Origin of the sequence: Pseudoalteromonas sp. SG44-1 (genome assembly GCF_014164315.1) — a bacterium.
GTDB lineage: Bacteria > Pseudomonadota > Gammaproteobacteria > Enterobacterales > Alteromonadaceae > Pseudoalteromonas > Pseudoalteromonas rhizosphaerae.
This window is the reverse complement of record NZ_JACJEW010000001.1, coordinates 115344-173014: the sequence shown is the minus strand read 5'-3', so window position 1 is coordinate 173014 and position 57671 is coordinate 115344. Positions and strand designations below refer to the sequence as shown.

The following is a 57671-nucleotide window of genomic DNA, read 5'->3' as shown; positions in this document are numbered from 1 at the left end:
CATGACTGGCAAGCCTTAAACTATGACTTTTCACTGCCTTCTGACGACTTAACACTTGGCCCAGAACAGTTACCACCGCGCGGTATTAAAGTTACCTTGCGTCACTTTGCGCCAAATAGTGGCGAAGCAAGCTTGGCGTTGGATGATATGGCAATGATTTCATGGCAACAAAAAGTAAACTTCACTGATACGATGTGGCGCACGGATAAAATCCATGGATTTGACTTTTTACGTTTAAATGCAACGTCTTCTGTTACGTTTAAACTAACGTATAGCACCTTTAATTAATCTCTATTCTATTTTGGAGCTAATCGTGGCTTTTAAACAACAGTTTTTTTTACTTAAACGCCAGCGTTCTTTTTGGCTTACTATTTGCCTGTTTATCATTGTGGTGATCTCAAATTCATTATCACTGTTTAATTCATCAAATGCCTTTTTCTATAGCCGTTTAGCAAATCTTACACAAAGCCAGCAAAGCAATGTTGTGATCATTGAAAGTGAGCATTTAAGTCGCGAACATAATGAACTAGTACAACAACTATTAAGCTATCAACCAAAAGCAGTATTGGTTTTTGCTAATGAACAACTAACAGTAAATAAAACCTTGACGGACATGGCACAAAACACTGTTTTTTACCCACACCCTAAAAATGACTACTGCCTACCACATATAAACGATTGGTCTGGCTACAATGTTGAATTAGCCGCTATGGCTGACAGCTCATGTCTGGCAATTTGGCCGACACTGTTTAACGACCTTGATAGTAGCAAAAGTGTATTGCTTAACTTCGCTTTAGCCCCTTCTGCACTGCCAAAGTTTTCAGCTGAACGGCTGATGACAATGGACATTATGGCCAGCCAGTTACAAAACAAAATCATTATTCTCGGTCAACATAATGCTGGTTTAGGGGTAAAACTTAATGCGCCTAAATTAACCCAGACATCAAACTATTTATTACTTACTGCTTATATTGCCGATACACTTGATAAGCAAAGCAGCATATCGCTACTGACACTATGGCAAAGCACCCTACTGCTGCTTAGTATTTCTTTACTACTGCTGTTCGCTTTTCAAAAATTATCAATTAGTTACAGTATCGTAATTGCAGTGCTAACAAGTATATGTTGGTTTGGCTTAGGGTATTTTATTTTAGTGTTTCAGCATTTATTTTTACCCGTTGGCCAGATGACCATTTTTACCTTTATTACACTAGTGTGGGTAATATTGGTTAGAAAACTCAACGAAGACAGGGAGCTCACTAGCCTAATTGGGAATATTCAACAGAAAATGGCTGGGCGCTATTTACCAAAGTCATTTATTTCTCAAAGCTCGCCTTGGGATGCGATTATTCGCTTGGTAACTCAACAACTTGCTTTGAATAAATCGATATTTTTAGCGCGTAAAGAAGGCGATCACCGACTAACCGAAATAAGAGCCGTCAATTGCCACCTTAGTGATATTAAAGAAATGCGCCGCGATTATAAGCGCGCGCCATATTCAGATGCTTTAAAAGAATTTGGTGTTGTGCCAATTTTGCGCCCATTTTTTAATGAGCTAAGTGACGGTGAGCTGCAATATATCGTGCCATTTATCTATGCCGGTGATGTGCGTGGTTTTTGGGCAATGACAGTAATGCCTGATGCACAATTTAACAAACAAGCATTTGAGCGCAATGTAAATGCCTTTGCCGGACAAGTGGGTGAATTACTGTTCCATTATCGAATTATTGAATCACAAAATAATGCTAATGATAGCGCCCTATCTCAACTACTCACTTTGAAATTACAAGAACCGCTCAGCCAGCAAGTGAAAACGTCGATAGCGGAAATGGAACAAAAGCTAACGACCTTAGAGCATGTGTTTAATAATGTTCGCTCTGCGACTGTATTATTTAATTTATTTGGTCAAGTGGTGCAAATAAACAAATCGTTAGAAAAACTAGCTGCGCAGCATCAATTCTCTATTTTTGATATGACAGCATTGGATTTGCTCTGCTTAGTTACTGATTTAGATACTGAAACCGCGAAAGGTAAATTACGCTTTATCACCTTACAAAAAGGCGATATTTATCTTCAAGCTAAGCTTGATGAAAATACCTATATACTCAATGTTCGAGCAATGGATGCAAGTCATCTACAAAATGCATCTGGCGAGCCATTTCAGGTTTCAGGTATTTTATTTGAGTTTATTGATATTGCGTTTTTTATTGAGCAAATGCCCAACAGCAAACAACTGTGTGATTCATTATGCAAACAACAGCAATTTTACGCTCAAAACTTGATGGAGCCATCAACTAGTGGGTGATTTTATTTTACAATTGTTTCCAGCAGGTGGTGGCTTAGGTCAATCGGTGATCACCACTGTATGGATAGGCATTACTGTTGTTTGTTTGTTAAATTTACGATTTGGTTTTCCGCTTACTGGGCTTGTTGTGCCTGGTTATTTAGTGCCACTACTTATTGTTAGCCCAACCTCAGCCGCCGTTATCTTAATTGAAGCGGTAGTAGTGTATGGCTTAATGCTCTTTAGCGCTAAGTACGTAATGCAAAGATTTGGCTACGCCGAGATGTTTGGTCGTGACCGCTTTTTTGCCATTATCTTGATCAGTATTTTAGTGCGTGTAGTCATGGATACTTTGTTTTGGCCATTGATTGCTAACGTGCTCAGCGGTTGGGATATAACCTTTGATTATTCATCACAGCTTTATTCCCTGGGGTTAGTTATTATCGCCCTCACTGCCAACGTGATGTGGAATGGTGGCTTTAAGTACGGCATGAAAGTTACCATTGTTCAGCTACTAATTACTTTCTTATTAGTTCGTTTTGCACTCATGCCAATGACTAACTTTAGCATCGCCAATTTAGCAATTATGTATGAAGCGGTTGCCGCATCAATTATAGCGGCACCAAAAGCCTATATTATTTTGGTGATCACTGCGTTTATTGCGTCGCGTGCCAATATTAAATATGGCTGGGAATTTAATGGCATTATGCTACCCGCATTATTGGCGCTGCAGCTTATGCAGCCAACTAAATTGCTCACATCCTTTGCAGAAACAGCCATTATACTGATCATTGGTGCTTCGCTATTAAACTTTACGCGGTTACGTAATGCCAATATTGAAGGTGCAAGATTATTGCTATTTTTCTTCAATATCGGTTTTATCTATAAGTTATTTTTAAATTATTTTGTGGTGCACTACTACCCTGAAATAAAAGTTACCGATACCTTTGCTTTTGGTTATATGCTGTCTACGCTTTTAGCATTAAAAATATATCAAAAAAGCGCACTAGGCTTAGTGATCCGAGCCACCTTTCAAACTTCAATCCTAGGCGGTGCGTTAGCCATTGTGATCGGCTTTATTATCATGTTTATCCCTTCTTTATTTGTTACAACTGACATTAAAGAATTGCAAAGCACAAACAAAGTCAGCGCTCTTGGTCAACAGATCAGTGAATATAAAAGCTACCTTTATACGAGCAATAAAGGACAACTAGACATCAGCAGTTATCAAGCTAGTCAGGACAAAAATAACTTTAAACAAGCGATTTATGAAATTAATAAAGCCCCTAATTCAATAGAAAACTTACTGCTGAATAAACAGCGCTTAGCTAAACTTGATTTTCAATTGCAATTTGATGATAGTTATATTTACATTCGCGATGCTAGAAAAACCTCGCAACGCGGGTTATTTGTTATTTCTCGAAAACCAAGCGCAGATTTCATAGTCACGGTACCATTTCCCACTTCAGAAAGTTTAGCGAGCGACTCTGCGGGGCTTATATTTTCACACTTTGACAGTCGTGCCTTAGTATTTGGTACCAGTGCTACACCAACGACGGAATTAACTCATAATAATAAACAAAGTCCTTATTATTTAGCATTTATTGAAGCGCTGGGGCTTGAGCAACTATTTCAAGTACGGGAAGTTAACAATCGCACAAATCGTTTGTTAATCAAAACCCCTGTCGGCGCAACAAGTCAGTATTGGATTTACAATCAGTTACCAAGCTCACTCAGCCAACGTTTGATCCAACAGCTATTAGGACATCAAGAGACTTTTTTTGGTCAAGCAACCAATAGCTCTTTACCTGCAGCAAATTTTAATGGCCAGCTGTTTGAAGTGTTTTTAAATAGTGATAACTACACTACGTTATTAGCTAACATATCTCGTGATGAAAGTAATAACTATGACAACGCAATTAGCTATGCAACGCAGAGCCTGAATGAAGTGATTGAGCTATTTGCTGACAACATTACCGCTAAAGGCAGTGGCGCTTATAAACCATTAACGGCAAATCAAGCCGCCTTGTGGGAATTTGAAATATTACACCCTCTATACCGTTTAAAAACTAAGCTGACGGATCAAGATGTAGATGAGAATATAATCAATCAACTAAATCAAATTAATGCCACAGCCAGACTAATGGGCTATCAGCTAACATTACTCAATAACGCGCAAGGTCGCTTTTTACTTATCGCCCCTTTCGTTGATGGGGCTGCAATAGCCTATGGTCAAGGTTTCTATGTCATCAATCTGACATCAAGTACCCAACTTAATATTGAAGTACCGCGACCATTATTTGAAAGTAATACCTTAAAGTTTGCCACTGAACTATTTGTAAATAGCCGGGCAGAGCATTTACTGATCGCCGGTGCCCATCCTTATGCGCATCCACAAGCGAATGTATTATTACCCAATAATGTTGATTCATTATTTAATGTGGTTCATCAAAGCTATTTACGGTTTGCACAAAATAATGCCATTTTAAACTTACAAATTCGTAGTCACAGTGCACCATCATGGATCAGACCCACCGCCCTAGCTTTTGAATATACGCAATCAAATAACGCCCACCAGCATCTTTTACAAACACTTAATCACAGTTTGCAAGATTTGGCTGTTGATTACCAAGTTGTGCAAGGCCAAACCGCGACAAGAGGTTTAGAGCTTGGTACGTCGCCGCAATCTGGCTATCAAATATTTGCTCCCCACAGCGAACTAGCAACCCTGTGGCTTGCATCTGATTTTAAACAGCAATTTTCTGTTAACCAGCAAAGTCTTTTACAACGCTTGCTCGCGATTTCAGCGCAACCAACAATTAAAGTAATGAATATAACCACATTATCGCCTGCCAATTGGCAAGCTGTAAGTTCACAGCAGCAAAGTCATTTTTTAAAAACGATTGAGCATTATGCCAGCACGCAACGCTTGACGGCACTGGCACAACTATGTAAACCATTCGCTAACTGTGAATTACAAACAATTGAATTTGAAGGCCGCCAAGAGTATGCCCTCGCGATCAGACAAAAAGGTAAGCTGTTGGCAATTTTTAATCCGATAACAAACCGTCTCACTGACCAAAACCGTTTTAACACTATGATGATTGAGGGATCGTATGCAATTTATTAAACGACTCTTAAAAATACTCATATTGCTCCTAATACTTACTGGGCTTAGTTTTGCGCTGTTTAGTTTTTATCTGTGGATACAGTCAGCAGAACCTATAACTAGCCGTTCGGATGAAGAGACACGCTCTAACGTTCAATGGCTAAGCACTGAAAAACCATTGATTTTTTCGTTTTCTAGCACTAGAACACACTCGATCCGAGTATTATCAAATGCGATATTTTCTGAACCACAGGATTTAGATAAACCGATAAACTATGCCATTGAATACGCATTCTTAAATGAAAAAAAACAAGTAATTAGTAGTCATGTCTATCACCATGCGTCAAAACTAACACCTCCCGACAATGAGCAACAAATAAAGCAAATTATTGAAAATCGGCAAGCTTTACAGGTCTCATCTGGGCAATCTTTTTATATCAGCCCAGAACAATTAAAGAACGTTACCAGCGTATCATTAAAGTTAATTAGCGAAGATAGCCAAGTTATGGGAGTTGTAGTGCGAGTCCATGCTAAAACACATAACGATAATGATGATAAATACAGCGCGTGGCTCAAGTTACCATTAGAGCGAAGAGAGCGAAGCAGCGCATATCACAGTATTGGGGTTAATGCGTTATCAACCACAGAAATAAACAATGCAGTTACCTATTCATGGCTAAAACTTGCTCCACAAGGTATTCCTGGGATCGACTTTAAAGCCGACATTTTATATGAAACGCTGCCCTACAATGTTGTTACTTATGACTTTGCGCAGCAACAACTTAATTTAAATGACTATTACACCGATGCGACACTGTGTGCGAGCATTGAACTAAAACAGCCAGATTCGCTTATTTTCAGTCTGGACAAATCAGCTGAAATCAATTTAACTTGGTATGATTTAAGTCAGTTTATTGCACCACATACTGTGCTTTATCGCGCAAATACAGCGCAGCCACTGAGCTTTATTACCGAGCCATTAGATATTGGTTTAGTAACTATATGCAGCACCGAGCCACTGTTAAGTAATTGGTCTTTTAGCTCACTACAACCGTTAACGACCGCACAAGATGGTTACTATCAAATAAGTAACTTATTAAATGCTCGCTTCACACTTGAAGAAAGTAGCGATATTAACATCGATCTCAGATCATCTAGTCGAGGTCATGCTACTGTGATTGTTTATGATCAAAATAATCAGCCAATTGATACCTTTACTATTTCTTATGACGATGAATTATCTGAATTTGATCGAGTTATTCTAGATTCCACACAACGAGAAAAAATCCCTAAAGCAAATAGCTTTTATTTACGTCTTAACGAACGTGCAGCGGCATTGGTAATTACAACTGAGCAACCGACTCTTGTACGTGTCAAATCACGTAATAGCCAGTTTAACTATCAACGTACGGTATGCCATACGAAATGTATTGAAGATCCAAACTTTCATGATATTGCCGCTTGGTATGAGCAACAAGCTGATAACCATTACGACTTTACTGAACAAGATAGTTACGTCAATATCCGAGTTTTCCAAGAGCCACCAGAGATCCTAATTAAAGACAGTTTCTATCAATCAAGAGAGCTGTTTAAACAATTACCGATCTCTAATGTCGCATTGGTCAATAGCCCAACAAAATATTTTACCCCAGTTACTGAGCCCAGCCCTTATAACTTTGCACCATTGCAAAATAAGCATCTGCTGCAAGCGGCGACTAATGCGCCAAGTACAGATCCAGGCAGTGTGGTTTATCAACTAAACAACAAAACAGCCAGAGAAGTAAATTTAGTAGACACTGACTTTGAACAACTGGCAAGTATTGAAAAAAATGCCCAACAAATTTATCAAAACTGGCAAGGGCAACGCCCGTGGCTTAAACAACGGTTGTATAAACTTACGGCAAATACGCCACTAAAATTAGCATATCCAACGCAACGCCCGTACAGTGTGGTATTAAAAGCGTACAGCCATTATGCTGAGCAGAGCATTATCATCGATATTGCTCAACGTGCTAAATACCAAAGTGGCTTAACCCATGATTATAGTATTGCAAACAAGCGCTATGGACTTCAGCCGAGCCGCTTAAGTGATGCCTTTTTGATCCATCCAAAAGACAGTCAACTATTTGCTTACCCGGCAATTACTCAACAGCTCAATGCTGATGTTCGTGCGCTCAACAGTTTAACCATTACAAGCAATAAAACCGTCTGGATCGCAGTATTAGAAGAGTACGCTAACGAAGAAGTAAAAATAAGGTGGTGGAATGATGATGCAAGCTAAACGCTTACTTGCGATAATATTACTGTTATTAACTAGCGCAAGTTACGCTAGTTCGTCATCACAAAATGGTGCCTATGCGGTTACAAAAGCCCAACTAGCGCAATGGCTGAGCACGCAAACAAACTTGGCGCAAGGCAACGAACTAACATCAGCGTTAACTTTAGTAACGAAAGATGAACACGTTATAGCAGGAGAAATAAAATACCAGTCGAGTGGCAGTCAGTGTATTGCCTATGCTCCGCACCGCTATTTTGACAAACACAGCTACCCTATTGCGATGGCCCTATTTACTGAATGCCAGGTTTTCTTAGCCAATACCATACATCGCAATACACTTGCAGCTGATGGACAAAAAAGTGATCTAGGTAAATACCACTACAGTGTTACCAATGCGTTTATTCAAAGCTACGCCAACACAGTCGATCAGTTCGTTATTTATCAGATACACGGCTTTGATCCAAAAAAACGACACACTAAAAAAGCACGCAATAGTGATGTAATAATCAGTCATGGTGCCAAGCCAGCTACAGCTAAATTACAGCAAATAAGCCAGTGTTTAACTGACAAATTACAACTTGCCAGTTATGTATATCCGTTAGAAGTTACAGAGCTTGGCGGCACAAAAAATATTTTAAATAAAATTCTGCCAAGCAATGGCGAATTTTTCCATATTGAATTAAGTGATATATTACGCGCGAAACTTGTTCAACAGCCTACTTTGATGAGTCAATTTAAAATATGCATTACGCTATAACTGCTATTATTTTCAGCCTATTGCTTACTTTGAGCCCACACGGCTTAGCCAGTAATGACAATATTTTGAGTTCGCCTATGTGGCTAAATGTGACACCTAACGTGCATTTAGATAAATCTCAGCAAGCGATGTATTTTGAAGCTAAACAAAGTCGTTATCTTTGGCTGGCAAAAGGTCAATGGCTGGAGCTGGATAGTACAACATTTAATTCGTTTATTTACAGCTCGGGGACCAGTCACCTTGCCCAGCAGAGACTCAATGTGAGTCGCGATTTTATCTGTGAACAAGCCAAGTGTCAGTTACCGATTGCATCATATAACCGCATTTTAAAAATCACCAATCACCTTGATGAAGGTGTAACCTTAACGGCAATGGTCGGTGAAACAAACCGTCACCGTGATAGCTTCCGTCGCGCCGTAAAGCTACCACGAGCGGTAACTCGTTTACAATATGGTCAAAATATTGAGCATTATTATCACTTTAAAGCGGGCGAAAAAGTAAAACTGTACTTTCAACACGCTAAAAAATTAAAACTAACTGTGCGCAAAGATTTACTAAATAAAGATATTAACGGCAAAGTCTATACCTATGTAAATGAGCAACCGATCAGTGTGCTCGGTGTTATTGCCAGTCGCGCCAGCGAGTATAGTGACCAACACATTGGTTTGGCCAATACCGATTACTTAGCAATAGATAAAGGTGAATACCTAACTATACGTAGTGAAACAGACGCTTATATTAAACTTGAGCAAAATCACAGAGCAATTTTTGATGATCAAGCAATGGATAAGCAACAAGAACGTTTGTTTCAACCATATTGGGTTAATAATTTAGACAACACGCTGCGTGCTATCTACTCTCAACACGACTTATCACAGCTAAACAATTCACCTTATCAAAGTGGTGAATTACTTTCGCAACGTCGTTATCAAGATTTACTTAGCACAATTTCATCTCGCGATTTTCTTGTTCCGAAGTCGCAGGATAAAGCGTACTTTAATAGTCAATTTAAGCAGTTTGATAGCTTTAGCGGACTGCGGATGGTTGATGATACTGGCTACCCTGTACTATCAGAGCACTATGCGCAAATACATCAATTAGGCCAGCAACAGCATCAATTTTCTCTAAACAATAAACAGCGCGTGAGAACGACGATAACACTGCATGCGCGCAGCAGTGTCGATAGCCAATTGTTAGTTCGCAGTGGTAACTTAAAATGGCATTTAACCTTGCTAAAAAGCGAAAATTTTGCCGCTTTTGAGTTAAACGTGCCTTTAACAACAACTCAATTAAGCATTCAGAATCTTCAGCAACAGCGCCAACCAATTGAATACGTAATGCAAAGTGATCAATTACTAGATTTACCAAATAATGAATTGCTCTATGCACAAGCAGGTACGCTAAAAGAAAAAAGTAATCTTATTCATAACTTATTGGCCCAGCAAATTAGCCAAATCGGTGATGAGTTTACTGCCGCACTGCTCCCTTATAAACCACTGAAAACAAAAACTTCCACTGATACTATGCATTGGCAACATCAACTCGGTGAAGCTGAGTATTTAATGGCAGAGCATCCACTTCAGGCACTGCAATTAATTAAAAAATTAGTCAACGTGCCCAATACAGATATTGCAATTAAAGCGTGGCAATTGCGTCTCACTATTTTGATGGCGCAAGGGCGCGACGCTTTAGCCAAAAGCTACCTTGAAGGGCTCTACAAAAGCAGCCAAGAAGTGGCTATCAAATCCTATGCTGGCAATCAGTTGATACAACAATATCAAGCATTAGAGCAAGACTATAAACTGCAAGGTTTATGTGCCAATGCTTTAGATTTATTAGCGCCATGTAGGAACATTTTGATTGCGCTTGCAATCAAACAACAAAAAAACTTACTCGCATTGTGGTTAAGTCATGACTTACCTAATCAAGCGGCATTGCAAACAAGCTTTGCAAAATTAAATTGGCGCGATTACAGCGAAGCAGATATTCAACAGCCCAGCTACGAACTTGATTACCCAGGCACGCAAACGCTTGCCAGCCCAACGGGGTTAATACAAGCACTGGTGGTTAATAAAAGCCAAGCGGTAACATTCAAAGCGCAAAGCCAACCACTCACAATTGCCCTAAGAGCGCGCAGTACCAGTGTTCAAAATGGTCAATATAAAATGAGCTGGTTGTTTGCACAACAGACATCGCAATCATCAAAATCAGCGCAACACACTGTACTGCCAATTTTTTCTGATATTAACTCGCAAACCCTATTACGCAATGATGCTCAACCGCTGTCGATCTCCAGTGACGCGTTGATCACATTACAAGCTGGTGAGTCAGTTCGCTTATATAGTGATCAACAAACATTTATTTCCTATAAAATACTCTCGCAGCCATTGACGACAACGTATAATTATCAAAATATGGCAACCCGCTATTTTTGGCAAACACCATTTATGGCGTTGCTATATGACACCGATATCAACATGCAGACGTTATTGAATAATACCTTATTTAAGTTAGCGGATAAAACGCTAACCACCAATGAGTACACGCAAGTTTTAGCGAAAGTAAATGCCCTGAGCTTACCTCGACAACTCGCGCAGTTATTTTCACGTATACAAAGTTATGGCCAGTGGGTTCCTCTACAAGACTATACTGACTTTGCTGGCACGCAACTCATTGCTGTGGATTCTCAAGATGAGAGTAGCTATAGCGACCAATTACTGCGTACCAGTAGCCAAGGCGGTTTTACGCAAGGATTAGTCTTACGCCCACATCATGATTTACATATTGACTTGAGCCAAACCCGCTCAGAACAAATTCGTTTAAACTTTCATTTTTCGGTCGCAGAGTTATCTGCAGCGGCTGACTTATCCCAAGGGAATGTCGCGAACGTTGCAATAAAATTAGCCACATCGGAAAAAGTTTGGTCAATACAACCTGATAAACCAACTGCATTTGGTTTTAATAAAACTGAGCTAACCGATAATGTGCTCTCGTTGCAATGGCTTAATCCTTATTTATCACAAATGATGACAATCAGCGCACAAGAGTACCGTAATGGTCGCTGGTATGACTTACCGCTTAGCAATAACTTGTTATTTTACACTGTTCTGCCAGAGCGGCATTTAATCGCACAATTACCAGCCGATCGCTTAGTTAAGCTCGAGCAAATGCTCCCAAGCAGTATTGTTGGTGAATTTGAACAACGCCTTGAACGCAGCTTTTTCCACCCAGCAGGTAAAATAGAAGTCAGCACCGACAGCATCAAGCACGTTCGCTTATATACTTGGCAATTGAGTGAAAGCAATCATAAAATATCTAATTTTGAAGCCGAGCAAAACAGCTTCGCAAACACCGTAATTTACCAACTGCCCGTTGCTCAGCGTGCCCTGCAAACTGAGGTCGCACAGTTTCATCCAGACGACTTAAGCTGGCAAGCATTTATTAATTATGACCGCCGAGGTATTTTTGAATCTAGCGAAAACGTCCCTATTCGTCATAGTATGGATGTTGGCGCTAGGTTTCGATTAAGTGACGATGAGAATTGGTATCGTCTTGATCTTACTTACTCTTTGAGCGAACAAGATAGCGAACTATTTTCGATTGATGGCTATCATTCTTGGCAAGATCATGACAGTCCTTGGTACGTCGACAGCGCCTTGCAAACCACATGGCAACCAAGTCAAGCAGACACTGACAGCCAATATGCATTTAATACCTATGTGCAGATTGGTCAGATCTGGCGCATTGATGAAAGTCATCGTCATCAATGGCAAATAAGTCCATTCTACAGCTACAGCAGTGCTAATATTGAAGACTTTTTATTTGATCCTAAACTCAATTCAGACATTTATAATTTTTATCGCGAAGATCACCCGCATGGTTGGCGAGGCGAATATCAATATCGCTATCAACCGTGGGTTGATAGTTACTTTAATTTTCTCGCCGGCAGCACGTCCAATGCCGATTGGACAAGCCTAGATATTTTGCGTTTTGGCGCATCTTGGCATCAATATTATCAAGGGCAAATCTTCCAAGCCGGATTAACCAGTTACTATAAGTTTGCTGATAAACATCGCCCTAATAGCACATGGCAATACATCACCAGTGTAGGTTGGCGAAAACAGCTGCCATTAGGTAACTTTTCACAAGGGTGGATCAAAGTACGTTGGGACCAAGATTGGTTTAGAAATGACCATAACATCAGTCTCGAGTTTTCGACTGGCAATATAGCTGACACCGGTTTTGGTGTTTTCTCTCACGACGAAATTATTTTTGAGTCACTGCAACTCAATCACTTTTTAGAGCAGAATTAATATGGCAAACACCAAGAAAGTTACTCCCTCTAGCGAATTAAAAGATCGCTTAGAACATCTATTGTTTGCTGATATTGCTAATTTTTGGCTGGACCTTTATCGCCAAAAATACCGTCAACTTGTTGATGAACTAGCGCAGTGGGAATTGCTGCAAAATATGCCCGATGGCGAAGATCAGGATATTTGGCTATTGCGCCAAGCAATTGCTTTTCTACGTCATCGCGTAGAACATAAACAGCAAAGTTTACAAAAGTTGGATGCCGGTTATCTGCTTTTTATTGAAAGACTCAGTCATGCAGAAATCAGCGCCGAACGTGAATTCCATATTTTAGATTACGCTCAGCAACTAGGCGCCACGTCTGAACAATTACGCCAAGATAAACTTGCCTTTAATCGTTGGTTTGACGAAGGTGCTGTGATCAACCGTTACCAAGATATAGTCGCTGATATTGAACAAACTCTTAAATTTTTAATTGGAAAGCTTGGCGACTTAAGTAATCGCTATTTAAAAAAATCTTCAAACGATATAGCAAAAGCGTGGCAAACTCTGGACTTAGAGAGCTTCTTTTTACAATTATTAACCAAGACCGATAATGAACATGTAAGAAATGCGCTATACCGTGCCTTAGCGAATCAAGTACAACTGATGCATAACTATGATGGCGATCCAGAGCTAAGTGCAAATTTAATTGAAACCTTAGTATTAGCATTAGAAGAGGTGAATACACCGCATTTAGCCCGTTTGGATATATTAGAAATTTTGATCCATCAACGGCCAACCTACATTCGTGCATTTATGCAGCAGCTGATCCAACAAACTGATCAGTGCCAACTTAATGCTGAAGAACGGTTATTTATTTTAGCTGCGTTACCAAAAATTTTAACCAGCCAGAACACATTGAGCCACTTATGTGAAAACCTGTTAATGCAGTTAGCCGAACACAGTTATCCACGAGTAAGGCAAAGTGTTATAGAGCAAGCTGGTAATTTTTCTGTCAGTTTTTTACAAAATTTATTAACCGAACGATTAAAAATAGAAACCGTTGATGCCGTGCGCTTTACGTTAGTTAAACAACTAAGTAGCCCTCGTATAGATACCGACAACTTTGCATTCAAACTCTGGTGGCAACTATTAAGTGGTAATGAAAGCTTTGCCATTAAACGTTTAACGTTAGAGCTCACTGCTCGTATGATGCTCAATCAACAATTAGAGACAAACCAACCAAATAGCGTTTTCACAACTTATATCAATTGTTTAAATGAACGATTGCAGAGCGAGCCGGTGCTGGCTATTCGCCGTTTTATCAGCCGTACCAGAGAGCAATTAGTTGCATTTGAGCATCAAAATTTAATGGCTGAGTTAGAGCAAGTATTACCAAACTCTGCAACCCTATCTCAGCTCGATAAAGAATTAGATGAAGAGTTACTTGGTCGCTTACTCAGTCGTAAAGCTCAGCAAAGCGAAGGCTACAATGTTAGTAAAAATAAATTAACATGGCAGATCCGCAGTGGTTATCGTTATGCGTTTAGGTTGTGGCGTTTTATACATGAATGGCGCAACCCAAGCACAGACAAACGCCAAAGCTTTAATCATAGCAAAGCCCGAAAACCATCTGCCTTTATGCATGTGCCTAGTTGCTCTGTAGCGGAGATAAGCACTACCAATGTTCCTGGCGAACCGTTATTTGATACTGATGAATACTCAGCGCGGCCACATTTACCGTTACCTGATTTCTTACTCTCGGTACTGAGCCAAGACAATTTAAAACAGCCAGCAAAGACCTATACGCCAGATGGTATTTTATTAGTTACCCCGCCAAAGTCATTATTTCAGCGAATTAGCAGTTATATTTGGCTAAGTATTAATATTGATAGTTTAGATACGCAACGTAAAGGTAACGAAATAGAGCAAAACAATTACCTGACAGCACTCAATAAGCATGGTTTTAGTTTTGAATTTAAAGCCTATGGTGAACAACTCGGTTGTACGTTTGATGTAGAGCCAAATATTAGTAAGCTTTATAATAAGCTAAGTTTTTCTCCACTACTGGTAAATATTTGGCTGAATTTTAAAGAGTATCTTTACTCAATCTATCAAAACAGTATTGGTCAGCTTATCTTTTTTGTAGTTGGTTTTATGGTTTATTTTTGGGGACGTCATATTCGCATAAGCCGACGTATAAAAACCGACCGTCAAGCAATTCCAGTCAGTATTGGTGGTTGGGGCACCCGAGGTAAATCTGGCACTGAACGCTTAAAAGCCGCGCTGTTCAGCAGTCTTGCGTTAAAAGTAATAACGAAAACAACGGGCTGCGAAGCAACCCTTATTTATGCTCGCTCCAATGGTGAACAATTTGAAGTGCCTTTATTCCGCCCATTTGATAAAGCCAGTATTTGGGAACAAAGTGATGTTTTACATTTTGCTAAAAATGTCAAAGCAGATGTCTTTTTATGGGAGTGCATGGGCTTAACACCTCGCTACGTCAAAATACTCAGGCAGTGGATGCAAGATAACTTTTCAACTATTACCAATGCCTATCCTGATCATGAAGATATATTAGGACCAACAGGTATTGATGTGGCTAAAGAAATGGCAAACTTTATCGCCCCCAAAAGTCAGGTTTTTACTAGCGAACAAACCATGTTCCCTATTTTAGATAAAGACGCTACACAAAAAAGCAGTACCTTAATTCAGGCACATTGGGGCGATGGTTATCAAATCACACCCGACATTAGAGCACTTTACCCATATGAAGAGCACCCGGATAATATTGCTTTAGTATGTAAGATGGCAGCCTACATTGGCCTGGAAAAAGACTTTGTATTTAAAGAAACAGCACAGCGTATAGTACCTGACATTGGTGTTTTACAACACTTTAGCCCTGTACCTTTTACACATTTTAGCATGTCATTCGTTAATAGTATGTCAGCCAATGAACGCTTAGCGACCATAGAGAACTGGCGACGCTTAGATTTATTTGGCCTAAGCAAGGATCCAAGTAAACAAACCATCGCCTTGATTAACAACCGAAATGACCGTGTAGCACGTTCAAAAGTGTTTGCCCAGATGCTCGTCGAAGATTTACCGTTTGATAAAATGGTTGTCATTGGTACCAATGTTGATGGCTTTTATAGCTATTACTTGCACGCTTTTGCTGAGCGCTTTGAACGAATAATTAGTAATAATGATTTACAGGAATTAGAATTGTTGTGCTCTCAGCTACACTGCATTAAAGAAGCAGATACAGTTGCCGAAATAATGAATAAAGCACTTGAAGGTAGCTACCAGGCAAAAGAATTTACCGCCTTGAATAATGCAGAGCAATTTACTGATTGGCTCAATGGACAGGCACAAACATTAAGTGAACAGCAGCGGATAAGTTTGCAAGATGTTTTTAATCACTATTTAAGCTATCAACAGATGCGGCCTTTGTTGAGTGATTTAAAAAAGAATCAACATAATTTACAAACAATATTATTGGAATTAGTCAAAAGTAAATGCATATTAATTACTAACTCCAAGGTCACCCCCGATCAATTAACGATCATGCTAACGGCACTTGCGAGGCCTCACTGTCACCAAGTCATCATTGGTATGCAAAACATTAAAGGAGCTGGCTTAGGCTATGTTTATGGCTGGCAACAATGGCAAAAGATTTACGATAGCATAAGTATGCTGTTAGATAACAATTGCTCAGCTGAACAGTTTAAAAAAACCTTAACGCGCTTATCACTGATCAGTACATTTAGTCAGCTTGAGCATGCTTATTTAAGCAGTGCGTTATTAGAGATAAAAAAAATGCATCATGCGCAAAATGAATACAGCCAAGCAGAGCTTGTGCATATTAATGAACGTTTGAATAAACATCAGCAACAGCTAGACAATAAAACCGACAGCCAGCAACAAGGCCCATTAAAAAGATTTGCCAGACAAGTGGCTGAATCATTTTTAGATGCTGGGGCTGCTGTTAAACGCAAAAAAATTGCCAACCAAGTTTATAAAGATATCGCAACCCAGCGTATTACTCTTGAAAAAGCTATTACGGTCTTAGGAAAGCTAAATCGCAATCAAAAGCCCGGCTGGTTAACATTTTCAAATAAAGATAATAGCTAAGTTAATCATACCGTAAAAACCTACAAAGCCTTAATTACTAATTAAGGCATACCGACCTAAACAAATGTATTAACTTAATTTTCAGCTAAAATTTTAGTTATAAAATAAGTAAAATATTTTCAAAGTAATTACATTCAGCAAGTCACTGTTTGCAAATGAATTATTTAAAAAAGACAAATAAAGCAGTGAATTATTGCGAAAACGCTCATGTTCAACATTTGACCGAACCCAATATTTATAGCAAAATAGTACCATGAATTGTTAATAAAAATGTTAACAAAAACAAAATGAATTACTTGGTAGGAAAAGTACTATGAAAAACTCATTGTTTAAGCTTGCAACATTACCTTTATTGATCGCTTCAGGCTTTGCAGCAGCATCAACGAACCTAGTAGCAAATGGTTCTTTTGAAAACACTGCAACAATTTCTGGAACATGGGGATTATTAAATCAAGTCTCAGGTTGGCAACGTTCAAACAATGCTAAGTTTGAAATCCAAACCAATAAGCTTGGCCTTATCAAACCTCAAGATGGCAGCCAGTATTTAGAGTTAGATTCGACAGCTAATTATAGCGTTTCGCAAACATTGAATACTGATGTTGATCATAACTATGAAGTAAGCTTTTATTATTCAGCACGTGTAAGTGGTGATGCAAATACTAATAAAGCAGAAGTATATTGGGATGGTGAGTTACTCGATACGTTAAATTCAACCACCAAAGACTGGCAAAAGTTTACGTACACTGTAAAAGCAAGTTCAGCAGCAACCGAACTTAAATTTATCGGCGCAGGTAAATCTGATTCATTAGGTGCGTTTATTGATGATGTCAAAGTAACTAGCCAATGTGCATCTGGCTTATACGGTATTAATAACTTCGGTACGAATGAAGAAGGATTTGTTTACTTTTTCAATACTGACACAAACACATACTCTAAAGTAACGGGTTTAAGTAACACGGCATCAAATATTGCATCACATAATGGTGTTTTATATTTCATGGAGCAATTAGATAGCTCGACTAAAATCTCGCAAATTTTATCACTTGACCTTGCTACGAATGAGCAGGCATTGGTTACATCTGCAACTTCGTACCCGATTTACCGCTCTGCAATGAACGCTGATGGCACAACATTACGTACCACAAGCAAAACATACATGTACGATTTTGACCTAGCTACAGGTGATAAAACAGTACTTGGTAAATTAACTTTCCCTGGTGATTCGTTCGCTGATGGTGATATTGCTTATTCAGCTGATAATAATGTTCTTTACGTTCTTACCGGTAAAGCACTTTATACTATTGACCAAGGTTCAATGGAGTTGTCTTTAATTGGTGAGCATGGTGTTGATCAAGCATCTGGTATCGCAATTGCTGCAGATGGCACAATTTATGTTTCAGGACGTGTAAAAGGTGAGAACGCTAAAATTTACCGATTAGATCAAAATACTGCGGCGGCAACATTCATTATGGATGGCCCTTCACATGTTAATGATTTAACGTTTGTTGATAGTAACTACTGTAACTAATTTACACTGTTAATAAGTCTTTATTTAAAGGCCGAGTAATTTATTACTCGGCCTTTAGTATTTGTTACACAATGCCACCTTATTTACCCGCTATACAAAAAATGAGCAAGTGTCATTTCATTACGCTTATTACCGCAAAGCCCCTTAGTGCCTTACGCTGACGCTTTAAAGCCATCAGTAATCTAACTATCGCAAGCACTTCCCCTGCACTGCCCGTGTATGTATACTTAGGCGCAATTGTAGCTAGGATAAGGGTGTGACTCTTACCCACTAAGCAATCTTAGTGAGCAAACCATTACCTTAGCTGCATTAAAAATAATATTCATGGCCACCCGTTCTATTTGTGTTGAAAGCACATGAACGACCAAAGCAAAAAATATAAGGCCGCAATAATTAACGTTGAGTTAGGAAGTAAATATGAGTTCATTACCTAAAGCAGGTGATTTTTTAGGGCATCCTAAAGGATTATTTCTGTTGTTCGGCACAGAAATGTGGGAGCGATTTGGTTATTACGGCATGCGTGCCATTTTAGTACTTTATCTTGTTGCTATTGTCAAAGACGGTGGTTTTGGTTGGAGTAATGCAGACGCACTAAGCCTTTATGGTACGTTCACAATGGCGGTTTATATCACTCCATTATTTGGTGGTTGGTTAGCTGATAACGTACTTGGTCAACGAAAAGCTATTATCATAGGCGGTCTACTAATGGCTGCTGGCCATTTTACTATGGGTATCCCCCACGATATGTTAGCCGGCCAACAAGAAAACGTATTTTATATCGGTCTTGCTTTATTATGTATGGGTAACGGTTTATTTAAACCTAACATCTCAACTATGGTTGGCGACTTGTATAAAGAGGGTGATCAACGTCGTGATGGCGCCTTCACAATCTTCTATATGGGTATCAACTTAGGTGGTGCGCTTGGTCCACTTGTTGCGGGTTTCGCAGCTGCATCTATGGGTTGGCAATATGGCTTCATTGTAGCAGGTGTTGGTATGCTTGTATCTGTGGCGATGCAAGTGGTTTTAAGTAATAAATACTTAGGTGATATTGGTGTTGTTCCTGCAGCTAAATTAGCGCAATCACAATCAACTTCAGATACCAAAGAGCCGCTAACTAAAGTAGAAACTGACCGTATCAAAGTTATTTTCACTATGAGTGTATTTAGTATCATATTTTGGATGGGTTTTGAGCAAGCCGGTGGCTTGATGAATTTATTCGCAAATGATTACACAGACCGTATGTTGTTCAACTTTGAAATTCCAGCCTCTTGGTTTCAATCATTAAACTCTATTTTCATTATCATTTGTGCTCCTATCGTTGCCATCGTTTGGCTAAAACTTGATAAACGTGAACCTAATTCACCCGTTAAGTTTGCCATTGCGTTGATATTTTTAGCGCTTGGTTTCATCACTATGATTTTAGCACTTATGACTCAAGGTCACGGTGAGCCATTACAGATCAGCATGATGTGGTTAGTGTTATTTTACTTATTCCATACTCTGGGTGAATTATGTTTATCACCTATCGGCTTATCAATGGTGAGTAAACTAGCACCACTGCGTTTAGCATCAATGCTAATGGGTATTTGGTTCCTATGTACTGCGGTTGCAAATAAGATTGCAGGTTTCGTTGGTTCATTCTTAGGTGAAGGCGAAGAAGCGCTTGATAACGCATTAGGCATTTTTATTGGTTTAGGTGCCACTGCTGTTCTCTCTGCTGTGATCATGTACTTACTAAGCGATAAGCTTGTTAAGTGGATGCACGGTGCTGAAGGTCAACACGAGCCACAAACACAAGAACACATTTTAGCTGAAGAGCTTGAAGTAGTTGCTGAAAAACCGTAACTCTGTGTTTATTATCTCCCCACAAGCTATGACGCTTGTGGGGATTTTTGTTGCTCTATTTATATCACCATGATTAATTCCTGCCAACCAAACGTCGATTTAAGTTACGATATTAATAAGGCTGACTTCAAAGCGCGTAACAAAAGATTATAAATTACTTTTCAACAGCTTCATTAAACACATCTGATAGGCCACCACGCACGTTCAACGAAACGCTGTAGCACTGCTAGCAAAATGCCCCAGCCATTACTAGTGACCTTAGCTTAGCGCAGAAGAGTTAGTTTTTTAACAAATACGGCTCTAGCGTAAACAATTTATTACACCACGTATATTTAATAAGGGGTGAATAGTTCCTTTATTTGATTATTTACCCCCTTAAATAAGAATAAATTAATTCTATTTATCAATAAGTTAACAAAAGTTTAAGTTACTTAATACAAGACCTTTCAATACAAATCTCAAAACCAAGCATTAATGCTTATGCATTTTAAAATGATCGTCCCATTTAATTTACAAAGAGCCGTTTGCCTAAATAGCTATCGGCTCTTCCCCTGCTGCCAATTATGGTTAATTATCTGCGCATCAGACACAACAAGACGCAGTGTTTATTGCGGGAGAATTATAATGAGTGAAGTAACTAACCCTTTAGGTTTGGTAGGTATCGAGTTTACTGAATACGCTACACCTGATGCAGATTATATGGATAAAGTATTTACCGATTTTGGTTTTTCAAAGCTCAAAACATTTAAAGGTAAAGACATTGTTTATTACAACCAAAACGATATTCACTTTTTACTAAATAATGAACGTGATGGTTTCTCTGCAGAATTTGCAAAAAGTCATGGCCCTGCAATTTGTTCTATGGGTTGGCGTGTAGAGAATGCTCAACAGGCATTTGACACCGCAGTAGCACGTGGTGCAAAACCAGCGACTGATTCAACTCATAAAGACCTACCATACCCGGCAATTTACGGTATTGGTGACAGCTTAATTTATTTTATTGAGCAATTTGGTGATAAAGGTTCAATCTATGAGCAAGACTTTGAAGACTTAAGCGAACAAAACATTGTTGATGATAAAGGCTTTATCCGCATCGACCATTTAACTAATAACGTTTATAAAGGCACTATGGAAACATGGGCTAACTTTTATAAAAACGTATTTGGTTTTACTGAAGTTCGTTACTTTGATATCAAAGGCCAAAAAACAGCCTTGATCTCTTATGCACTTAAATCACCGTGCGGCACCTTCTCGATTCCAATCAATGAAGGTAAAGGCAACGATAACAACCAAATCGATGAATACCTTGGTGAATACAATGGCCCAGGCGTGCAGCATTTAGCATTCTTAACAGATGACCTAGTAAGCTCACTAGATAAGCTTGATAAATCAACCATTGCCACGCTTGATATTATTCCTGAGTACTACGATACAATTTTCGATCGTGTACCTTGGGTTGCAGAAGATAAAGAAAAGATCCGTGAACATCAGATCTTAGTCGATAGCCAAAGTGAAAATTGCTACTTGTTGCAAATTTTCTCGAAAAACTTATTTGGCCCAATCTTTATCGAGATGATCCAACGTGTTGATGACGGCGGTTTTGGTGAAGGTAACTTCCAAGCACTGTTTGAATCAATCGAGCGCGACCAAGAGCGCCGCGGCGTTTTATAAGCACCGTATTGTAAATTTAAAAAGCAGCGTACTTCGCTGCTTTTTGTCGTTTCATCAATATTATAAATGACAATCTGAATTTCACTGTTTAAATCGCGCTATTCATCACCATATCCACTGTAAAGCGCGACTGACTAAACCAAAGGAAATGTAATGAGTTTAATTAACGAAACCCATGATATAAATTTAACTAGCTGGGTTGCCTCAGCGAACGTTGCAAATTGTGACTTCCCAATTCAAAACCTACCATTTGCAGAAGTACGTCGTAAGAACTCTGACGAAGCTTTTCGTGGTGCCGTTGCCATTGGCGACCAAGTTATCGACCTTGCCAAAGTAAACGAGTTAGCTATTTTCTCAGGCGATGCACAAACAGCCATAGCAGCAGCAAGCCAAGCAACATTAAATGAATTTATGGGTCTTGGTCAGCAATATTGGTCAGCGCTACGTTTAGCATTATCTAAAGCATTACGCGAAGGCGCCGCTGAACAAGCTAAGTTAAGCGACGCATTAATTGCCCAAGCAGACATTGAGTTTGCATTGCCATGTCGTATTGGCGATTACACTGACTTTTACACATCTATCTATCATGCAACAGCAGTCGGTAGCTTATTCCGTCCTGACAACCCGTTACTGCCTAACTATAAATGGGTCCCCATTGGTTACCATGGCCGTTCTTCATCAATTGATGTGTCAGGTCAAACCTTTCATCGCCCAAATGGTCAAACTAAGGCGCCAGACGCTGAAGTACCATCGCTTGGTCCGTGTAAACGTTTAGATTATGAGTTAGAGCTAGGCATTTATTTAGGTAAAGGTAATGAATTAGGTGATGCCATTGCTATCGAAAACGCTGAAAACCATGTATTTGGTTTTTGTGTATTCAATGACTGGTCAGCACGTGACTTACAGGCATGGGAATACCAACCATTAGGTCCATTCCTTGCGAAAAACTTTGCTTCAACTGTATCACCGTGGATTGTAACCACCGAAGCATTAGCACCTTATAGAACATCATGGACTCGTGATGAAAATGACCCACAACCATTAGATTATTTAGAATCAAGCCAAAACCGTGAGCTTGGCGCCTTTGATATAAAAATGGACGTACAAATTGAGACCGCTAAAATGCGTGAACAAGGTGCTGCACCTTCATTAGTATCTAAATCAAGTTTCAAACATTCATACTGGACAGTGGCACAAATGGTGACTCATCACACAGTAAATGGTTGTAACTTTATGCCAGGTGATATGCTGGGCTCAGGTACGCAATCAGGTCCGACTCATGAAGAAGCCGGTTCATTACTTGAACTGTCTCGTGGTGGTAAAGAAAAAATCACCCTTAATAACGGTGAACAACGCAGCTTTTTAGAAGATGGCGACAACGTTATTATGCGTGGTTGGTGTGAAAAAGCCGGTTTTGCTCGTATCGGTTTTGGCTGCGTAGAAGGAACGGTTCTTCCTGCTAAGTAACTAAGTTGTAAACATTTATTAAATGTATTTATTATAAGGAGGCGACCAACGCCTCCTTTTTTAAGATTAATTACAATTTTTTACTGGCTTTTTCAGCTCAGATTGCTATCTTAATTCGGTTAATAGCCAGTGTTTATAAGCCATGTCAGCATTTATTAAGTCTTTTTATCACAAATTATTCCCAGCTAGACAGCTGTTGATCCGCCAAAATGGTGAGGTTAAACATGTGATATTAGCACCTTGGTTACAAATATCAGCCGTAGCTATTATTTTAATTGCTTTAATTTGGTTGGCTGTTTCGACCCTGCGAATATACTCTCAAACCAACAAGATTTCCGATATCGAACAAAGCCAATTATCAAAACAACAACAGTGGCAGCAACAAAGTAAAGAACAACAAGCACAATACGATAAACAGTTAGCCCAGCTTGCGGTGCTAGAGCAAAAGCATGCTTTATTGCAGAGCATGATCGATTCTTTACCTGAGTCGATGAGTAATCCCACACTGCCAGCAGCGCCGCCAGAAGGTGAACTCGGCGAACAACAAGAAGAGTTCCACGAACCATTAGTTGATGAAAACCCTAACAGCGCACACACTCTTTCACTCTCTGACTCTGTTAATATCGAGCAACGTTTTGCACTACTCGATAGCCAATACCAACACAGCTTTTTACAAATAGAGCAACAAATAGAACGCCGCCAGCACGATATTTTAGCGATGCTCAAAGGTGCAGGACTTGATACCGCCTTGGCGCGTCGTCTAGATGGTGATATGACAGAAACCGCGCAAGGTGGTCCGCTGGATTTATTTGATGAATCAAAGATCCCAGCTGAATTTTTAGTCATCGCAGATAAACTATTGGCGTTGAATAAGCTTGAAAATTTACTCAGTGAGTTACCGCAAACTCTGCCTGCAGCAAATTACTATATTTCGAGTAGTTTTGGCCTGCGTAAAGATCCAGTGAATAACCGTCATGCTTATCATAAAGGTGTTGATTTAGCAGGTTGGCATAAAACCGAAATATTCGCCCCCGCTGATGGCACTGTATTACGCGCAGGACGCAACGGTGGTTATGGTAATTTTATCGAACTGCAACATAAAAACGGCTTTGTAACTCGGTTTGGTCACTTAAATAAAATCAACGTTAAAAAAGGCCAAACGGTAACCAAAAATGATGTTATCGGATTAATGGGCAGCACTGGCAGAAGTACTGGCACTCACCTACACTATGAAGTATTACTTAACGACAAACATGTCAATCCAGTCAAAATAACAAAGGCGCTTTCTCGTGTTCGGTAAAAAAAAATCAACAGTAAGTAGTTCTGCAAATTCTCAACTAAAAAGAACTAGCCACACTCCTTCGATCATTTCTGAAGATGTTCGCTTAACGGGCAGCTTAGTGAGTCAAGGTGAAGTACAGCTTGATGGTCGCATAGATGGTGATGTTCGTGTTAACCATTTAGTTATTGGTAATACCGGTTGTGTTGAAGGCTCAGTGGTCGCTGAAAGCGTGATTGTAAAAGGTAAAGTAATCGGCTCGCTCAACGCCAGCAAAGTAGTTATTGAACGTTCAGCGCAAGTGCACGGGGATGTTTATCAAGATACTTTAAGTATTGATGCTGGTGCAATTATTGAAGGTAACTTAAAACAACGCCATGAAGCTGAAACGGTTGAATTAATTACCAATAACGCAGAATCAAAGCCGGAGCTTACATCTGCGCTCAGTGAAGGTGATAATGACTTGTCGTTTTTCAACAAACAAGCCGCAGAGAAAAAATAATCGCTTTATTTTACTTTTTCTTAGTAACGTACATCGTAATATCAGCAGTGAAGACCAATTCACTGCGAGTATTGTAAAGCTTCACTGGCACCACTAAATCCTCTTTATCTAGCCATTGTCTTGGCATTGCAATTTCTGCCACAGCTGTGACATCAGTATCAACCTTCGCTAAGTACTGCACCGTCATTCCCTTAGGGATCCAGCGATGAGTTTTATATGGCACGGTAGCATCAACCATCACACCGGCACATAACTCAGCTAAATTACATTGCGCAATAGCATGGATAGTCCCAATATGATTGTGCACACTCCGTCGGTTTTTAACCATTGCGCTGCAATGTCCGTCACGTAAATCTAAAACAGTGGGTTTCATGGAGCCAAAATAAGGGGCTTTAAAACACACGACTTTAGTAAATAACCAATTGCCAAATGGTAGACGCTTAAAACTATGCCATGCTGTTAAAACTGTAGATTTATTACTCATTATTATTTTCCATTGAATGTCGCTATTGCAAAATTAGCACATCAGACCAGTTAGCAAAAGTGCATTTATACTTATAATCTTACTAGCTATATTCTTATAGATGGGTCATATGCCCTTTCTTTTTTATCTTTGCAGACCTAAAATACGCGGCAAAAGGAGCACTCATGCCAACAACCGATCGCCGCAATCATCTTAGTGTTATTTTAATTCTCGCTCTTCTGGTTATATTCTGCCCATTAGCGATTGATATTTACTTACCCGCATTTCCTGATATAGCGCAAGCATTGGCTATTGATGAGCAGCAAGTGCAACTTACCGTCGCTATTTTTATGCTGACGGTTGGCTTAGGTCAGCTTATAGCAGGTCCTTTAGCCGACAAGTTTGGCCGCCGTCCAGTCGCACTATTTGGCATCACACTGTATGGATTTGCTGGGATGTTGGCTTTTTTAGCACCTAGTTTTAGCATTCTGATGCTTGCACGTGCACTGCAAGGTTTTGGGGCTTGTGCCACTTTTGTAGTTGCATTTGCGATTGTTCGTGATACCTACGGCAGTGCTAAAAGCGGCCAAATGATCACTTACCTAAATGGTATTGTGTGTTTTATTCCGGCGTTAGCACCTATTTTAGGCGCTTGGCTGACTGTGCAATTTGGCTGGCGGATAAACTTTTTATTTTTGGCGGGGTTTGCTTGTGTTGGACTAATGATCACTGCCATATATTTTAAAGAAACACGCCCTGCGGATAGCCACTATGAGGGCCACATACTCGATTTACGTCGTTTTATACCAATCATTAGCACGCCTATTTTTCTTTTTAATAGCCTAATTTGTATGGTGGCAATGTCGGCTATTTTAGCTTTTGTAACATTAGCACCGGGATGGATCATGACCGAGTTAGGTGGATCGGTCAGCGATTTTACTTTTTGGTTTACTCTCAATGCCATTGTTAGCATTGTAGCTAGCTTTATTGCACCATTGTATATCAAACGCCATAGTCAAAAAGCGTTACGCATAGGTATGAGTTTATTAATTTTCTCTGGTGTACTGATTTTAATTCTCGGCCAGTTTAAAAGTGCCTTTGCTTTTATGCTGCCAGTGTTGATTGCTGCGCTAGGCTTTGCACTTAGCTTAGGCTCAGCGGCTGGAATGGCATTGTCACATTTTGCTAAACAAGCAGGTACTGCATCTGCGTTAATCGGTTTAATGCAAATGAGCGGCGCTGGAGCATTGGTTATGCTCACCCAAGTGCTCCCTTTCAATGCGCCCGAGTTTATTGCTTTTCACTTATTATTATTGCTGCCACTGTGGGTTATACTGCTCAGTAATAAAGCACACGCTTATCACCCTAAAAACACATAAAAACACATAAAAACAATGATCAATTTTGAATTTTTACTGTCATTTTTAGCCGCGAGTTTTTTAATCGCTGTTGCACCAGGTCCTTCCAATGCTTTTTTAATGGCGCAAACTTTTGCCAATGGCCGCGCAGCAGGCTTACAAAGCGCATTTGGTTTTGCTTTAGGCGGAGTGGCGCATACTTTATTTGCCGTTGTCGGTCTTACGGCCATCCTTAAAGCCTCAGAAGTGGCTTATACCAGCGTACAATACGCTGGTGCTGCCTACTTATGTTATTTAGGTGTAATGATGTTTAAAAGCACATTTATCCAGTCAGAGTGCAGTAGCGAAGATAAACCCCATGTAAGCACCAAGAAAAAAACTAATGTTATGTTTCAGGCTATGATGACTGAAGTGCTCAACCCTAAAGTAGCGTTATTTTTTATTGCGTTTATTCCGCAGTTTGTTGATCCAACCCTGTCATCATCAACTACATTTCAATTAGCTTTCTTTGGCTTACTGTATCCACTTTTTGCGTTTCCGATTGACTGCACGTATATTTACTTTGGCGATAAAATTGCAGGCTACTTTCGAGAGCACCCGCAAAGCCAAATTTGGATTGATCGTATAACAGGTGTAGTATTTGTAGTTCTTGCGGTTAATCTACTCATCTAAAAAAAAGAGTCAACATGGAACAAAAACAGCAAACCCTTCCAGCGCAAAAAAATATTGCTTTAGTTGCACACGATGGTAAAAAAGCAGCCTTGCTAGCCTGGTGTAATAAACATCGCGATAACCTCAGTAAGCACACTTTATATGGCACAGGCACCACAGGTCATTTAATTGAGCGAAATACTGGACTTGAAGTTATCAAACTACTTAGTGGCCCTATGGGGGGCGATCAGCAGTTAGGCGCTAAAATTGCGGAGCATGAAATTCATGTGTTGATTTTCTTTTGGGACCCCCTTGCATCTCAACCTCATGATCCGGATGTTAAAGCGTTATTACGCTTAGCTGCGGTATGGAATATTCCAGTGGCGTGTAATGAAGTCAGCGCAGATATGATTTTAAGCTCGCCTTTGATGCATAACGAGCTTGAACGGTCATTGCCAGATTACGAGAAATACCTCGCAACCCGACAAGTCATACTATAAGCACCCTTTAACGATAAAGCATACTTGCCCATTTAGTGAGTCCGGCGGTTACACTACCAAAGTGATCGCCGTTTACCATTTTAATATCACCTAAGTGCTCAACTAATGCAGCTTTTATTAGTGGCGATTGCGCGCTGCCACCGGTAAGGTAAATCACATCAGGAACGGTCCCTGCATCTTTAATCGCTTGTTTTGCTAAACTTACTATTTGCATAATTGAATCATCAACCGCCACAGCTAAATCAGCTCGTGATAGCACTTTATGTAATTGCGGTGCTAAAAACCCTAATTCACAGTCATACTCAGTCACTGAAGAAAGCGCAATTTTTGCCGCCTCCCCTTGCTGTACCAGCTGATGACCTTGCTTATTTTGCTGCAAATCGATCAGTCGTTGAAATAACTCAGGTGCTTGTACTTCACGTAACTGCGTAAGTAATTCTCGGTGATGGCTTTGACTATAAAACTGGCTTTGTAAGTTCACATCGTTAATTTTACATGCTTGCCAAAATGCTTGATTAGGCAATGGTAAACCTGATTTAAACTGACTGCCTAAACCAAGCAATGGCATTAATGCGTGATAGCTTAAAGCAATGTCTAAATCATTACCGCCAACACGTTTACCTGTATGTGCTAAAAAGTCATGATCACGGTCACTACTATCACGAAAGCTAGGTCCCATTTGCACAAATGAGCAGTCACTGGTACCACCACCAATATCAATAACCAATACTTTTTGATCGTTATTTAAGTCACTTTCATAATCAATTCCCGCTGCGAGTGGTTCATATAAAAAAGCCACATCTTTAAAGCCAGCTCGTTTTGCTGCACGCTCTAAAATACCAATTGCTTGTTGGTTTGATTGCTCTCCACCCACGGCTTGGAAATTTACCGGGCGGCCAATAACCGTTTGTGTTAACTCTTTTTGTAGTGATGTTTCAGCACGTTGTTTGATTTTTAAAATCATCGCGGTGGCAATATCTTCAAAGAAGTTGATTTGTCCTTGCTTTAAGCCTATTGCCCCAAAAAACGATTTAGGGGATTTAACAAAATAGCCTTCTTCAGGAAATTGCACATATTCGTTAATTGCTTCACGGCCAATAAAAAGACTTTCATCACCGGGGGCTAGATCTAAGTCAGACTTGATCCGCACCATACTATTGAGCAGGGCTTGGCGCTGGGTTTTAAAATCAGTTTCATAATTTGTACCTGTTAGATGCTGAGCAACAAAATCGACAACTAAAGCACTATGATGTGTGTATAAGGTTGAAGGGAGGTAAAACTTACCTTGCTCTAGGGGCACCAGCTCAACAGTATTTTGAGCATTCATTACACCCATTGCGCAATTAGAACTACCATAATCAAAACCAACTACCATTACTTCACCACAACTAACATCAAAAGGCCGCGCAATTTAGCATACTTACGGCTTTTTTTAAATGTTAATCAGGATCGCGTTGACGTAAAAAACTGGCAAACCGTGGTAAACCGTTTTTAGTAAAACCATGGTATCGGTATGTCACCGTCGCTCCTATTGCGGGTGGATTTTGGCGCTGTGCGTTACTAAAGCCAGTACCAATTGAAAACTCTTTTCCTTGTGGTGTAACTACTTTTAACGCCCCTAGCATGCCAGTAAATTTGCCTTTTCCTGGAAGATGAGCAATGACGACCGCTTCACTATCAAAATAAGGTTTTAACTTTAACAGCGCATCAGAACGGCCACTTTTATGCATTGCCGAGGCTAAATGCAGCATTACACCTTCACCACCTTGCTGAGTTACTTTATCAAAGTACGCAGATAATGCCTGCTCTGTAGTAAATTGATACTGCTGTACTGCTTGGATGTGAGGCTTATTTAATGTTTTTACTAAACGTAGATAATTTTCATAGCGTACTGCAAAGGGATTATGTTGATCTGGCATGTCAAATATCTGATAGGTGACTTTTTGCCAGTCACTATCCAACGGCTGTAAAGTGCGCACAATACCACTGAGGTCTGCAAAATCACCGCGCTTGGTCCACAACTCACCGTCTAACCTCAAATTAGGTAAATCAGCAATAAACCAGCCTGGCGCATGAATGGCATTGCCATTACGGGTTATCAACTGTGTTCCCGTCCAAATCGCACGGACCCCATCAAACTTCTCACTAACGAGATAGTTTTCAATGTCAAGCACTTGATCTTGTTGGTAAACCTTGGCAAGTTGGGCATCTGCGGTGATCTGTGTATCAGTTGCTAAGCAAGTAAAAGTACTGATCAGCAACCATAATACTGTTAGTCCTTTAAGCATATCGGTCTCCTTGTTTATCACCAAGCAGACTAAACTATAGCTTAGTTTGTACCCATTGCCATAGCTGCTGTAAATTATCCATTTGAGAAACAGCTAAACTTAAATCGTGGCCTAGGGTGTGTTTATTCGGTATTGCAACCACAGGTACGTTTGCATTAGTTGCTGCTGTAACGCCGGTGTGTGTATCTTCAACAGCAATTGCTTGCTCTGCAGAAATCCCTAATGTTGTCAGTGCAAGTAAATAAGGGTCTCCCGCCGGTTTTGGATTTTGCACGTCGTCTTTAGTCACTACGCAGTCAAACCATTCATAAAAGCCATAGCCTTTTAAGATAGGTAACGCCTCATGGCGTGAACTACCCGTCACTAATGCCATCTTAAGATCGCTTTGCTTCACTGCCTCTAATACCTCTTCGGCAAAAGGCATTAAAGGAGGTAAATTAGTAGTAACAAATTGCTCGAATGCATCATATTTAGCCTGCGCTAACCACTGCGGTGAAACCGATAAGTTATATTGCTCAACCACTTCAATTGCCGCATCTAAGGTCGGTCGACCTGAAAAACGTTGGCAAAAATCATCTTCTTCATAGCGCACGCCAAACGGTGCTAAAACATCATTCCAACAGTTAAAGTGGACACTTTCTGAATCAACTAAAGTGCCATCCATATCAAATAATACTGCTTTTAATGTCATCCTCATTCCTTTATTTTTCAGCAACAAAAAAGGCGCTCATAGCACCTTTTTGGTTTAATACTTATGCTGTTAAACCTGCTGGCGGCTCTGCAAATGCTTCTTCACCCGTTTCAACATCTACCAACTCGTAGCCACGTTCTTTTCTAACAACTTTTAGTACAGGTTTTTCAAATGCTGTTTTTAAACGCTCTGCGTCATCTCGTAACGCATCTAAGGTGTTGCCAAAAGGCGCTGCGCCCGTTTCTGACCAATTCGTTACTTTACCATTTAGGTTATATTCAACCTCATGTATTTGATATTGCGCCGCTTCATCTTTAGTTGCTTCACAAAAAATCACTCGGTAGTTCCAAAATCCAGCCATTGTTCTTCTCTTGTTAAATTTAATTGTCGCTACTTTAGCAGTTATAAATCAGGTTTTACAATACAAAAGCCCGCAACATGTGCGGGCTTTTAATATTAGCAATTATAAAGTCTACTTAGAAAAAGTTAACTTTAAATTCAGCGCCAATAAAGCGAGGCTCATTAACAATTGCAGAGTTATTGCTAAAATCTACACCACCGATGAATACTTGCTCATTGGTTATATTACGTGCAAATGCCGCAACTTCGTATTCGTAGTTATTATCAAACCACTTATAACCCGCGCGTAAGCCACCTTCTAATAATGCTTCACCAGTAAACTCCACTGATTCATATAAAAAGAAATCAATTTCACTACGGTATGACCAATCTGTAAACGCATAAAACTCACCATCGCCAAGCTCTTTAGTATAGCGTAGAGTAAAGTTAGCAATCCACTCCGGCGCATGTGGCAGGCTATTACCGTCTAAACTATAACCTTGGTTTGTTAGCGGATCAGTAATCGTACAAGCAAAACAGCCTTGCGAATATAAATCATCATCTTGCAGCTCAGTATTGTTATAACTGAAGTTAAAAGTTGCATCAAATTCATCAGTCAATACCCATTGAGTATCAACTTCAAAACCGTAGCCAACAGTTTTATCAGCATTCAACAAACGAGCTGAATTTCCCGAGTCACCACCAACAGCTGTTAACTGTTGATCATCCATTTGATAATAGAAAACAGTAGCATTGACACGTCCACGACCGTCAAGCACGTCTGATTTAATACCCGTTTCAATTGAGTTAATTGTTTCAGAATCAGCAACCGTTACATCATCACTAAATAAGATACGACCTTGAACGCTCGGTGCACGAAAACCATTTGCAGCACGAACGAATAAGTTTATATCATCAGAATATTTATACGCAGCAGCTAAATCCCATGATACATGGCTATCTTCTGGTGCAACTGACTTAGTTAAATTAGCAACTGCCGACTCTGGAGATGCGTAACGTGACGCTGTAAAGTCACGTTTATCATCTGAGTAACGTAAACCAGCAGTGATTTCTAACTTCTCAGTTAATTGATATTCACTCGATGCAAATACAGCCCATGCTGTTGTGTCTTGATCTTGGCGAACATAGCCAGTTAAGAAGTTTGCACCTAACCCATCGTAACCGTAAGTCTCAATCACTTGCTCTTCATTATAATAAAAAGCACCAACTTGGTAATTAAAGTCACCAGCAAAATCACTTGCTAAACGTAGCTCTTGTGTATATTGATTGTGATCTGGAAGGGCATCAGCGGTTTCAGACGCTAAGAAAATAAAACCAGGTCCCATTTCTGGTGTTGGGCAACCAGGAACAAAAGTATTCCCACAACCAAAACCACCATCTACATCAGCACGAGAGAAAATTTCTGCACTTTCCCAGCCACTGATCGATGTCAACGTGTAATCAGCAAAACTGTACTCTAGCTTTAAGCTAGCACCTTGGCTATTTACATTCTGTGTAGCAAATTGCACAGTATCTTGATATATCACTTCAGGATCAAAGCCCGGGCGCGGGTTATTTGTGCCTGTTTCAATTGCATTTGCATGAAATACAATTGGCTTACCATTTAAGTCACGAGTGTGGTAATTCAATAATGCACTGAAATCATCTTTCTCATATAAGAATTGGATACGCGCGGCAGTTTCTTGATAACCTCCTGTTACGTCATCAATCTCATTGCCTGCTAAGCGATTATCAATATAATCATCGCGCTCTTGACGTAATAGAGAAACACGTGCTGATAAGTTATCAGTTAAGCCACCACTTACAGCCCCTTCGAAGTCAATTGAATTGAACGAACCATATGATAAGGCTGCATAACCTTCAAAATCTTGACTTGGGCGAGCTGAATCAATTTTAACTAAACCAGCTGGGGTATTACGACCGAATAAGGTGCCTTGTGGTCCACGGAGAACTTCTACGCGGCCCGTGTCAAATATAGGAAAACCTTTTAAAATAGGGCTTTCTTGAACAATTTCATCAACCACTAGGGATACTGGTTGTGATGAATTCAAATCGAAATCTGAATTACCAAGACCACGAACATAAAAACGTGGGAATGAGCGACCAAATGAAGATTCTACAGTTAAGCTTGGAATTTTTGCATTTAAAAAACGAATATCCATGCCGGCAGAACTGGCAGCATCAAGGCTATCACCTTGTAAAGCAGAAGCAGCGACAGGTACTTCCTGTGCGTTTTCTACACGCTTGCGCGCAGTGATTTGAATAACTTCTAATTGCTTGCTTTGCGCAGTTGGAGCTTGTTCATCAGCAGCAAGAGTTGTAAATGAAGTACCTGCTACGGCAGAGAACAACGTTGCATTGATTAGGGTTGCTAACGTAGATCTTTTCATTGCTTTCATGTCGGGGTTTAACCTTTTTAGTGCACTCTTATTCAACGGTTGATGTGTTGCGCCAAATTCACTCGGCGGGCTCGGCCAATTTTTCGCGCCTTAAGTTAAGCTGCGCGGACCTCTTTGTCGAGAGTGCAAAACGAAGTAAAGAGGCTGAACGAACGCTGAAGATTATAGCATTGTGTGACACTTTTGCTGCATTAATATGTACAATAATATAAACTTTTTACAACAAATAACGGCACAATAAGCGAACTTGAGAGATTTTATGCAATTATATTTATTTTATACGGACATTTGTCCTGTCAATAAGGTGGTTGTAAATGTAGCAGGTATCACAAGTGGGAGCCGCTAAGTGACTATAATGATCATTGAGTAAACATAGCATAGCCAAATTTAATTCTGCTATACAATGCTTCTGCAAAGTTAATCGATATATTTTATTGATAAATCATACCTTATGCTAATGTATATAAACACGACAGAGCTAATCATTAAGGATTAAGATGGATCTAACCACCACACTTTCAAAAAACTGGTCAGTACTGTTAGTACGCGGCCTCATTGCAATTATTTTTGGCGTTATTACTTGGTTTGCACCCAATGCATCTCTGAGTATTATGTTGTTATTTTTTGCGGGCTATTTTTTATTTGATGGCATGCTAAGAACATGGGTTGCTTGGAACTCTAAGCAACACAATCCCTATTGGCGCTGGTTATTGGCCGGTGGGGTGTTATCAATCATCGCAGGACTAGTTACCCTATTTGCACCAAACGTTACCGCGATACTATTACTTTATTATGTCGCTGCGTGGGCCATAGCGATTGGCGCTGTTGAAATTTTAATTGCGCTTAAATTAAGAGCGGAGATATCTAATGAGTGGATATTAATTATTACTGGGGCAACATCAGTATTATTTGGTTTATATTTAATCTTTAATCCTAGCGCAGGGATCCATACTTTACTTTGGTTAGTCGCCACTTACGCCGTACTATTTGGTGCTTTAATTGTATTATTTTCATTAAAGCTAAGAAAGATGGCACAACAGCAATAACTCATCAATAAAAACGAAGTAATTTGCTACTCGTTGCAGCAAATTACTTCTGCAAGACGATACCGGTACCGCTGGATTTATTTCGTTGCTCGTCCCCGCCTTAATGCAATTTCACCATCAATATGTATATCGCGTTGTGGGAAAGAAATAACGACATTATGCTCAGCAAATATTTTATATACGCTAAAACGAATATCACTGCGGACTTGGCGCAACATGGTTTCTGATTCAGCACAAACCCAAAAAATAGCATTGAACACTAAAGAGCTTTCAGCAAAATCATCAAATAACACTGAAGATGCCGGCGTCGGGAGTATTGCAGGATGTTCGCTCAACACTTGTTTGATCAGTTTTTCAACTAACAATACATCTGATCCATATGCCACACCAACACTGACAGACGAACGAGCATTGCGGTCAATCAAGGTCCAATTCGTCACTGTGTTTTCGAGTAGTTGACTGTTTGGTATAAGCATGTGCACACCATCGTTGCGACGAATGCGCGTGGAGCGAGTATTAATCGTTTCAACCACCCCTTTGGCGTTGCCCACTTCTAAGAAATCTCCAATACGAATTGGCCGCTCCCACATTAAAATCCAGCCACTAATAAAGTTATTAATGATATTTTGTGCCCCGAATCCTACACCAATAGCTATAGCGCCAGAAACAAAGGCAAATGCTGTTAACGGAATATTTAACACTTCAAGGGAGGTAAATATTAAAATTGCGATACTTAACACTAAATAAATACGGGTAAATAAATGCACCGCATCAGGGTTCATTTTACGTGCGAGAAGAGTTTTTCGTATTAATCGACCAATCCATGTAACCACAAACCACATGGCAAAGAGTATCAAAGGCACTTGAATAACTTTAGCTACAGTAATTTCGATATTGTTATAGCTAAAAATTACATACGATAAATAATGAGAGATTGACTCTAACGTCATACTTTTTCCAAAATTAATAAAACAAATAGCTATTCAGGGTTAAGTAAGTTTAGCACGCCATAATGGCATTTACGGAGAAGTTAAAGTTCAATATGTTTTTTATGAACAAATCATTAACATTTTCTTACAGGTAATGCTATATAAGTACTGTAAGCTTAAATAAAGCACGAGGAACGAATGATGTCACAACTGACCTTAAATCAAAAATTAGCCACGCTACAACCTTTAGTTGATTTGCAACTGTTTGAATCAAGTATTGAATACCGCAATAAAATTTTGTCTGTGCTTGCAGAGCAAGAACATACTCTTAATTGCATTAACAAAGAGTTTGGTCACCAGCAACCGGCAAGTTTTGGTAGCGAAAAAAAGTTTGTTTTAGGTTACAACTAATTTTGCTACTTCGCGCATGCAATATAAACCAAAATTCTCAATTAAGTACCAACCTGTAGTAGCTTTAATACGTCCTACTGTTTAAGGCTACTATTTCTCGATTTGCACTATTTTTACCTAAAAACACGCTTTTTTGCGCTCAATCCCCACCTTAAACCGATAAACTTAGTTGTATATACATGAAAATTTGCTAAGTTATGGGTGTTTTATGTCTCGCCTGTTTTTCAAGGCTCACCTATTTTATGGAGTTCTCATGCGTAAGACCCTTATAGCAACTACAATTGCTAGTGCATTATTATTATCTGCTTGTAGTTCGCAAAACGATGCAGATACAAAAGAGCAAACGACTCAAGTACAAACAGCCAATGTAGACAACGTATTAATGAAACCAAGTCCATTACAATATATGGCACCAGAATTTGATAAATTTGGTACCAGTGATTATGAACCGGCATTTGATGCAGGTATTGCGCAGCAAAAAGCGCAAATCACGGCTATCGCTAACAACCCAGCTCCAGCTACATTTAAAAACACCTTAGTTGAATTAGAACTATCTGGCGAATTGCTTGATCGCGTTTCAACCGCTTTCTATAACTTATCTGGTTTGATCTCTAATGATGAGTATCAACGTATTGCAGCAAAAATGGCCCCAGTGTTATCTGCGCATTCTGATGACATTTATCTTAACAAAGCCTTATTTTCACGTGTTGAAACCATTAATGACAATAAAGCGAAGTTAAATGCCGAAGATCAGCGTTTAGTTGAGTTTTACTACACTAAGTTTGTTAACGCTGGTGCAAAATTAGATGAAGCACAAAAAGCCAAAATGCGTGAAATCAACGCAGAGCTTGCTAAGTTATCAACAGCCTTCTCGCAAAACGTATTAAAATCGTTTAAAGAGGACGTGGTATTAGTAACCGATAAAAGCGAACTTGCTGGCCTTTCTGACGCTGAAATAGCAAGCCTTGCCGCTGCCGCTAAAAAAGCAGGTAAAGAAGGCTACATGATCACGTTGGTGAACACCACGCAACAGCCGATTCTCAGCAGCCTAGAAAACCGTAAGTTACGTGAACGTATTTTTAAAGCATCAACGACTCGTGCGCAAAATACCAATGGCCCTATCATTATCAAAGAAACCAATTTGCGCGCTCAAAAAGCAGCACTACTTGGCTATAAAGATTGGGCTTCATATGTAATGACCACACGTATGGCTAAAACCACTGAAAACGTTTATGGCATATTAGATGACTTAGCACCTAAAGCCGTAAATAAAGCAAAAGCTGAAGCTGCTGAAATTCAAAAAGTAATTGATGCATCAGGCGAAACGTTTGCTGTACAACCATGGGACTGGGCATTCTATTCTGAAAAAGTGCGCCAAGCTAAGTACGACCTAGATCCTGCTTTAGTTAAGCCATACTTTGAAATGCAATCAGTGATCCACAACGGTTTATTCTTTGCGATGGAAAAACTATACGGCATTACTTTCAAAGAGCGTAAAGATTTACCACTTTATCACGAAGATGTAATGGCGTTTGAAGTGTTCAACGCCGATGGTAGTTCTATTGGTTTATTCTACATGGACCCTTATGCCCGTGAGGGTAAACGTGGCGGTGCTTGGATGAGTGCATATGTTAGCCAAAGTGGCTTAAAAGGCACAAAACCTGTAATTTATAACGCGCAAAACATTCCTAAACCTGCAGATGGTCAGCCAACACTGATGACTTTTGACGAAGTTACGACTATGTTCCATGAATTTGGTCATGCGGCACACGGTTTGTTCTCAGACGTAAAATACCCAAGCCTTGCAGGCACTGCAACAGCTCGTGACTTTGTTGAATTCCCGTCACAAGCGAACGAAGATTGGAACATCGAACCAACTGTACTTGCTAACTACGCGAAGCATTACAAGACGGGTGAACCAATTCCTAAAGAATTACTCGACAAAGTACTTGAGTCACAAAACTTCAACCAAGGTTTTGGTACCACTGAGTATTTAGCTGCAGCATTACTTGATATGGAATGGCATTCATTTGGTGTTGATAAGAAAATAACTGATGTACAAAAATTTGAGCATGACGCGTTAGAGAAACACGGCATTGCTTACTACCCAGTACCACCGCGTTATAAGTCTTGCTACTTTAGCCACACCTTTGCTGGTGGCTATTCAGCAGGTTACTATGCATACCTTTGGACTGAAGTATTTGCAGCTGATGCCTTTGCGCATATGACAAAGCAAGGCGGCTTAACTCGTGACAACGGTGATAGCTTCCGCAAAGAGATTTTATCAAAAGGTAACAGTCGCGACTTAATGCAAAGCTATATTGAGTTCCGTGGTCAAAAGCCAACTACCGACGCCCTACTTAAGCGCCGTGGTTTAGTTAAGTAAACCAAACTAATTATAATGGGAGTCCGTAATGGGCTCTCATTTTTTATCGCCATTATTCATACTAATCTTGTTACCTTCTAACTAAAATCAACACCTTACAGAAGATATATATGCTAATCTAAATAAAAAATTTAGGTTACACAATGCAAAATATACTTTTATTTTCAACTTGCTTACTACTAAGTGCATGTGCTACAGAGCCAACTGAGCACGCCGATATAGTGATCGCTAATGCGACGATCATCGACGTAACAACCGGACAACTCAGCGTTGAACAATCCCTTGCTATTCGCGATGGTGTGATCATAAAGCGCGCTAACAACTCACTAAAAAATAACTACATTACTGAGAATTACATTGATGCTAATGATCAATTTTTAATGCCAGGCCTTTGGGATATGCATGTCCATTTTGGCGGCGGTGAAGCGCTTATAGCCGAAAACAAAGCCCTGTTACCACTTTACCTCGCGTATGGCATTACTACAGTACGTGATGCTGCTGCTGATTTAAGTGAGTCAGTTTTAAGCTGGCGAGAGCAAATTAATAATAACCAATTAGTTGGCCCGACCATTTATACATCAGGGCCCAAACTCGAAGGTAAAGACTCTATTTGGCCTGGCGACTTAGAAGTTGAAACTGTCGAGGAAATGAATGCTGCTATTGATACGCTTGATGCTATGAATGTGGATTTTGTGAAAATCACCGATAGTGCATTAACACCTGAACTTTATTTAAAAGCAGTTAAAGAAGTGAAAAAACGTGGCTACCAAATATCTGGTCATATTCCGTTTTCGCTATCAGTTACAGATGTATCAAATGCAGGGTTAGATGCCATTGAGCATATGACCTACTTGTTAAAAGCCGCAGCAATTAATGAACCTGAAATATCAGCAAAAGTGGCTTCAGGTGAACTGAGTTACCGCAGTGCTTTGCCAATTATTACAGCAAATATTGATAACCAAACAGCTTTAAATAAATACGCCGTGTTAGCTCAAAATAACACGGCCGTAGTACCTACTTTAATTGGTGGTCAAATCACCGCTTATATTGATGAAGATAACCATCAAGATGATGAGTTTTTAAATTATTTAGGTAAAGGTCTTAAAGCCACTTACCAATGGCGTGTAGACAGAGCCAATAAAGATACCCAAGATCAAATCAAACAACGTAAAGAACGCTTTGTTAAAACAGCTCAATTACTACCTTTAGCACAACAGGCTGGCGTATCAATTATTGCTGGGACCGACGCTGGATTTTTAAATTCGTATATTTACCCAGGTTTATCTCTTCATCAAGAGCTGGCTATTTTTAGTGATTATGGCTTAACGCCATTACAAACATTGCAATCAGCAACACTTGCTGGACCACAGTTTTTAGGTAAAACGGCGCAGTTTGGAGAACTTACAGAAGGCAAAACCGCCGATATCATTTTCTTAACTGATAACCCATTAATTGATGTACGTAACACGCAAAAGCTCACTGGGGTTATTTCTCATAGTAGTTATTACAATCAAGCAGCACTTGAACAGCTAAAAGTAGATGCCAAGCAATTCGTTAGTTCACAACAGTAAATTAATCACCGGGCTCAGGTTACTTCACTGAGCCACTCCCTTTAATACTCTTTGTAGTATACACTCGCGCTTTTAGTTTGGAGTAAGCACTATGGGCTACTTATTTGCCGTCACTCTATTATGGGCGTTTTCATTTAGTTTAATTGGCGTATATTTAGCAGGTCAAGTTGATGCTTGGTTTAGTGTATTAATTCGCGTAGCCCTAGCCACACTGCTATTTTTACCGTTTTTAAAACGAACACCTCCCCCACTTGCTTGCAAACTCATGCTGATCGGCGCAGTACAACTCGGTATTATGTATAGCTTTTATTACCACTCATTTTTGTTCTTAAGTGTGCCTGAAGTACTGCTATTTACCGTAATGACCCCGCTTTACATCACGTTATTAAACGATGCGTGCAACAAGTATTTTAACCCACAGTTTTTTATAGTCGCTTTTATTGCCGTGCTGGGTGCAATTACTATTCGCTATGAAAACTTAGACAGTAACTTCTTAGTCGGATTATTACTGGTACAAGGCGCTAATATTAGTTTCGCTGTAGGACAAGTAACCTACAAACGCTTAATGCTGGGTAAGCAGCTTGATGATAAAACTGTATTTGGCTGGTTTTTTATTGGCGCACTGATTGTTGCAAGTAGCTGTTATGTCTTATTTGGTAACTCAAACAAATTACCAAGCACCTCAACACAATGGGGCATATTGATTTATTTAGGAGTTGTGGCATCTGGTGTTGGCTATTTTATGTGGAATAAAGGCGCCACACTTGTCAATGTGGGCGCACTGGCGGTGATGAACAACTTGCTTATTCCTGCAGGCATTGTTGTTAATGTACTTATTTGGAATAGAGACGCGGACATACTCAGATTAAGTATTGGCGCGGGGGTTATGCTATTTGCCTTAGTGATAAACCAAATAATGGCTAAAAGAGTAAATTAGTTACCCTGTAGTTAAACTGTCACTAATAATTAGTAAGGTAGCGTCCACTTTGATTTTTAAGGAAAAATAATGAAGCACACACCTTTACTGACTAGTTGTTTATTATTAATTACACTCGCTGGCTGCGATGACGATGTAGAAATAGTCGAAAAAGAAGTGGTTGTTACCAACACTGAGGTTGAAATTGTTAAAGTTCCTACCCCGGTTATTGTTGAAGTCGCGCAAGGTACGAATATTCAACTCGGTGCTCGCCCCGACTACTTAATTGACGATATGGCCACCAGCGCACTAAAAACAAAATTAGAATCGTGCAAAGACGGCCCTTTTTATCGTACTGATTTTTCAATTGGTCACCGCGGTGCACCTATGCAATACCCAGAGCACACTAAAGAATCTTACATTGCAGCAGCTCGTATGGGCGCTGGCATTGTCGAGTGCGATGTGACGTTTACAAATGATAAAGAGCTGGTATGCCGCCATTCACAATGCGATTTACATACCACCACTAATATTTTAGCGATCCCAGAACTTGCCGCTAAATGCAGTGTGCCATTTACGCCAGCGGATCCTAACAGTGGCACACCCGCTGCAGCTAAATGTTGCACCAGCGATATTAGCCTGGCGGAATTTTTAACCCTTGAGGGTAAAATGGATGGCGCGAACACCAATGCCACCAATGTTAACGATTATATGAATGGAACACCGAGTTGGCGCACTGATTTATACGCCACCTCAGGTACACTCATGACTCATAAACAAAGTATTGCGCTATTTAAAGAGCTGGGTGTAAAAATGACCCCAGAGCTGAAATCGCCTCAAGTGAGCATGCCTTTTAATGGTATGACTCAAGCGCAATATGCACAAAAAATGCTGGATGAATACACGCAAATGGACGTACCCGCAAACCATGTTTATCCGCAATCATTTAACCTAGCCGACGTAGAATATTGGATTAGCACTAATCCTGAATTTGCAGCGCAAAGTGTGTATTTGGATGGTCGCGACAGCAATGCAGGGTTTGATCCTAATAACGCAGCAACATGGCAGCCAAGCATGGCAGAGCTAGCTACTGATGGCGTTAAAATTATAGCGCCCCCTATTTGGATGCTGCTAACCATAGATAACGACAGTAATATTGTACCCTCACAGTACGCTATAGATGCTAAGGCCGCAGGGCTTAATATTATTGCATGGAGCCTTGAACGCTCTGGCCCTCTAAATGAAGGCGGTGGTTATTATTATCAATCTATTAGTGATGTTATAGATAACGATGGCGACATGTTCACTGTGGTTGATGTTTTAGCACAAGAAGTGGGGGTCATGGGGATATTTTCCGATTGGCCAGCAACCGTAAGTTACTATGCTAGCTGTAATAAAATGCCTGCAAGTATTTAAACTTTAAGGCGTGTTTATTTTATCGCGCTCAGTTACCATATATTTTATATTATTTAACTGAGCGCTTTTATGATCATCCAACACCACCATGCAGACTTGCCTACCCCAACAGGTTTAATGCGCACCACGGTTTACCGCCCCGAAATGTCAGGGCAATTTCCCGCGATTATTTTTTATTCTGAAATATTTCAGCAAACCGCGCCTATTGCTCGCAGCGCTGCACTTTTAGCAAGCCATGGTTTTGTAGTACTTGTGCCAGAAGTGTTTCATGAGCTAAACCCTATCGGGACAGTGCTTGCCTATGATGATGCGGGTAAAGATAAAGGCAATAACGATAAATGGGCAAAACCGCTTGAATCCCACGACAGCGATACCCAAGCGTTAATCGACTTTGTACAAACACAAGACTATTGCACCGGCTCTGTAGGTACTATGGGTGTCTGTATTGGCGGTCACTTAGCTTATAGAGCCGCATTAAACCCACACATAAAAGCCGCATTTTGCTTATATGCCACCGACATTCATAGCGATACACTCCCCGCACAAGCCGGTAATAACTCGTTTGAACGCATGGCTGATATACAAGGTGAGATTCACTTTATTTGGGGAAAGCAAGACCCCCATGTGCCACAACAAGGTCGCGACAAAATTTATCAACAAGCTGTTAGTACGGGTATTAATTACCAATGGCAAGAAGTTAACGCCCAACATGCCTTTATGCGTGATGAGGGTGAGCGATACGACGGCGCACTAGCAATCACCATGTACCAGCAAGCCGTTGCATTATTTAACCGTACTTTGTAAGCCATAAATTAGACATTTTTAAGCATACCCAATGCGGTATGCCTTTTTATAAAATAATCCTTTAAATAATCGATAAATAAGCGCAACTTCTTAGAATCGGCGCCGCCGGGTGGAAATACGCCGTAAAGTTCTATATCTTTACTTTTATAGTCATCGAGTATAATTTCCAATAGCCCAGCTTGAACTTTTGGCCATGCATCGTAAAGTGGAATACGCCCGATACCATGGCCTGCTTCAACAAAAGCAGTTCGCGCAGCAGCGTTATTAGTCCTTAAACCACCTTGCATAGTTAAGTTATGCTTTTTACCATCTTTTTGTAGCGTTAATGTTTTACTGCCGAGCTGATACACCACCCATTGATGTTCGCTTAATTGCGCTGGAGTTTTAGGTTTACCGTAATGGGCAAAATAATCTGGCGAACCACAAATACAGGTACTCATAGTAGTGAGTTTAGTCGCTTGTAAATTGGAGTCACTAAGCGCAACACCGCGAATCGCAAAATCAAAGCCATTTTTAATAATATCAATCACTTCATCACTTAACTGTAAATCAATATCGATTTTGGGATACTGACGTTTAAAATCATTGATTGCAGGCACAACCAACTGCATACCGACATTCACCGGGCAGCTAATTTTAAGTAAGCCTTGTGGTTCGCTTTTTATATTTTCTATTTGCTGTTTAGCCGCATTAGCTTGCTCAGTAATAATTCTGCAGCGCTCATAATACGCAATCCCCGCTTCGGTCAGTGCCATAGTTCGCGTTGAACGATTAAGCAGCGTCACTTCCAGTTGGGTTTCTAATTTTTTTAAGTGATAACTTGCCACTGCACGAGTAAACCCCAATTGTTTGGCGGCCGCCGTTAAACTGCCCTGCTCTACAATTTGTGCAAATACCACCATACTTTTGAGTTGCTCAAACGATACCTTCATAAGATCTCCTATACTGACTTACTTTATTGTATCAACTATTAAACCAATAAAGTTGAATTTATCATCGTTGTTTAAAGTAACCTTAGTGCTTATAGTAGTTAGTAAGATAAATTAAAAATTTAAATCATCAGAAGGAATATGGTTATGGCTAAAAAAATACTTATGGTTCTTACCTCTCATGCAGAGCTTGGCAATACCGGTCATAAAACGGGCTTTTGGGTTGAAGAATTTGCGGCTCCTTATTATGCATTTATTGATGCCGGTGCTGAGGTTACACTCGCATCAGTAAAAGGCGGGCAACCACCGATTGATCCAAATAGCGCCGCACCTGATGCCGCAACAGATGCTACAAAACGTTTTGATAACGACAGTGCAGCACAAACATTGATGGCCAATACAAAAGCGCTTGGTGATGTAAATGCCAGCGACTTTGACGCCGTATTTTACCCAGGCGGTCATGGCCCATTATGGGACTTAGTTGACAATACAGACTCAATTTCATTGATTGAAGACTTTATCAAAACAGAAAAACCTGTTGCAGCTGTTTGCCACGCAAGTGCCGTGTTTTTAAATGCTAAAAATTCAGATGGCAGTGCATTGGTTGCAGGTAAGAAAGTAACTGGCTTTAGCAACAGTGAAGAAGCCGCAGTGCAACTAACTGACATTGTTCCATTGTTGGTAGAAGATGAGCTGATCAAAAAAGGCGGTGATTACCAAAAAACGGATGATTGGGGTGTGCTCGCATTAGTCGATGGCTTATTGATCACCGGTCAAAATCCTGCCAGCTCTGAGCTTGCAGCGCAAAAACTGCTGACCCAATTAGGCTAATTCTTTAATATTGTAACTAAAGCCTTGCTTAACCCAGCAAGGCTTTTCAATTAAGCATCAGGATAGGTATACTCAGTCAAACATATTTAAAATTAAGTGATGTATGGCAAACCCAAAAAGCTCTTTGAGCATTCCTCCTCTAGTCAGTAAACGCTTTACGCTTATTGGTATTATTTTATTGTGTGTTTTACTGCAAATTATTAATAGCTTACCAGGCGTTAACTTAAATGGATTAGGTATTTACCCTCGCAGTCTAAGTGGCTTAACGGGTATTTTTTTCGCGCCTTTTTTACATGGCGGCTGGGCACATTTGCTTAGTAACTTAATCCCATTTGCAGTGCTTGGCTGGCTAGTCTGCCAATATAGCGTCAAACGGTTTTGGGCTGTATTTATCTTTACTGCTGTGGTTGGAGGATTACTGGTTTGGCTATTTGGTCGCGCTAATATTCACGTTGGCCTGAGCGGTGTACTTTATGGCTTGTGGGGCTTTTTAATTTGCTACGGCATTATGCATCGGTCATTTAAGGCCATTGCTATTAGTGTCGCGGTGGTATTTTTATATAGTGGTTTAATTTGGGGTGTTTTGCCACAGCGTCCCCATGTGTCATTTGAAAGCCACCTGTTTGGCGCACTCGCTGGTATTCTTATTGGCTATTATTTAGCAAAACAAGATAAGAAAAGCGCAAGTTACAAGCTTTAAAGTTAGCAAGGTTAAAGATAAAATATTAACCGTCATTATCTCGGATTAAATAAATTTGCGCTTTCTCAATTTCGGTTAGCGCTTTATATCCTAGAGGATAAGGCCAACCATAACCCCATCTAAATGTTGTTGGAGAATATGGACTACCGCCAACACGCACACCGCGAGCATGAGTTGTGCTATTTACACCTCGCTTACTTCAGCTACACATTCACGAAGTCCATTATCAACAATATGCCTTTGCTCATATGTACCATCTTGGCAATAACTATAATCGTGGGCGGTACAGCAAAATAACCATAATTATTGCTGAACAGGTAACAAACTTCGAGTAAATTAGGGGCGCTCAATCGATATGGAACCAACTTTAGCTGCAGGTTTGTTTTATCCCGAGTCTGAATGAAACCGCAATCTTGTATTAGTGATTTCAGCATTTTGCTAGCTATTAATCAGATATCGATACTGCTAAATTATTATACTTTGTCAATAATGTTGAGCCTTTTTAATGATTAAGCTACTTAAATTTACTTAATAACTAACTACACTCGGTTATAGAACCTATAATTAAAGCAATACCTTAACAAGAAACTATTTCTTCGTGTATAACTCTCAAAGTATGATTATGAATCGAAGCTGCTATTTTCCTAGTGTAAACGATGGCTCAACAGGTAAATAACTACAATCAAGAGTAGCTATTAGCTGATTATTACTCTTTTTAAGAATTATTTAGCCATAAAACATAGTAGATCGGAGTCCTATTTTTGACAAAGATAATTAAACACCTGAGCATAGTTTTGTTAGCACTCATATTTGCAATGTCATTTGCTTTTGCTAACTCGCCATCAGTTCATTTTGAACGTCTATCTATCAAAGATGGCTTACCTCAAAGCAGCGCGAAAGCGGTGTTACAAGATCGTAAAGGGTTTTTATGGGTTGGTACTGAAGAGGGTTTGGCCCGTTATGATGGTTATGAGTTTAAAGTTTTCAAAAATAGTTTAGATAATCTCCACTCACTCTCAAATAATTATGTAACTGTTCTTTTTGAAGATCAACAGAGCGATCTTTGGATCGGCACCAGAGGTGGTGGCCTAAATCGCTTTAGCTCTACAACTGAACAATTTACGCATTATCGCCATCAAGCAACAAATCTAAACAGTTTAAGTAATGATACCGTGCATGCTGTTACGCAAGATAAACAGGGAAATATTTGGGTGGGGACAGACGGTGGAGGCCTTAACCGTTTTAATCCTGTCACCGAACAATTTACTCATTATCGTCATCAGCAAGCAAACTCTGCAAGCTTAAGTGATGATGCTGTTAGTGTTATTACTGAAGATCAACAAGGAAACCTATGGGTAGGCACGTGGAGTGGCGGCTTAAATCGTTTTAATCCTATCACTGAACAATTTACTCATTACAAACACCAAGCAACAAACCCTAATAGTATAAGTAATAATGCTGTCAGTGCCATTCTTGAAGATAAACAAGGTAATCTATGGGTAGGAACAAAGGGTGGCGGCCTTAATTATTTTAATATCACTTACGATAAATTTACTCGCTATATCCATAATGCAACTGTGCCCAAGAGTCTGAGCCATAATGAAATAGCAGCCATTACCGCAGATCAAGAAGGTAACCTTTGGTTAGGAACTTTAGGTGGTGGACTCAATTATCTCAACTTAAAAACCCAAAAATTTACCCACTATCGCAATCAGACAACAAACCTAAATAGTTTAAGTAATGACAATATTCGAGCCATCACTTATGACCAACAGGGTAATCTTTGGATAGGAACCGATGGCGGCGGACTTAATCGCTTAAACTCACTTACTAAACAATTTGCTCACTACCATCATCAAGCTAATAAACCCAACAGTTTAAGTAATAATATAATACGCGCTATTACCGAAGACAGTCGAGGCATACTGTGGGTAGGAACTTGGGGAGGCGGTTTGAATCGCTTTGATTCCGTCACCGAGCAGTTCTCTCATTACCGTTATAATGAAGATGATCCCAACAGTTTGAGCGACGATAAAGTCTATGCCATCACTGAAGATCGCCAAAATAATCTTTGGATAGGCACTGATGGTAATGCCCTTAATCGTTTTAATCCAATGACAGGGGAATTTACTCACTATCGTCATGATCCTAGCAATGCTAACAGCCTAAGTGATAATGCGGTTAGTGCCATTACTGAAGACCAGCATGGCGATCTTTGGTTTGCCACGTGGAAAGGTCTTAATCGCTTTAATCCAATTACGGAGCAATTTACTCATTATCGCTATCAAGCAGATAACCCTAATAGTATAAGTAATGACAGTATTCGGGTGATCACTGAAGATCAACAAGGTGATCTTTTGCTAGGGACTTGGAAGGGCCTTAATGTTTTTAATCCAAACACCGAAAAATTTATTAATTACAAACATCAGCCAACAGATCCTAGCAGCTTAAGTAATGACACTGTCTACGCGATTACCGAAGATCGAAAGGGAAATATTTGGATAGGTACCGCCAGTGGCCTTAACTTATTCAACAAAACTACCGGTAAATTCACTCGTTTTCTGAAAAAAGATGGCCTACCTAATAACGTTATTTATAGGATTGAAGAAGACAATAAAGGCAGTCTTTGGCTGAGCACAAATCTTGGTTTATCTAACTTTGATTTTAATACAAAAACATTTAAAAATTACAATATGGATGATGGATTACAAAGTAACGAATTTAATGCTGATGCATCATTTAAAAATAAACGCGGTGAATTATTTTTTGGCGGGATCAATGGTTTTAATCGTTTTTTCCCCGATAAAATAATCAGTGATACCCAACAACCAAAGGTTGTTATTACCGATATGTTACTATCTAACCAATCCGTACCTATCAGCAATGTAGTGCCATTAGATAAAAAATCAGACATAATTAAAAACACGCCTAATAGTAGCTATTCTTTAGAAAAACCAATTCACTCCACTTCTGCAATCACCTTAACTCATCAACAAAACCTTGTAACATTTGAATTTAGTACACTGCATTTTTCCAATCCCAAAAAGAATCAATATGCCTATAAAATGGAAGGTTTTAATGAAAAGTGGATCACAACTACTTATAAAAACCGCCGCGCAACATATACCAATTTACCAACCGGCAATTATATTTTACGCGTTAAAGCCAGCAATCCATATGGCATTTGGAACGAAAAAGGAGTAGCCCTTAAAGTCACTGTATTACCACCGCCATGGCTATCATGGTGGGCATACTCATTTTATTGCACGTTACTCCTGTTCATTATTTGGCTATTTGTGTGCGCGCAACGCAAAAAAGTCATATTTATAAAGAAGCTAAATGAGCAATTAGAAATTAAAGTGGCTGAACGGACACTAGGTTTACAAAAAGCGAATGAAGAACTAGCTAAAATTACTGTAACCGACGAACTCACAGGGTTAAATAACAGACGATTTGTCGCTAATAATTTGCAAACAGACATTGACTTAGTACTACGAAAATATCGCACTCATGATCAAAATAATGATATTGAAAATCATAGTGAATCAGACTTAATCTTTTTTATAATCGACCTAGATCACTTTAAACAAATAAATGATCTTTATGGTCATGCCGCAGGTGATAGCGTATTAATGCAAATTAAACCTATTTTAAAACACGTTTTTAGAAATACCGACTATCTTGTGAGGTGGGGAGGTGAAGAGTTTTTAGTAGTTGCCCGCTTTACCGACCGAAAAAATGCACCGCTACTTGCGGAAAGACTAAGAGCATCGTTTGAAATGCATAATTTTGTCATAGATGACGGAACTATTATCAAAAAAACATGCTCAATTGGCTATGCTAGTTTTCCTTTTTCAATAAATAATCCCGAAAGTTTAAATTGGGAACGAGTTGTCGATATTGCCGATCACTGTTTGTATGCAGCGAAAGAATCAACAAGAAATGCTTGGGTAGGACTAAGCGACATTGATTGTTACGATGATAATTTATTTGTAGCCATCACTGAAAAAACGCAGCAATTGATCAACCTCGAGCAAATAAAAGTAGAGTCTTCAATTCTTAAACCGGATAAAATAAAGTGGCATTAATACACTTTTGTTTACTCCATTAAATAGAGTTAAGTAGTTGCAGGTTTCTCTTCTAATTATACAAAAAACACTTAAAAAATAGCCGCGATGTAAACCAATAAACACACGATATGATTATTGCGTGGCGTGGCAGTTTATATTATACCTTATGATCTCAGCGTCATTGTCACTAATACAACGGCGTGACCAGTGCTTTGGTGGTCATGCTCAATCAAGGGGTGGTCGTAGGTGTACGAATGAGCTCTGCAGCTCTGCTTCGCTCATATTTAATAACATTACTCATTGATATGTGGTAACGCAATTGTCGTTCAAATTCATAGAAAGTATTCAGTGGCTCAAAGATTAAATGTCGTAATTTAAAGCTGAGTAACGGAGACAACATAAACATTGCATCATCTAAATGATCTTCATATTACTCATGAAAGTTATCTTTGCTTCCCTTGCTCTAAATGATCAACTAGGATGGGTTGTTCGTAACCTTAATTAAAGTAACCAACGTTTAAGGAGTTTTGATGAGTAACAGCGAAAACTATACCCCGCCTAAAGTATGGCAGTGGGACGCGGAAAGTGGCGGTGACTGGGCAAAAATAAATCGACCAATTGCAGGCGCGACTCGCCAGCAAGATTTACCAGTTGGTGAGCACCCTCTTCAGCTTTACTCACTGGCAACCCCTAATGGCCAAAAAGTCACCATCATGCTTGAAGAACTGTTAGAGCTTGGTATCACTGAAGCCGAATATGATGCGTTTTTAATTAAAATCGGCGATGGCGATCAATTTGGCTCAGGCTTTGTGGGTGTTAACCCTAATTCAAAAATTCCAGCGCTGATGGATCACAGTACGACCCCTATAACGCGGGTGTTTGAATCAGGTGCTATTTTACAATACTTAGCAGAGAAGTTTGATGCGCTAGTGCCAAGCGACCACACCAGTAAAACCGAATGCCGTAACTGGTTATTTTGGCAAATGGGATCAGCACCTTATTTAGGCGGTGGTTTTGGTCATTTCTATGCCTATGCACCACACAAAATGCAATATCCTATTGACCGATTTACGATGGAAGTTAAACGCCAGCTAGATGTATTAAACCGCCATTTAAGTGATCATGATTACATGGCTGGTAGTGACTATTCAATCGCAGATATTGCTATTTGGCCATGGTATGGCTCGCTGGTATTGGGATATTTATACGACGCCGCCGAGTTTTTAGATGTTGAATCATATACCCACGTGATGCGCTGGGCAAAACAGATTGAACGCCGCCCTGCAGTAAAGCGTGGTCGTAGAGTTAACCGGACTTGGGGCCCAGAAGATGAGCAACTAGCCGAGCGCCACAGTAAAAGCGACTTTTAACGAAAACCTAACAGCGCGATTAGTATGACTAACCGCGCTGTTACTTATGCTGGCTGTAAATCTATTTGGTTATTTCGCGCCTGCAGGATCTGTAAGCCGCGTGCTAAGAATATGCCACTTAAAATACCGTAAATCGCGCTGACAATAACCATAAATTCTGTACTTTGCGTAACTGCTAGTTGTATTGCCAGCATCACTCCAACACAATATTTAGTAAAGAAAATGGCCATTATTAGTATAAATGGTACTTTGCTACCAGGTATATGAAACACATGCTGCTCACTTATGTAGCGCACTCCCTTTGGCAAACCGAATTGACGAGCGACTCCCCAACCAAGTACTAAACACACAAACCAAACTGCTAATGCAATTACACCAGAAAATGCGGAGTACACCCCAAAAACTGACAGGCCAGCCATTGCGACAGGTAACACACAAACACTGCGTAACGTGAGCTCTCTTGCTCGGGTTTGTTTGACACCAAGCACAATCAGGCCGGCAAATAACGCGAACACCCACAGCGGTGTATGTTTAATTATATCAATCACTAAACTTCCTTTTTATTGTTGTTATTGCTTATTGTATTAGTGCCTTGAGCTTAATCTTATTTAAATAATTAATAAAGTTACAATTACATTTTTTTAACCTTTATATACGTAGCAAGCTTAATGTGCCATCTCGATGCTAACTTAGAGAATAGTAAAAGGCGACGACAAACAAATATCGCAGAGTGTAATCGCCATCATTTCAGTAGTAGCAAAACAACAGCGCAATTTGATAACCAAAAACCACTCAGCAGCAAACTAAAACATTCTCTTAAATCGAATGGTTAAGCCATTAAATTGCATTGTTAATTTGTAATATAAAAGGATATGCTCTTATTAGTAATTTACAATTAAAGGAACGGCTATGAAGAACGTATTATTAATCAACTCATCACTCAACGGTGAAAACGGTAATTCACATCAGCTTAGTGAACAGTTCATTGCTGAGCTTACACAAAAAACTGACATTACAGTGACTCGTCGGGATGTTGCCGAAAACCCATTACCACACCTAACTCAAGCTGAAATGGGCGCATGGATGACAGAGCCTTCACAACGCAGCGATGAGCAAAACAAACTGGCTGCTATTTCTGATGAGTTGGTCACTGAGCTGCAAAATAATAAGCTCATCGTGATGGGCGTCCCTATGTATAACTTTGGTATTCCATCTACATTAAAAGCGTGGATCGATCGTGTTGCTCGCGCAGGCATTACGTTTAAATACACTGAAACAGGCCCTGTTGGGTTAGTTGAAAATACTAAAGTAGTTATTCTTGCTGCTCGTGGCGGTATGTACTTAGGTACTGATATGGACACGCAAACTAAGTATCTAAAAGACTTTTTTGCATTTTTAGGTATCAAAGATGTGGACTTTATTTATGCTGAAGGCCTAAATATGCCAGGTGGTGATGACAGCAAAAACGCCGCTAGTAAAGAAATTTCAGATTACGTATCGGCACTTTAATTTTTTGATAAACAAGCGGTCAGTAAGGACCGCTTTTTAGTTAGCCATGCTGATTTCATTTATTACACATTCTTATCGTCAGTGGATCCGTGTAACTCAACATTCAATACTTTTGTAAACTTGGTGCTTATGTTGCAACACTCTCTATAAACCGCCCATTTCGCTATGCAAAGGTGAAATCTTTTCACAGTTAGCGAAATTATTACAAAGGAGATGAGTATGACGATTAAGAAATCTGCACAATCACATTGGTCTGGCGATATTAAATCTGGTAAAGGTCAAATTAGCACCGAAAGCGGCGCTTTAGATAATCAGCCCTATGGTTTTAATACGCGCTTTGAAGATAAAGCGGGCACTAACCCAGAAGAACTAATAGCTGCGGCGCACAGTGCTTGCTTTAGTATGGCGCTATCACTTGCGTTAACTGAAGCAAATTACGTTGCTGATGATATCACCACCAGTGCAGTGGTTAGTTTAGATGAAGTGGATGATGGCTTTGAGGTTAGTCATATAGCCTTAAGTGTAGAGGCAAAAATTGCCGGTATTGCTGAATCAGAATTTAAAAAACTGTGCGAGCAAACCAAACAAGGCTGCCCTATCTCAAAATTAATGAATGCTGAGATATCACTCACAATGGCACTCAACTAAACTAAAAAATTAGCCGTATATAAGCCAAGTAATTATTACTTGGCTTTTTACTGCACGGTTTTTACTATACGTAAAAGGTATAAACATAAAATAACGTAAAATTTCAGCTAAATCTCTGGCCTAGCCAAGCTAAATAAATCATGCGTTGTCGTAAAGTAATCTCCGCCCATTTTACCAACGGTATTTAAAGCTCTTGGGTCAATATAGCCGTTAACAAGCACACTTTCATCAATATAAATACCAACTACATTTAATAACATCATTTGCCCGCCACCTGCTTGTTCAGAAATAGTGACCACGTCACGTAAGCTACATTCATAACGAACCTTAGCTGCTGCCACCCCCAATGGAGTTACTGATTGACTTGCACATGATGCGATCCCCACAGCCGTAAATTCACTAGTTTGCGAAGAAAAATTACCGCAGCTTTGATTCATTTGCTCCACCAGATTATGACTGACCACATTGATAACGCACTCTTTTGTGGCCAGTAAATTGTTTAAGGTATCCTTGTTTTGATTCTCAGCTGGATTTACCTGAGTCACACTCAATACCGGTGGATTAACACTTGCCACGGTAAAAAATGAATACGGCGCAATATTCGCCACGCCATCACTACTTAACGTACTTATCCACGCGATAGGCCTTGGCGTGATCCCACCAACCAATTTACTGTATGCCCCTTTTTGCTCGTCAGGATCAGTTAAATCAAAATACATCATCACCTCATTAAATTTAAACTCATTAAACTAAACGCCTTTTCACTTTGTTACGTATTAAAGACAAAGTAAATGAAAAAACGCTTTATTACTATGACACACTCTTTGTACTGGTTTACTAACGATTTACGACTAAGCGATAACGCATTAATCTCTCTTGCTGCAAAGCAAGATACAGCACTTAGCTTTGTATATTGTATTGACCCTCAATGGTTTAAAAGCAATCACCATGATTGCCAATCAATGGGACAACATCGCTGGCAGTTTTTAGCGCAATCTTTACAACAGTTAAACAATACTCTGAAAGACTATGGGCAACATTTAGTGATCTACCATCAAGCTGCTCATGAGATGATTGAACATTATTATCACCATCACAACGTGCGTACTCTATATTGCAGTGAACAAATTGGTTACGATGAGCAGCAAACGCTACTCAATGTAGCGAAAAATCATGGTGATCTTGTTATTAAACAAGCTAATACATTTACCTTATATGACAACCAGCAACTTCCTTTTACTATTAATGAACTGCCAGCAACATTTAGTCAATTCAGAAAGCTAATTGAGCAAACAACGCCCACTATCAATACACTTTTAGATCCTCCAGAGTACATAGCCAGACCTTTAATTGCTCCAATGCCTTGGCCAACTACATTGCCTAATGTCAGTAAAGAACGAGCGTTATTCGCAGGTGGTGAACAAAGTGCGACTGATCACCTAGCTGATTACTTTTCAAGTGCTAATCCATCTACCTATAAAGAAACTCGCAACGCTTTAGCTGGTATTGAAAACTCAACCAAGTTTTCTCCTTGGCTTGCTAATGGCTGCATTAGTGCTCGGCAAATAGTCAACGCTTTGCGTAATTATGAGCACATTCATGGCGCAAACGACTCAACTTACTGGATTTATTTTGAATTACTGTGGCGTGAATACTTTCAACTATACAGCCTGCGTTATGGCAATAAGTTATTTTCTTTTGCCGGAATTACAAAGCGTAAGCCACTAACCAGTTTTTACCCACAGCGATTTAAGCAATGGTGCACAGGCACAACACCGTATCCCATTGTCAATGCATGTATGAAACAGCTGAATAAAACCGGCTATATGTCAAATCGTGGCCGGCAATTAGTTGCAAGCTGCTTAGTAAACGAGCTCAAGCTAGATTGGCGCTTTGGCGCTGCTTATTTTGAACAACAACTGATTGATTACGACGTGGCATCTAATTGGGGAAATTGGCAATACCTTGCAGGTGTTGGCGCGGATCCTCGCTCGGGTAGGCATTTCAATTTAGTAAAGCAAACCCAAACCTACGATGCTAATAATCAATTTATTAATCACTGGCAAGGTGATGAGGTACACGCCATAGACTCGTTAGATGCCGCAGATTGGCCGTTAAGCAGTTAATAATGCTTAAAGAATAGCGGTGGTGAGAATAAAAGTTGTAGCACACAAAACCGAGCCTTTAAGACTCGGTTTTGTGCATTTTAGCAAGGTGCCACATTATTAAATGTTCTAATTTTTGTTTTTAAATCAAATGCTGCATAACCAGCCACAATAATAAAACAGCCTGCTGGCACAATATAAGAAAAAGCGACACTGAAGGTATCAATAAATACAGCCTGTACCACGGGTACTATCGCTCCACCTAAAATAGCCATTACTAATCCGGCAGCACCTAACTTTGCATCATCGCCTAAACCATGTAATGAAATTGCGTAAATAGTGGGAAACATTAACGATAAACAAGCCGATATACAAACTAAAGCCCAAACCCCACTTATAGTTGGCATTTGCACCATATATAAACATAATAGCGTCGCAATTACAGAGGTTGCCATTAATAGTTTTGCTGGTCTAATAAATCCCATAAGCCATGTCATCACAAACCGAGAGAACAGAAAAGTGATCATACTGTATTGCAAAAACGTTCCACCGGTCACTTCGTTTGTATCAAGTGCTTCCATAACGTATTGAATGGTAAAGGTCCATACACAGGTTTGCGCTGCAACATTAAAAAACTGCGCAATAACGCCAAAGCGATAATGTGTATTTTTAAATAATCGTTTAAAGGTTGCACGAAAATCGACATGCTTAGATACCTTTTTTTGCTTGCAAAAGTTAGGTGTTTTAGTAAATGCAATTGCCAGCCAAATAAGCACAAGTACGCAAGCCATACCCACATAAGGCACCATAACCGCATCTAGTTCTGCTTTTATTACCTGAGTTAGTTGCTCAGCGCTCATAGCTGCACGCTCATCTGAGGAAGCTATATTTAGGCTAGGTAAAATAAGGGTTGCGGCTAAAAACACACCGATATTAGTACCAACAGGATTGAAAGATTGCGCTAAATTTAATCTACGGGTTGCACTTTGCTGATTTCCCATTCCCATCACATAGGGGTTTGCTGAAGTTTCTAAAATAGATAGACCACCAGCTAACACAAATAAAGCGGCTAAAAAAAAGCCGTAAGTCATTGCTTGGCTTGCGGGATAAAACATAAATGCCCCCATCGCAGCCATGCCTAAGCCTGTCAATACTCCCGTTTTGTAAGAAAAGCGTTTATTTATATAAGCGGCAGGAATGGCTAAGCAAAAGTAGGCGCCATAGTAGCTAAACTGTACAAGTGCCGATTGCACTGAAGACATAGTAAATATTTTACTAAATACTTTAACTAACGGATCAGTCATATTTGCTGCAGCACCCCATGCTGCAAAGCAAAGTACAAGCAAAATAAAGGGAACCACCATCTCCTTAGAGACAAGAGGTGTTTTTGTATGTGTGTGTGTGGTCATTGCCATGTCTCAGTTGTTAACTTTGAGTAAAGCATTTAAACAGGTAAATATCACCTCGTCAATAAATCAACTATAGTTATTTATTACATTTAACAATACTTAATTGTACTCTGTCGTTAATTTAATATTAAATGATCAGCACAGTAATAAAACCAATGCTGTCGCCAAGTATGTCCGCTCAGTGTACAATTAGTTAAGTTATTCAAGACAATAACAGATTAGACAGGAATCATTATCAAAGCTAAAAACCCTCGACTCGTCTCACAAGAAGGCCGAAGCCAATCTGGCTTGCGTGCTCACAATGAACGTCGAATTATGTCTTTAATTCGTCAACAAGGGAGTGCGCCAAAAGCCGAGATAGCACAAAAAACGGGTCTTTCTGCACAAGCCGTTACAGTTATTATCAATAGCTTAGAAGCCGAGTCGTTATTAATAAGAAAAGAGCCACAGCGTGGCCGTGTTGGCCAACCCACGATTCCGTTTGCCTTAAATCCTGATGGTGCTTTTGGCATCGGCTTAAAAGTTGGTCGCCGAAGTTATGATTTAACCTTAATTGACTTGGTCGGAAATATTCGCGCAACCTTAAATGAATACTGTGCCTACCCTACTGTAAATAGTCTGCTCACTTTTCTAGAAAAAGGTATCAGCGTACTTAAAATGAGCTTAAGTGACGAGTTAGCCGAGCGTATTCTAGGTATTGGTGTTGCAACTCCTTTTGAAATTTGGAATTGGACTGAAGAAGCTGGCGCACCAAAGAAAGT

At 39.8% G+C, this 57671-nt stretch carries 42 protein-coding genes (2 of these 42 cut by a window edge); 31 read left to right on the top strand and 11 right to left on the bottom strand.

Translation table 11 applies throughout. From position 1 onward, the window contains the following. The 13 genes from H5187_RS00730 to H5187_RS00670 form a co-directional block, all read left to right on the top strand. A protein-coding gene (locus H5187_RS00730; RefSeq protein WP_220493209.1) for a CapA family protein crosses the window boundary here: on the top strand, positions 1–288 show its 3' end. It extends 1938 nt beyond the left edge of the window; the window shows 288 of its 2226 coding nt (coding positions 1939–2226); its start codon lies beyond the left edge, outside the window; the stop codon is at positions 286–288. 25 nt (positions 289–313) lie between these two features. Continuing rightward, complete coding sequence (locus tag H5187_RS00725) at positions 314–2305, top strand: hypothetical protein (RefSeq protein WP_182794078.1); 1992 nt, start codon at positions 314–316, stop codon at positions 2303–2305. Beyond that, positions 2298–5414, top strand: coding sequence for a poly-gamma-glutamate biosynthesis protein PgsC/CapC (locus H5187_RS00720; protein ID WP_182717068.1), 3117 nt, complete (start codon positions 2298–2300; stop codon positions 5412–5414). Before H5187_RS00725 ends, H5187_RS00720 begins: the two co-directional genes overlap by 8 nt. Then, positions 5401–7674, top strand: coding sequence for a hypothetical protein (locus tag H5187_RS00715; RefSeq protein WP_182797444.1), 2274 nt, complete (start codon positions 5401–5403; stop codon positions 7672–7674). Before H5187_RS00720 ends, H5187_RS00715 begins: the two co-directional genes overlap by 14 nt. Next, positions 7658–8428, top strand: a complete 771-nt coding sequence (locus tag H5187_RS00710) for a hypothetical protein (protein WP_182717066.1) — start codon at positions 7658–7660, stop codon at positions 8426–8428. The genes H5187_RS00715 and H5187_RS00710 overlap by 17 nt, the downstream gene beginning before the upstream one ends. A gap of 77 nt (positions 8429–8505) precedes the next feature. Continuing rightward, positions 8506–12741, top strand: a complete 4236-nt coding sequence (locus tag H5187_RS00705; RefSeq protein ID WP_182797443.1) for a hypothetical protein — start codon at positions 8506–8508, stop codon at positions 12739–12741. 1 nt (position 12742) lies between these two features. Next, positions 12743–16855, top strand: coding sequence for a poly-gamma-glutamate synthase PgsB (locus H5187_RS00700; protein WP_182717064.1), 4113 nt, complete (start codon positions 12743–12745; stop codon positions 16853–16855). 313 nt (positions 16856–17168) lie between these two features. Next, positions 17169–18383, top strand: a complete 1215-nt coding sequence (locus H5187_RS00695) for a hemolysin-type calcium-binding protein (protein WP_182717063.1) — start codon at positions 17169–17171, stop codon at positions 18381–18383. 417 nt (positions 18384–18800) lie between these two features. Further along, positions 18801–20231 carry a peptide MFS transporter gene (locus tag H5187_RS00690; protein ID WP_182794074.1) on the top strand — a complete coding sequence of 477 codons (1431 nt, stop codon included), beginning with the start codon at positions 18801–18803 and terminating at the stop codon, positions 20229–20231. Between the two features lie 624 nt (positions 20232–20855). Then, a complete protein-coding gene (gene hppD, locus H5187_RS00685; protein ID WP_182739377.1) occupies positions 20856–21902 on the top strand; it encodes a 4-hydroxyphenylpyruvate dioxygenase in 1047 nt (348 codons plus the stop codon). A gap of 153 nt (positions 21903–22055) precedes the next feature. Then, the gene (gene fahA, locus H5187_RS00680) at positions 22056–23369 is read left to right on the top strand and encodes a fumarylacetoacetase (protein ID WP_182717062.1); all 1314 of its coding nucleotides are present in this window, start codon (positions 22056–22058) and stop codon (positions 23367–23369) included. Positions 23370–23511: 142 nt separating this feature from the next. Beyond that, on the top strand, positions 23512–24669 hold the full coding sequence (locus H5187_RS00675; RefSeq protein ID WP_182717061.1) for a M23 family metallopeptidase: 1158 nt from the start codon (positions 23512–23514) through the stop codon (positions 24667–24669). Then, entirely contained in the window at positions 24659–25150 is a 492-nt protein-coding gene (locus tag H5187_RS00670; RefSeq protein WP_145237352.1) for a polymer-forming cytoskeletal protein, read from the top strand. The genes H5187_RS00675 and H5187_RS00670 overlap by 11 nt, the downstream gene beginning before the upstream one ends. A 10-nt stretch (positions 25151–25160) precedes the next feature. Here the strand turns inward: H5187_RS00670 and H5187_RS00665 are convergent, their stop codons facing one another. Continuing rightward, positions 25161–25634: a hotdog fold domain-containing protein gene (locus H5187_RS00665; protein ID WP_182717060.1), complete on the bottom strand. Its 474-nt coding sequence runs from the start codon at positions 25632–25634 to the stop codon at positions 25161–25163. A 164-nt stretch (positions 25635–25798) separates the two neighbouring features. Here H5187_RS00665 and H5187_RS00660 point away from each other — a divergent pair, with 164 nt between their 5' ends. From H5187_RS00660 to H5187_RS00650, 3 genes are read left to right on the top strand one after another with little or no spacing between them, the layout of a single operon-like run. After that, positions 25799–26992 carry a multidrug effflux MFS transporter gene (locus tag H5187_RS00660; RefSeq protein ID WP_182717059.1) on the top strand — a complete coding sequence of 398 codons (1194 nt, stop codon included), beginning with the start codon at positions 25799–25801 and terminating at the stop codon, positions 26990–26992. Positions 26993–27007: 15 nt separating this feature from the next. Further along, complete coding sequence (locus H5187_RS00655) at positions 27008–27643, top strand: LysE family translocator (RefSeq protein WP_182717058.1); 636 nt, start codon at positions 27008–27010, stop codon at positions 27641–27643. Positions 27644–27657: 14 nt separating this feature from the next. Next, positions 27658–28122: a methylglyoxal synthase gene (locus H5187_RS00650; RefSeq protein ID WP_145237363.1), complete on the top strand. Its 465-nt coding sequence runs from the start codon at positions 27658–27660 to the stop codon at positions 28120–28122. Positions 28123–28129: 7 nt separating this feature from the next. Here the strand turns inward: H5187_RS00650 and yegD are convergent, their stop codons facing one another. From yegD to H5187_RS00625, 5 genes are all read right to left on the bottom strand, one after another. Then, the gene (gene yegD / locus H5187_RS00645) at positions 28130–29497 is read right to left on the bottom strand and encodes a molecular chaperone (RefSeq protein ID WP_182739379.1); all 1368 of its coding nucleotides are present in this window, start codon (positions 29495–29497) and stop codon (positions 28130–28132) included. A gap of 64 nt (positions 29498–29561) precedes the next feature. Then, entirely contained in the window at positions 29562–30410 is an 849-nt protein-coding gene (locus tag H5187_RS00640; protein WP_182767464.1) for a DNA ligase, read from the bottom strand. Positions 30411–30444: 34 nt separating this feature from the next. Continuing rightward, positions 30445–31101 (bottom strand): HAD family phosphatase, encoded by a 657-nt coding sequence (locus tag H5187_RS00635; RefSeq protein WP_182767465.1) that lies wholly within the window; start codon positions 31099–31101, stop codon positions 30445–30447. Positions 31102–31162: 61 nt separating this feature from the next. Next, entirely contained in the window at positions 31163–31462 is a 300-nt protein-coding gene (locus H5187_RS00630) for a hypothetical protein (RefSeq protein WP_145237374.1), read from the bottom strand. A gap of 115 nt (positions 31463–31577) precedes the next feature. Further along, entirely contained in the window at positions 31578–33860 is a 2283-nt protein-coding gene (locus H5187_RS00625) for a TonB-dependent receptor (RefSeq protein WP_145237377.1), read from the bottom strand. Positions 33861–34357: 497 nt separating this feature from the next. On the opposite strand from H5187_RS00625, the gene H5187_RS00620 reads away from it, so the two are divergent. Continuing rightward, the gene (locus tag H5187_RS00620; protein WP_182797442.1) at positions 34358–34906 is read left to right on the top strand and encodes an HdeD family acid-resistance protein; all 549 of its coding nucleotides are present in this window, start codon (positions 34358–34360) and stop codon (positions 34904–34906) included. A 77-nt stretch (positions 34907–34983) separates the two neighbouring features. On the opposite strand, the gene H5187_RS00615 is transcribed toward H5187_RS00620, so the two are convergent. Next, complete coding sequence (locus H5187_RS00615; RefSeq protein ID WP_145237382.1) at positions 34984–35856, bottom strand: mechanosensitive ion channel family protein; 873 nt, start codon at positions 35854–35856, stop codon at positions 34984–34986. A 180-nt stretch (positions 35857–36036) separates the two neighbouring features. On the opposite strand from H5187_RS00615, the gene H5187_RS00610 reads away from it, so the two are divergent. From H5187_RS00610 to H5187_RS00585, 6 genes are all read left to right on the top strand, one after another. Beyond that, the gene (locus H5187_RS00610; RefSeq protein ID WP_145237750.1) at positions 36037–36246 is read left to right on the top strand and encodes a hypothetical protein; all 210 of its coding nucleotides are present in this window, start codon (positions 36037–36039) and stop codon (positions 36244–36246) included. Between the two features lie 253 nt (positions 36247–36499). Then, complete coding sequence (locus tag H5187_RS00605) at positions 36500–38632, top strand: M3 family metallopeptidase (protein WP_182797441.1); 2133 nt, start codon at positions 36500–36502, stop codon at positions 38630–38632. Between the two features lie 143 nt (positions 38633–38775). Beyond that, a complete protein-coding gene (locus H5187_RS00600) occupies positions 38776–40203 on the top strand; it encodes an amidohydrolase family protein (RefSeq protein ID WP_182797440.1) in 1428 nt (475 codons plus the stop codon). Between the two features lie 91 nt (positions 40204–40294). Beyond that, positions 40295–41140 (top strand): DMT family transporter, encoded by an 846-nt coding sequence (locus tag H5187_RS00595; RefSeq protein ID WP_182739384.1) that lies wholly within the window; start codon positions 40295–40297, stop codon positions 41138–41140. 69 nt (positions 41141–41209) lie between these two features. After that, positions 41210–42535, top strand: coding sequence for a glycerophosphodiester phosphodiesterase family protein (locus H5187_RS00590; protein WP_182783852.1), 1326 nt, complete (start codon positions 41210–41212; stop codon positions 42533–42535). Between the two features lie 69 nt (positions 42536–42604). Further along, positions 42605–43339 carry a dienelactone hydrolase family protein gene (locus tag H5187_RS00585; RefSeq protein ID WP_149980843.1) on the top strand — a complete coding sequence of 245 codons (735 nt, stop codon included), beginning with the start codon at positions 42605–42607 and terminating at the stop codon, positions 43337–43339. Positions 43340–43347: 8 nt separating this feature from the next. Here the strand turns inward: H5187_RS00585 and H5187_RS00580 are convergent, their stop codons facing one another. Then, positions 43348–44271: a LysR family transcriptional regulator gene (locus H5187_RS00580; protein ID WP_182758533.1), complete on the bottom strand. Its 924-nt coding sequence runs from the start codon at positions 44269–44271 to the stop codon at positions 43348–43350. Between the two features lie 144 nt (positions 44272–44415). Between H5187_RS00580 and H5187_RS00575 the strand changes: the two genes are divergently transcribed. From H5187_RS00575 to yghU, 4 genes are all read left to right on the top strand, one after another. Continuing rightward, complete coding sequence (locus H5187_RS00575) at positions 44416–45099, top strand: type 1 glutamine amidotransferase domain-containing protein (RefSeq protein ID WP_149980845.1); 684 nt, start codon at positions 44416–44418, stop codon at positions 45097–45099. A gap of 103 nt (positions 45100–45202) precedes the next feature. Next, positions 45203–45799: a rhomboid family intramembrane serine protease gene (locus tag H5187_RS00570; RefSeq protein ID WP_145237407.1), complete on the top strand. Its 597-nt coding sequence runs from the start codon at positions 45203–45205 to the stop codon at positions 45797–45799. 761 nt (positions 45800–46560) lie between these two features. Continuing rightward, complete coding sequence (locus H5187_RS00565; protein WP_182797439.1) at positions 46561–49887, top strand: two-component regulator propeller domain-containing protein; 3327 nt, start codon at positions 46561–46563, stop codon at positions 49885–49887. 512 nt (positions 49888–50399) lie between these two features. Further along, positions 50400–51239, top strand: a complete 840-nt coding sequence (yghU, locus tag H5187_RS00560; protein ID WP_182739388.1) for a glutathione-dependent disulfide-bond oxidoreductase — start codon at positions 50400–50402, stop codon at positions 51237–51239. 44 nt (positions 51240–51283) lie between these two features. On the opposite strand, the gene H5187_RS00555 is transcribed toward yghU, so the two are convergent. After that, positions 51284–51787 (bottom strand): DUF6622 family protein, encoded by a 504-nt coding sequence (locus H5187_RS00555; RefSeq protein ID WP_182797438.1) that lies wholly within the window; start codon positions 51785–51787, stop codon positions 51284–51286. A gap of 361 nt (positions 51788–52148) precedes the next feature. On the opposite strand from H5187_RS00555, the gene H5187_RS00550 reads away from it, so the two are divergent. Together H5187_RS00550 and H5187_RS00545 are read left to right on the top strand one after the other, a co-directional pair. Beyond that, positions 52149–52748: an FMN-dependent NADH-azoreductase gene (locus H5187_RS00550; protein WP_182739389.1), complete on the top strand. Its 600-nt coding sequence runs from the start codon at positions 52149–52151 to the stop codon at positions 52746–52748. A gap of 219 nt (positions 52749–52967) precedes the next feature. Further along, positions 52968–53396, top strand: coding sequence for an OsmC family protein (locus H5187_RS00545; RefSeq protein ID WP_145237444.1), 429 nt, complete (start codon positions 52968–52970; stop codon positions 53394–53396). Positions 53397–53503: 107 nt separating this feature from the next. Here the strand turns inward: H5187_RS00545 and H5187_RS00540 are convergent, their stop codons facing one another. Further along, a complete protein-coding gene (locus tag H5187_RS00540; RefSeq protein ID WP_145237753.1) occupies positions 53504–54115 on the bottom strand; it encodes a flavin reductase family protein in 612 nt (203 codons plus the stop codon). Between the two features lie 72 nt (positions 54116–54187). Here H5187_RS00540 and H5187_RS00535 point away from each other — a divergent pair, with 72 nt between their 5' ends. After that, positions 54188–55522, top strand: coding sequence for a DASH family cryptochrome (locus tag H5187_RS00535; protein WP_220493208.1), 1335 nt, complete (start codon positions 54188–54190; stop codon positions 55520–55522). 80 nt (positions 55523–55602) lie between these two features. On the opposite strand, the gene fucP is transcribed toward H5187_RS00535, so the two are convergent. Then, positions 55603–56910, bottom strand: coding sequence for an L-fucose:H+ symporter permease (gene fucP, locus H5187_RS00530; protein WP_145237450.1), 1308 nt, complete (start codon positions 56908–56910; stop codon positions 55603–55605). 288 nt (positions 56911–57198) lie between these two features. On the opposite strand from fucP, the gene H5187_RS00525 reads away from it, so the two are divergent. Further along, positions 57199–57671 carry the start of an ROK family transcriptional regulator gene (locus tag H5187_RS00525; RefSeq protein ID WP_220493207.1) on the top strand. The gene runs 685 nt beyond the window's last position, so 473 of the gene's 1158 nt are visible here — the first part of the coding sequence; its start codon is at positions 57199–57201; its stop codon lies off the right edge, out of view.

Coding starts and splice junctions, on each gene's coding strand:
- H5187_RS00600 (WP_182797440.1), top strand. CDS start 38,776: ATGCAAAATATACTTTTATTTTCAACTTGCTTACTACTAAGTGCATGT.
- H5187_RS00705 (WP_182797443.1), top strand. CDS start 8,506: ATGTGGCTAAATGTGACACCTAACGTGCATTTAGATAAATCTCAGCAA.
- H5187_RS00595 (WP_182739384.1), top strand. CDS start 40,295: ATGGGCTACTTATTTGCCGTCACTCTATTATGGGCGTTTTCATTTAGT.
- H5187_RS00710 (WP_182717066.1), top strand. CDS start 7,658: ATGATGATGCAAGCTAAACGCTTACTTGCGATAATATTACTGTTATTA.
- H5187_RS00660 (WP_182717059.1), top strand. CDS start 25,799: ATGCCAACAACCGATCGCCGCAATCATCTTAGTGTTATTTTAATTCTC.
- hppD (WP_182739377.1), top strand. CDS start 20,856: ATGAGTGAAGTAACTAACCCTTTAGGTTTGGTAGGTATCGAGTTTACT.
- H5187_RS00545 (WP_145237444.1), top strand. CDS start 52,968: ATGACGATTAAGAAATCTGCACAATCACATTGGTCTGGCGATATTAAA.
- H5187_RS00625 (WP_145237377.1), bottom strand. CDS start 33,860: ATGAAAGCAATGAAAAGATCTACGTTAGCAACCCTAATCAATGCAACG.
- H5187_RS00580 (WP_182758533.1), bottom strand. CDS start 44,271: ATGAAGGTATCGTTTGAGCAACTCAAAAGTATGGTGGTATTTGCACAA.
- H5187_RS00640 (WP_182767464.1), bottom strand. CDS start 30,410: ATGCTTAAAGGACTAACAGTATTATGGTTGCTGATCAGTACTTTTACT.
- H5187_RS00575 (WP_149980845.1), top strand. CDS start 44,416: ATGGCTAAAAAAATACTTATGGTTCTTACCTCTCATGCAGAGCTTGGC.
- H5187_RS00550 (WP_182739389.1), top strand. CDS start 52,149: ATGAAGAACGTATTATTAATCAACTCATCACTCAACGGTGAAAACGGT.
- fahA (WP_182717062.1), top strand. CDS start 22,056: ATGAGTTTAATTAACGAAACCCATGATATAAATTTAACTAGCTGGGTT.
- H5187_RS00675 (WP_182717061.1), top strand. CDS start 23,512: ATGTCAGCATTTATTAAGTCTTTTTATCACAAATTATTCCCAGCTAGA.
- H5187_RS00540 (WP_145237753.1), bottom strand. CDS start 54,115: ATGTATTTTGATTTAACTGATCCTGACGAGCAAAAAGGGGCATACAGT.
- H5187_RS00615 (WP_145237382.1), bottom strand. CDS start 35,856: ATGACGTTAGAGTCAATCTCTCATTATTTATCGTATGTAATTTTTAGC.
- H5187_RS00695 (WP_182717063.1), top strand. CDS start 17,169: ATGAAAAACTCATTGTTTAAGCTTGCAACATTACCTTTATTGATCGCT.
- H5187_RS00635 (WP_182767465.1), bottom strand. CDS start 31,101: ATGACATTAAAAGCAGTATTATTTGATATGGATGGCACTTTAGTTGAT.
- H5187_RS00535 (WP_220493208.1), top strand. CDS start 54,188: ATGAAAAAACGCTTTATTACTATGACACACTCTTTGTACTGGTTTACT.
- H5187_RS00630 (WP_145237374.1), bottom strand. CDS start 31,462: ATGGCTGGATTTTGGAACTACCGAGTGATTTTTTGTGAAGCAACTAAA.
- H5187_RS00700 (WP_182717064.1), top strand. CDS start 12,743: ATGGCAAACACCAAGAAAGTTACTCCCTCTAGCGAATTAAAAGATCGC.
- H5187_RS00605 (WP_182797441.1), top strand. CDS start 36,500: ATGCGTAAGACCCTTATAGCAACTACAATTGCTAGTGCATTATTATTA.
- H5187_RS00585 (WP_149980843.1), top strand. CDS start 42,605: ATGATCATCCAACACCACCATGCAGACTTGCCTACCCCAACAGGTTTA.
- H5187_RS00690 (WP_182794074.1), top strand. CDS start 18,801: ATGAGTTCATTACCTAAAGCAGGTGATTTTTTAGGGCATCCTAAAGGA.
- H5187_RS00620 (WP_182797442.1), top strand. CDS start 34,358: ATGGATCTAACCACCACACTTTCAAAAAACTGGTCAGTACTGTTAGTA.
- fucP (WP_145237450.1), bottom strand. CDS start 56,910: ATGACCACACACACACATACAAAAACACCTCTTGTCTCTAAGGAGATG.
- H5187_RS00590 (WP_182783852.1), top strand. CDS start 41,210: ATGAAGCACACACCTTTACTGACTAGTTGTTTATTATTAATTACACTC.
- H5187_RS00650 (WP_145237363.1), top strand. CDS start 27,658: ATGGAACAAAAACAGCAAACCCTTCCAGCGCAAAAAAATATTGCTTTA.
- H5187_RS00715 (WP_182797444.1), top strand. CDS start 5,401: ATGCAATTTATTAAACGACTCTTAAAAATACTCATATTGCTCCTAATA.
- yegD (WP_182739379.1), bottom strand. CDS start 29,497: ATGGTAGTTGGTTTTGATTATGGTAGTTCTAATTGCGCAATGGGTGTA.
- H5187_RS00665 (WP_182717060.1), bottom strand. CDS start 25,634: ATGAGTAATAAATCTACAGTTTTAACAGCATGGCATAGTTTTAAGCGT.
- H5187_RS00655 (WP_182717058.1), top strand. CDS start 27,008: ATGATCAATTTTGAATTTTTACTGTCATTTTTAGCCGCGAGTTTTTTA.
- H5187_RS00570 (WP_145237407.1), top strand. CDS start 45,203: ATGGCAAACCCAAAAAGCTCTTTGAGCATTCCTCCTCTAGTCAGTAAA.
- yghU (WP_182739388.1), top strand. CDS start 50,400: ATGAGTAACAGCGAAAACTATACCCCGCCTAAAGTATGGCAGTGGGAC.
- H5187_RS00610 (WP_145237750.1), top strand. CDS start 36,037: ATGTCACAACTGACCTTAAATCAAAAATTAGCCACGCTACAACCTTTA.